The sequence below is a fragment of the Variovorax sp. E3 genome (assembly GCF_016082275.1).
Classification (GTDB): domain Bacteria; phylum Pseudomonadota; class Gammaproteobacteria; order Burkholderiales; family Burkholderiaceae_C; genus Variovorax.
In genome coordinates this window covers 1-45,740 of the sequence record NZ_MOWM01000051.1, presented here as the reverse complement: position 1 = coordinate 45,740, position 45,740 = coordinate 1, and the positions used below count along the sequence as shown (strand labels likewise).

Here is a 45,740-nt window from a genome sequence, read left to right as displayed (position 1 = left end):
TCGCGAAGGCGAGCACCGCCGCCACCGCGACCAGGACCCACAGCAGCCCGTTGCCGCCGCCTTCGTGGGTGGGCGAGGCATGGGCCGGGGCGGCGGGCAGGGCGGACACGGTGTCTTCGGTCATGGCGCAGCAGGGGTCAGGTCGGAGGCGGCGGTCGCGTTCGCCATCGCGCCGCGCCGGTCGCGCGTTTCCGGCATGGCCAACGCAAACAGCATCAGTGCACAGGCCGCAATGCCCGCGAGCAGCACGAAGGCCGTGCCATAGCCCGCCACATGCGCGACCGTGCCCGCCAGCAGGTTGCTGAGCGCCGCTCCCAGCCCCACGCACGCCGCTGCGATGCCCAGCGCGAAGTTGAAGTGGCCGCTGCCGCGCGTGAGGTCGCCGATCATCAGGGTCAGCATCACGCCGAAGACGCCCGCTCCGATGCCGTCGAGCACCTGCAGCGACAGCAGCGCGGCCGGGCTGTCGGCCAGCAGATAGAGCAAACCGCGCACCGGCAGCACCGCGAAGCCTGCCAGGAAGATCGGCTTGCGCGCCAGCCGGGGCGCCCAGCGGCCGACCGCCAGGGCGATGGGGATGGTGACCAGCTGCGTGACGATCACCCCGCCCGAGAGCCACAGCGTGGCCAAGGTGCCGGCCCGGGTGCCGACTTTCTGCGCCACCAGCGTGAGCATGGCGGCGTTGGCCAGGTGGAACAGGAAAGCACACAGGAGCAGGACGACCAGGCGGCGGTCGTACCAGCGCCCCGGGGTGGGCGCGGCTTCGGCCTGTGCATCGGCGCCGCGTGCCAGCCGCGGGTCGACGTCGCGCGAACGGATCAGCATGGCGGCGACCACCGTCGGCAGCGCCATCGCCACCGCGTAGAAGAACATCGCATGCGGCCCGAAGGCGTGGCCGACCCAGCCGGTGCCCAGCGCCCACAGCACGGTGCCGCCCGCGGTGATGGCCGCGTTGCGGCCGACGCGCGCGTCCAGCCCCGCGCGGCCCACCATGCCCAGGCTGGTGGCTGCGATGGCCGGCGCCACCAGCGTGCCCGCCGCGCCGATGAGCGACTGGCCCGCCAGGATCACGCCGTAGCCCGGCCAGTTCGCCATGACCACCAGGCACGCCGCGATCAGCGCGATGGCGCCCGCGATCCAGCGCGGCTTGTGGCGCACGCTGTCGATCAGCGCGCCCGCCGGCGCCTGCACCACCAGCCCCACCAGCGCCGAGACGAACATCACGGTGCCGATGCGCTGCGGGTCCCAGGCGAGCGTGCCGGCCATGAAGACGATGAGGAACGGCCCGACGCCGCCCTGGATGTCGGGCGCGAAGAAGGCCAGCGCGTCGAGCGCGCGCAGGCTTCGGCGCGAGGGCGCCGGGGTGGTGCTGGAGGCGGCGGTGATCATGGCGGGCGGGCCGGAAGGATCAGGAAACCGGCATCGGGGCCGGCGGCGCCATGAGCGCAGCGGGTGGTGTCGGGCCGGCGCCCCGCCCACCACGGGGACCGCGTGGGCCACCGGGGCCTGCCGGGCCACCGGTTGCAGGCATGAGCCCGGGCCCGCCGAACACTTCGCGCACCGTGTCCGCGGTCGCGCCCAGGCCTGTCGCTTCCAGCGCCGTGCCCTGCGCGCCGCGCGTGCCCCAGCCACGCGCATGGAGCGGTGCGCCGGGTTGCAGCTGCGCGCCATACGCGGCGCCGACATGCGGCGGAAAGCGCACGATGGTCTTGTCGGCCAGCACCACGCCGCGCACGTCGCCGCGGTCGGTGTACAGCAAGCGCTCAATGCGCCCGGACGCCGACATGGCGTTGATCGCGCCGGGCTCGCGTGGCGCCGGGGGCGCCATGCCGGGCGCGGGCGGCTGGTCGGTCACGCTGCCGCCGTTGGCGCTGAGCGACTGCATGCGCACCACCGGCACATCGGGCGCACGCCAGCCGCTGACCTGCACCGTGTCGCCGGGCTTGAGCAGCCGCATCACCGCGGCCGAGAGGTGCGGCGGGAACGCCACCTGCGTGCCGTCGGCCAGCAACAGGCCGTCGGCCTCGCCGTCGGGGTTGAGCAGCCATTGCTGCACGCGGCCGGTGGTGACGGTGCCCGCTTCAAACGCTTGGGGCGCGGTAGGCGGTGTGGGCGGGATGGGCGCCGTGGCACCGAGCGGCGGCGCGGGCAGCGGCCCACGGGTTGGGCCGGCCGGCGGCGGCATCTGGGCGAAGGCGGCGCTGCCGGCCAGCAGGCAAGCCGTGGCGATGAAGGTGATGCGCGGTGTCATGGTTGGCTCCTGGTGTGGATGGGGATGCCCATGGACATCTCACACAACGTGCCAACCTGTGAATCCTTCGAAATCAACGACTTGCATGTGCCCGAACGACCTCGGCCGCATGATTCGGGGACACCCGGTGTCCGCTTTGCGGACAGCCGGCCCGGTGCCGCTCACTCCGGCTTACTCGAGCCCGTACTGCGTCAGCTTGCGGTAGAGCAACTGGCGGTGAATGCCCAGCCGGCGCGCGGTCTCGGCACGGTTGCCTTGCGTCTGCGCGAGCGCGTGGGCGATCATCAGACGCTCGAGCCTTTCGACGGCAGCGGGCAGTTCGCCTTCGAGCCAGTCGGCGGGCAGCGTGGCGGGGGTTGCGCGGGCAGGCGCCGCACCCAGCGCGATGGCCAGGTCCGCCTCGCCGATCACGCGGTGGCGCACCACCGCGTGACAACGCGCCATCACGTTGCGCAGTTCGCGCACGTTGCCTGGCCAGGGGTGGCTCAGCAGCCGCTGCGCCGCTTCGGCGGACAGCGCCTTGGGAGCCTCGGAGCCGGCCGCGCGCCGCAGGAAATGTTCAGCCAGCGGGATGATGTCGGCCAGCCGCTCGCGCAGTGGCGGCACGCGGATCGACAGCACGTCGAGCCGATACAGCAGATCTTCGCGAAAGCGCCCCTCGCGCACGGCGACGGCCAAGTCGCGGTGCGTGGCCGCGACCACGCGCACATCGACCTTCACCGTGCGGTGGCTGCCCAGCGGCGTGACTTCGCCTTCCTGCAGCGCGCGCAGGATCTTGGCCTGCACGTCCAGCGCCATGTCGCCGATCTCGTCGAGCAGCAGCACGCCGCCATCGGCCGCGCGAAAGCAACCGGCGCGCTCGCTCGTGGCGCCGGTGAAGGCGCCGCGCACGTGGCCGAAGAGCTCGCTCTCGAGCAGTTCCTTGGGAATGGCCGAGCAGTTGACCGCCACAAAGGGCCGCTCGGCGCGCGCCGAGTGGCGGTGCAGGGCGTGCGCCACCATTTCCTTGCCGGTGCCCGTTTCGCCGAGCACCAGCACAGGCATCGCGTTGGCGGCGGCCAGGCCGATGCGCTTGTGCACCTCGCGCATCGCGTGGCTCGGACCGATCAGCTCATCGCTGTCGTCGTCCGGAGCAACCGAAGAAGCTGAAAGGGAAGGGGAGGCCGCCGTGTGCTGCTGCAATGCCCGCGCGAGCACTTCGCGCACCGCTTCGCGGCTGATCGGCTTGGCCAAGTGGTCGAATGCGCCCAGGCGCATCGCCTCGATGGTGTTGCCGGCGCTGGAGAACGCGGTCAGCACGATCACCGGCGGCAGCCGCGCCAGGCGCGCCTGCATGGCCGCGAGCGTCTGCAGGCCGTCCATGCCGGGCATGCGGTGATCGAGGAACACGGCGTCGAAGCGCTCGCGCGATGCCGTTTGCACCGCTTCGGCGCCGCTGGCGACCGCGACCGTCCCGTGACCCAGACCCTGCAGCGTTTCGGCCAGCGTCTCGCGAAAGGCATCGTCGTCGTCGACGATCAGGAGATGCGCCATGGAAGCTCCAGTTCGAAGCGAGTGCCCGGTGACAGCGGCAGGTGATGCAACTCGCCGCCGTGCGCCAGCGCCACCTCGCGCGCGAGCGCCAAGCCCAGCCCGGTGCCGTCGGCGCGGCCGGTGGCAAACGGCTCGAACAGGCTGGCCTGCAGCGATTCAGGTACGCCCGGGCCGTCGTCGTCCACGCGGATCGCCAGGGTGTGCGCATCGGGCTGCGCCGCTGAGAGCACGACATGACCTTCGCGCGGCGCATGGCGCACGGCGTTGTTGAGCAGGTTGTCGACCGCGCGCGCCAGGTGAACGGGGTCGAACACGGCGCGCTCGGGCGTGTCGTGCCGCAGCGAGATCCGCACACCTGCCGCATCGGCCTTGACCGCCGCGGCGGCCACGCGCTCGTCGAGCCAGTGGCGCAGCACCACCTCCCGCGGCGCCAGGGTCACAGGCTGCACCAGCGCGAGCAGGCTCTGCACCAGGCCGTCGAGCCTGTCGATCTGCCCGACGATGGCCTGCAGCGCCTGGCCCTGGCGCTCGGGCGCGGCGGCCAGCGCGTTCTCGGCCTTCAGGCGCATCGTGGCAATCGGGTTGCGGATCTCGTGCGCGATGCCGCCCGTCATGCGGCCCAGCGCGGCCAGCCGCTGGTCGCGGCTGCGCTGCTGCGCGGCGTCACGCAGGTGGGCGCGGGCTTCCTCGAAGCGCTGGCGGTAATGGTTGAAGCCGTCGACGATGCGGTCGAGCTCTTGCACGCCGGTGCGCGGCAACTCGGGCATGGCACCCCCGTCGGCGTCGGCCCGCGCCAGGCGGCATTCCAGGCGCTGCACATGGCGCAGCCGCGCAGCAGGATGAAGCCGAGCCACAGGCCCGAGGCCAGCACCAGCACCAGCAGCACGCCCAGGCCGGTGCGCAGGCTGCCTTGTGCCGCCAGAGCGCCGCCGTTCGTGCGCGTCATGGTCCAGGCGGCCAGATCGTTGGCGGGGGTGACCAGCGGGCAGGCCGAGACGATCAGCGCCTCGCGGCTGCCGCGCACCACGTCGGTCTGCGGCTGCTGGGTGCGCGCCGCGAGCTGCGCCATTTCCACGATGAGCGGCTGCTCGGCCGCGGGCACATCGCGCTTGACGCCGCTGCCTTCGTAGGTGGGGTAGGCATAGGCCAGTTGTCCGCCGGCGGCCTGCCACACGCCGCCCTCCACGTGCGGCGCCTCGATCAGCGCCAACTGCAGCAGAACCTGGAGCAGGTCGACCTGGGGTTTGGCGGGAGAGACCGATGCGTCGGGTGTGGCCGACTTGGCATACCGCGCCGCGATGGCCCGGCACGACTGCTCGGTGGCGCTTCGCCCCGCCGCCACCTGTGCGCCCGCGCTGCTGCGGTACAGCGTGAGCATCACCACGGCCAGCGCGGCGCACATGCCGAACAGCAGGATCCAGAAGAAAAGAAGCTGGCCGCGAAGGGACTTCATTGGCGCGCTGCGCTGACACGCCTTGCGCAGGGGCGCCCGTGGAGAGGGGGCCGCGCATTCGCGGCGCGGTTCGCCGTTCGGTGTGGATTCATGGTGTCGAGGTCCGTGCGGAAGTGTATCGACGCCGCAGGGATGCCAGCCTGCGAAGCTTCCGGAAGACGCCCGCGGCTCGGTCGAACCGCGGGCTTCCCAGGTTGTCTCTTGCCGCCCGAACTCGCGTCATTGCTCACGGCGGTGTGCCAGCCGGTTCCTGCGCACCGCCGCGTCGCTTCGGAACGTTCAAAGTTTCAACAGCTCTTCTTTTTCAAGAGACGTTCGAAATTCGTCCGGCTTGGTATCCCGATGGGGTCCATCGGTTCTCTGTGAAGCTGCGGATCGTGGCGTGCGGTTGCGAACCAAGGTGCGTGGCGTTCGGGAGGGTGTGCGTCGCGCCGTCTTGCCGAAGAAGCTGGATGTGCATCTCGCAAGGCTGCGCGGTCGCCGTCGGCAAGAGAAGATCGCGAGTGGTCACTCGCTTCCATCGAGCGGACGACCGGCGGTCACGGTGGGCGAGCGCACCGCCACGCCGGTATCGGTGCAGCTTCCGCACGGCATGCGTTCAGCGCGCATCCGACCGGTGCCCGCGCGGGGGCCTCCGACCCCTTCAGCCGATGGCGGGATCGTGAACCTCCAAGTTGCGCAGCGTTCAACGCGTGATATCCCGCCCCCAAGCTTGGCAGGCGCGCGCGGCAGGGCCCGCGTTGCGCGGCATGAACGTCTTGCGCCAAGCCATGGCGCAAGGAACACTTTCGCCCGGTGCGCATGTCGCGTGCCGCGTTGGGCGCAGGTCCGCGGTCGGATCCACATTGTTTGGCTTCGCGGGGGCTCTGAGGCGCGCGCCGTGTCCCAGCGCTGTCGTTCTTGCGGCCATCGATGGCTCCATTCGTTGCCGCTCCTTTCGCCTTCCCTCCTGTCATGATCCGGTGCCGTGCCCTCCTTGCCGTGAGCTGCGGCCTTCTTCTCATCCTTGGAGCCTCCATGAACCATGCACTCGCAGGCCCGATCGGATACCTCGGGCCGGCGGGCAGCTGGACGCACCAGGCCTGCCTGGATCTGTTCGATGCGAAGGACCTCGTGCCGCTTTCGCGTGAGGCACTCTTCGCCGGCTATGCCGAGGGGCAGGTGGAGCGTGCGTGCGTCCCCGTCACGACCTCCGTGGTGGGCGTGACGCCGTACCTCGATGCGGTTCTCGCGCTGCCCCAAGTGACGGTCGTGGCCGAGTATCCTCGGATGCTTGGCTACAGCCTGCTGGCCCAGCCGGGCACACGGCGGGACGACATTGTGGAGGTCCACGCCCACCCCGTGGCGTTCGAGGAGGTCGAGCCATGGCTGGCGCGAGAGATGCCGCAGGTGCGCCGCGTGGCCGCGGCCAGCGGTGGCGCGGCCGCCCGGACCGTCTCGGACAGCGCAACGCGCGACAAGGCCTCCTTCGGCCCCCGGGCGGGGAGCACCGTCTACCCGCTGGTGTCATTGGTCGACGGCATCGAGGAAGGTCCGCACAACGTCACGCGCTGGTGGGTGCTGGGGCGGCAGATGCCGGCGCCGACTGGCCACGACAAGACCTCCATGGTGCTCGATACCTCGGACACCCAGCTCTCGGGCATCCTGGCGGCGTTCGGTCAAGCTGGCGTGCAGATTCTCACGATCTACGAGCGACCGAGCCGCAAGACGCTGGACACGCACCGCTACCTGATCGAGGTGGCCGGGCATGCGCGGCAGGGCGCGCTTGCGGCCTTCCTGGATGCGCATCGGGAACTGCGTGTGCTCGGTGCCTACCCGCGCCGGTAGAGCCGAAGACAGGCGGGCGGGCCCCAAGCGCATCGGATCGAGCGCGTTGGTTGCATGGACGCGCTGGCGCGGCGCCACCTTTTGCGCGACGTCGTTCCCGGCGAGCTGCGTGGAGTCCTTGAACAAGGGTTGTAGCGCACCGCGACCCGTGCCCAATGTCCCTGGCGAAGCTGCGCGCAGCCTGTGCCTGCGCACAGACCCATCCCGCCGGGCCGATTACCCTTGGGGGTCCCTTCGCCGCGCGCGCCGTCGCGCCCGCCTGGTCCGCTCAATGTGCTTCACAGGACGTCGACCAGAAACTCATGGATGGTGGCGGGGAACTGGGCATGAAACCGCTCTCGATCGAAACCGTCTGGGTCGGTGGCCGGCAGAAATCCGGGCCGCCGCATGCTGGCCGGGAAAGGCGTCAAGAAAGAATAGTGGCCTGCTCCGTCGACAACGATCAAATTGCGCAGGATCCCCTTGGGCAGCGCCGACAGCGCCTGTTCGATATTTCGCAGCGGGGTGATCTGATCCTGCGCGCCGGTGATGACCAAGATGGGTGATCTGACGTCGGCAAGCGACGCAGGCGCCAGAAACCAGTCCGTCGCTGGGGCCAGCAACACGGCGGCTCGAACCCGCGCATCGGCCTGCACCGCGATCGGGCTTCCTGTTCGGGACCATGGTTTCCCTCCCGTTGACGCCAGAACCGTATAGCCGCCCATCGAATGCCCGAGCGCGCAGATCCGCTGGCCGTCGGCTGCAGGCCCGAGGCACTCGTCCGAGAGCACGGTGTCGATGGCCAGCGATGCCTGGCGTGGGCGGTTCATGGCCATCGCATCCGTGTTCGAAAGCGAGCCGTCGTTCCGGTTGTCGCCGGGATGTTCAGGGCTCACGACGATAAAACCTTTCCTCGCCAAGTAGCTTGCAATGGAGCGATAGAGCAGATGGGAGCCACCGCCGCCATGCGAGATCACACACACCGGAAAGCGGCCAGGCGCGATCGGGGCGTCGAAGGTGGCGTTGAAGTGGTACGGCCCGATGGAGGCCCCGGTGGACGGCGCTTCGCTCGGATACTGGACGACAGCGGGAAAGGACGAGTCGCTCTGCGCGTCTCGTATCGTGATTTGTCGGATGCCTGATTCCATAGCGGGTGATTTGGCAGATGAAATACCGCTCGAAGAACGGCCGGTTCGACCACCGATCTGCGGCGCTGGCACCGGAACGCGGGACAGAAAGCGGTTGCTGCTCGCATTCTGCCGTGCCTGCCGGGTTCTAGAACGATCGCGGTGTCGGCCGCGGCCATAGCTCATCCCGACAAGGAACTTCGTGGATGGGAAGGTCTTGAAATCCGCGCGCCGTCACGTAAAAATTCGGGCAGGAATCTCCTGCTGCACACCCATCGAACTTTGAGAAAGGAGCTGATCATGTCTTCACGATTTGATTTTCCCGTCTCGGGGAACGAAGGGCGGATTCGCGCGCCGATGCGGCGAAGCGCGGGCAAGCCTCTCATGAGCCCGAAACAGATCGAGGCGTACCTTGTCGCGCGGGATGCAGTGCGCCGTATCCAGCGGGCTTCCTCGAAGCCTTTGCTGTCCGGCCCCGTTGGCGGCACCTGGGCCGCAGACCGTCGGACGCTCGAGTCGTAGGGGCGACCTCGGTGGGCAGCCTGCCTAGAACGGGAAGGCTGCCGGCAATTCGCAGACATCGCCGGACAAAAGCAATGCGCGACGCCTCGCGAAGCTCGCTTGCGCATTGCGCAGCTTCGCCCCGGGGGCTGGTCCTACGCACCCCCGCGCCGGAGGAGAAGCCGACCTGCGGGTGTTATTTCGTGCACCACCGCGGAATGGGGTTGTGATGCGGGGGTGGCGCGCCGCAGCGTCGCCGTGATCACGAGTGCGGCGCGAAGCAACTCCACCTGCTTGACCGCGCGAGGGTCCGTCACAGTAAGAGGCAGGGTCGCCCGCTCGATTTGTCGAAGGTAGGACAGTGGCATTTGGGGTCGGATCTGTTGCCTCGGGGATACTGAAAATGAGGCCCCGTGACACCTGTAGGTGAACATCACTCAAGGGTGAACGACCGCGACTCAAGCGCGGTATCCGCGCTGCCAGCACGCATGCACGCTGCTCGACCCCGACCACAAGCACGTGAAGAAGATGTTCTCGGCGTATGAAGAACGCGCCCCTTCGAAGGCCGTCTGACATCGAGTGCGTGACAGACAACCATCAGGGGGAGCGAAGCATGAAGGCTCCCGGTCGAGCCGCGCATCAAGCTCGGCAAATGCGTCAGGGCCAGTATTCTCAAATGCTCAAGCGCAGCGCTGCCAGGCGTTCTGCCCACTCGCGGGCTTTGTCCTCGTCGAAGAGCGGGCTGTCGGGATCGCCATAGATTTGTTCCGCCAGGGCCTCGATGCAGGGGCCTTGGCTGTCGCGGTTGTCGTCGCAGTCGTCGAGCGCGGCGCCGGTGAGCAGCCAACGCTCGGCAGCGGCGGCATCGTGCGTCGCGCCTTGTCCCCGAAAACGCATCAGGCCCAGCTCGTAGCAGGCCCAGCCCTGCAGGCACTTGCCCTCGTCTTCCGCCAGCTTCTGCAGCGCGTAGATGGCTTCGGCATGGAGGGCGTTCACTTTCGCCTCGGCATGGCCCTGTTCGGCCAGCGCCAGCGCGTGCTGCCGCAGCGTGCTGCCGACTTGCAGCGTGGCATCGGTGTCGCCGGCTTCTTCGGCGCGGCGAAAGTAGTCGATGGCGCGCTCGAGATCGGGCGCTCCGGGTTCACCGAGCTTGTGTGCGATGCCGAGATTGAAGAGCGCCATCGCGTTGTTCTGCCCGGCCGCCACCTCGTAGTGCCTCACGCCGCCTTCCAGGTCGCGTTCGCCGCCCAGCCCTTCGTACAGCACGAAGCCGAGCTGGGCCTGCGTGGCCGCGTCGTCCGCGCCGCCATTCGCAATGGCGTGCAGCAGCCAGGCGCGCGCCATGACGGCGTCGCCACCGAGGCCGGCCGTGTCCGTGCGCAGCATCGTCGCCAGCTCGCGCATGGCCTCGGGCAGGCCGTCGGGCGATGCGGTCGCGGGTGCGTCGCCGGGCTCGCGCACGCCGGCGGCGCGCGCCATCCAGCGCAGGGCTTCGAGCGGATCGGCCTCGACGCCCTCGCCGTCGCGCAGATGGCAGGCCAGCTCGTAGGCGGCCCGCATGTCGCCGGCGGCATGGCGCGCGGCCATGTGCTCGGGGTGCGATTGCTCGAGGCCGTCGGCATGCAGCCAGACGTACACGTCGCGGTCGTTGCGCGCGGCCTTGACCGGCTCGCCGGCGCTCCAGCGCTTGCGCACCTCCGAGCGCACCAGCACCGAATACCAGCCGTCGTTGACCGACACCGGCGTGGCGATCCACGGATAGGCCTGCGGGTGCAGCACGGTTCCGTCGTCGCGCAGCACGCCCACGGCGAGCTGCCCTTTGGCGGCCTTCGCGGCGCGCGGCAGCGGTTCGGCGACCAGCCAACCGATGTCCTGCGTGCCCCACGTCAGCGGCAGGAGCGTGCGGTACTTGCAGGGCACCAATTCGCGGCCAGCGGCAACGTCGTAGATGCCCCGCAGCCACGGCGCGTTCTTTGCCTTGCGGCCGCCCTTGGAGGCCACGCGCACCAGGTCGCGCTCGACCATGGCGTGCGCGCGCTCCTCGCCGGTCAGCGGTTCCAGTGTCTCGAACAGGCCGTAGTCGAAGGGCACGAGCACGCGGCCCAGCGCATCGACCAGGCCGCACTGGCCTTCGGCGCGTTCCACGGCAAAGCGCTTGGGCCGCGGCGCCTCAGGCTCGCTTTCATCGCCTTCGGGTTGCAGCAGCTGGACGGGATATTCCTCGAGCAGTTCGATCTGCTCGTACACCGGCTTGAGCACGACGCGGCCTTGCGCATCGAGCAGCCCGGTCTTTGCGTCGCGCGTGGCTTCGAAGGCCTGCCAGTCGAAGCGCCACGAGAGGAGGTCGAAGCCCGGCGGCACGGCCCATTCGCCGCAAGCGCGCACCAGCCCCCAGCCGCCCTCGTCGGCGCGCGCGGGCGCAAGGCCGAAGGGCGTGAAGTCTTCGGCCTCCTGGAATCGGGGCTCGATGACCCATTGACCCCGCAGGTCGACATAGCCGATGCGATCGCCCACGCGGGCGCGCACCATGCCTTCGACAAAGCTCCAGACTTCGTCGACCGAGGGCTTCAGCAGCCAGCTGCCGTCGGTGCGCAACAGGCCGATGTCGGCACCGACCATGGCCGTGGCGATGTCGCCCTCGAAGTCCCAGTCCTGGTCGAGCTGCGGCTCGAGCAGCACGCGCGGCGCATCGGCGTCGGCCAGCAGCAGGCCGGAGCGCCCGTCCCGCGTGATCCAGAGCAGGCGCGCATCGTCTGCGCCGGCGTGGCGGATGTCGTCCCACGCGGGGTCGACCACGGTGATGCGCCGGCTGCGATCGCCGTTGTTGTTGTGGTTTTCGTTGTCTTCTTCCGCAATGCGCATCACGCCCCAACGGCCGTCGGCCTCGAAACGCCAGAGGTCGCCGGCCAGGTGGTTGCCGTAGTCGGGGCCGTCGTCATCGTCTTCTTCGTGGGGCTCGAAATCGGCAAAGCGCTCGTCGCGCGGCGGCTCGTAGCCATCGAAGTACGGATGCGAAATGCTCCCCATGCCGAAGTGCCAGGCCCAGGTCTCCCAGTCCGAGAAGCGCTGGATGCCGAGCGCGGCATCCACACCGGGATGATTGCCGCCGGCGATGCAGCGCCGCACCTGGGCCCATAGCTCGTTGCACTCCCGGCGTTTGCGTTCGATGAAGCTTTCGGCATCGGACTCGCCGCCCAGCCAGGACAGTTCGTCGAGGTTGGCCGAGATGCGCGGAGAACTGTCCTCCGGCGCCTCGTCGATCAGTTCGGCCAGGTGCAGCGCCAAGGCGTCGAACTGCAGCGCGATTTGCGGCAGCGTGTGCAGCATCGGATGCCGTTCGACGAAGGCCTGCAGTTGCCGGATGCGCGCGAGCGCGGCATGCGCATCGCTGGCGAGGTTGTCGGTGTCGGCGTCGCCGAACACTCGCTGGTGGTCGATGGCCTGGCCGGCCTTCCCATCGGCCAACAGGATCTGCCAGAGAACAGGAAAGTTGTTGTTGGCATCTGCGATTTCGGTGGCCGATGTTTCCTGTTCCTGGTCTTCTTCGTTTTCATCGCCGTGGCCGGCATCGGGAGAGCTGTGTTCGAAATAAAGCCAGGAGCGATTACCCATGTGTGGTCGGTGCGTGTGTCGTCCATGACAAAGGCCATGGTTGGGTGCAGTTTAGAGGCGTGCCGCACTCGCATGACAGCCGGCGGCTGCATCGGGAATTGTGTGGTGGTCCGGCGGATGGCTGGCGGCGATGCGCAGCGGCCATCCGCTTGCGATGAAGGACTCGCTCGATTGCCAGGATTTCGCCGACCAGGAACTTCTGCCTGGCGACCCGATGTGGTCATCGCACGGGCATGGCTTCATTCCCAAGGCAGGTCACGGCCCTGAGTTCACCCGCCGTGCCTTCGCGCGCTGCGCATACGAAGTCTGAGCCGACCGCATCAAAAGCGTTCTGCCGGCGGCAGTGCGGCTGTCTGGCGCGGAGCGCAGGACGTTTGGCCCGCGGTGGGCGAGGGCGGGCTAAGGAGCGCGTTTTGCCACGCGATCCGTGCCGCCCCGATGCAGTATCAACTGCGTCGGGTTGTCTTGGCCTTCGCCATCGAAACTCACGGTCGCATCGAACGCCGTGTAGAAGAAGCTGCGGTTGCTTCCGGCAAACAATTCAAATCGCTCCTGCCCCGTCGCCTGTGTAAACAGGCGGTTTCCTTGCCTGGAAACCTGAAGCGCGAAATCGGGCGTGAGCACGTACGTTCCGACCAGCCGATCCAGCAGTTGCTGATCGACACTTATCCGTTGGTGAACTCTGGGCTTGTATTCCGGCCAGTCGTATTCTGCCGCGATGCTGTGCAGCAGCTCGAGTATCAATGGCCCGGCGCCGCTCCCGTTGGTCATGATGACGGCGCCGTCTCCATTCTCAAAAACGACCATCTGGCTTACGAACCCATCGTTGACGCCACCGTGCAGGATGCGCCGGCTGGGTGAAACGCCGCGAACGATGAGACCAAGACCGTAGTCGCCCAGGCCCGGTTCGAGCATCTGTCGGGCGATGGATCTGGATAGAACAGGCGTATCCCGCCCGCTCCAGGCGGCGACGACAGCCAGTGCGAACCGGGCGACATCGCCGGGGGTCGTCCACAAGCCGGCAGCGGCCAGTTCGGGATAGATGTGCGGCCCTTCGGGAACCGGCTCTCCCGCCGTGCGATAGGGCGTCGCAGCGAGGTCGGCAAGCTTCTTCGGAAGCGGCTGGGCGAAGCTGCTGTGCACCATCCCGAACGGTTTCAAGACGCTGTCCTCCAGCAGCTGGGGAAATGGCTGGCCGGTGGCGTCGACAAGCAGTTGCTGAACGACGGTGTAGCCGCCGCCGGAATAGTTGAATCGCGCGCCGGGTTCACTGTTCACCACGATAGCTGCGGTGTTTGCGGGCGGCGTTCCGTCGAGTACTTCGCGCAGGGACGGGAGCGGATCGGTTGCCGAGTAGCCTGGAAAGCCGGAGACGGAAACGCCGGCCGAATGGCTCAGCAACCGTCGCAGTGTGACTTTTTCAGTGAACGAGTTGGCCGGGATTTTCCAGCTCTTGAGGTAAAGGTTGGCGTCGGCATCCAGGTCGAGCTGCGTGCCTGAACCAACATGAGCGCGGCGAGGGCCGTCACCGGCTTGCTGATGGAGCCGGCCTGGAACAGAGTGTCTGCCGTCACGGGTTCGCCGCCGACGGCCGCCACCCCGAACCCATGCGACACGATCGTCCCGCCATGCATGATGGCGATGCTGACCCCCGGGACGTGGAGCCGCTGCATCCGGTCGGCGAGCGTCATCGGCGGCTGGCCAACAAGGAAGTTTGCAGCGCGCAGGCCGTTTGCAATCCGCTCTATCCGTTGCGCGCCATCGCTGCCTGCATTGGAAGGCCTGTTGTCCTCGGCACACGCGTCGGGAAGCCCTGGGTTGCCTGCCATGATCGCGAGAAGGACGCATCGACCAGCGCGACGTGCAAACGATGCGCTGGCCTGGCGACTGTTGCGGGACATGGCTCTATGCTAGCCCTGTTCGGTTTTCACGAGGCGCCAGCTGAGGTGGTTTGCGCCCCCACGCACGGTGGCGGATCGAGCGAGCGCAACGATGGGCCATCGCCAAGCGGCCACTCATCGGAGTCGGCGTCTCGCGGTTCGATCAAGCGCTGACAGCACGCACGCCAGTCACGGTATCCGAGTCACCTGGACGGTGAGATGGTCCGCAGCACATCGCTGAACACGCCGTACTGCACCTTGAATGCCTGCGGGCTGTAGTCCTGGTAGTAGCCTGCCGTCACCGCGACGACGAGATCGAACTCGGGCACGATGCGGATCGATTGCCCGCCTCGTCCGAGCGCACCGATCCAGCGGACTGTTCTTCGGTGCGCTCTGGCGTGGCCGCTCCACCAAAGGTAGCCGTAGTCCTGGTCGTCCGTTGCCTTGATCAGCGACGCGGTGGAAGCGTCGATCCAGCCCTGCGACACGATCTGGCGTCCATCCCAGCGGCCGCCCGCCAGCACGAGCTGTCCGATCTTCGCCATGTCCCGCGGACGCATGCGAAGGCCTCCGCCGGCGTCGCTGTCCCTGCCCATTCGGCTCCATTCTTCGCCCGAGATGCCCAGGGGCTCCAGCAGGCTCGCTCGCGCGAACTCGTCGAGCGCACTGCCGGTGGCCCGATGCAGGATCGCTGACACAAGCGCCAGCGCGCCGGTACTGTAGAAGAACTGCTGGCCAGCCGCCGCCACAGCTCGGCGGGTGAGCACGTAGCGGCACGGATCGCCCGAAAAATACATGCGCGTTTCGTCGTTCGCGAGATCGCCGGTCGCGGGCGTCGACTCGATCCATTCGAGGCCGAGCGTCATGCTGAGCGCGTGCCGCAGCAACAGGCCATCCGATTGCGGCGTTCGCAGGTCTGCGAGTTCGGGGAAGAAGCCAAGGATCGGCTCGTCGACGCCATGGATCAGCCCCCGGTCGATCGCGATGCCGACGGCGAGCGACGCGACACTCTTCGTCGCTGATTTCATGGCATGGCGCGTGCCGGCGTTGAAGACGACGTTCTCCACACGGCTGCCGAAAAAGCTCGTCGGCACCTGATCGCTGCCCTGGAGGTAGCGCTCGAAGACGAGCTTGCCGCGATGCACGACAAGCACGGCGTGGATGTTCGCGCCCGAAGCCGCAAGCCGATCGGCCATCTTGCCGAGCGCGTTGGTGTCAACCAGCTTGTCGTCGTCGTCCGCGGCTGTGTTCCAGCCGCCGTCTGGAGAGGTTGTCGCGGCGAAGCCTTCGAGCGGATGGGCGCGAACTGACTCGCCGTGCGAGGCAAGCGCAGAGCCGGCAAGAACCAAGGCGAACTCACGGCGTTTCATGGCACGTCCACGGCGGAAGGTGCGCCGATCATAGGCCGCGAAGTAACTGGATTAGCTGATCTCGGCAGGGGAGGAGCCAAGGGTCGGCGAGGAAAGCCTCGACAGGACTGCGGTGCGGCAGACATCCAGAATTTCATCGGCGAGTGGCGAGTCGTCGGGACACGCCCGTGACAGCACTATTGCGCCGATGACCTGAGCAATGACGTCGATCCGCTTGGCACGCGCGTCGCCGCGCTGCTCGCCTTCCTCTGGCGCGCTGCACTGGTTTGCCAGGTTCGCCAGCAAGCTTTCAACGCCGGCCGCAAAAGCCGTCTTGATCGACTCCGTCTGACGCGCAGCGTCTCCGCACAGTGCGGCCATCGTGCAACCGTCGCCCGGAGCGTCGCGGTGCTCACGGGACAAGTAGTGCTTGACGAACTCCGTCGCATCGACGCCTTCGGCCTTCGCCGCCGTCTGCGCAAAACCGCATGTTGCCGCTTCCGCCATCAGGTCGGCCTTGGATCCGAAGTGTTTGTAGAAGCCGCCATGGGTGAATCCCGCGCCCGCCATCAAGTCCGCAATTCCCACCCCGTCATAGCCTCGCTCGCGAAACAGCGTGGAAGCCGTCTCGACGATGTGTGCCCGGTTCGCCTGGGCCTGCGCTTTGGTGACCTTCATGTCCAGGATCTCTCTAGATGTGCCTTCAGTGAAGTCATGAATATACATTGATGTCAGTCATCATCAAACTCTTGACAATAAAGATGATGATTGACATCATTAGGCTGACCAACAACCTTTTCGATCAAGAGAAAACACATGACATCTCATTCCACTGTTCTCATCACGGGCGCCTCGAGCGGCATTGGCGCCATCTATGCCGACCGCTTCGCACGCCGCGGCCACGACCTTGTGCTGGTGGCACGCGACAAGGCGCGGCTGGAAACGCTCGCTGCGCGGCTGCGCGAGGAAACCGGCGCTGCCGTCGATACCCTCCCGGCCGACCTGACCCAGCCCGGCGATCTGGCCGCAGTCGAGATGCGCCTGCGCGAGGACACCAGGATCGAAACCCTGATCAACAACGCCGGGGCTGCGCTGTCCGGTCACTTCATCGACCAATCGACAGACGATGTCGCACGCCTGGTCAGCCTCAACACCACCGCACTCGTCAGGCTGGCGAGCGCCATCGCCCCACGCCTGGCGCAGGCCGGCCAAGGCGCGATCGTCAACATCGGCTCGGTGGTCGGCCTGGCGCCCGAGTTCGGCATGTCGGTCTACGGTGCAACCAAGGCCTTCGTGCTGTTCCTGTCCCAAGGGCTGAGCCTGGAACTCGCGCCCAAGGGTGTCCATGTGCAGGCGGTGTTGCCAGCCGGAACCCGTACCGAGATCTGGGAGCGCGCGGGCATCGACAGCAGTGCGATACCTGATCTGATGGGCGTGGAAGAGCTGGTGGATGCCGCGCTGGTCGGATTCGACCGCCGCGAACTCGTGACCATTCCGCCGCTGCATGACGGCGCGCACTGGGAGGTGCTGAACGCGGCACGCCAGAGCCTGATCGCAGACATCCGGCAGGCGCATGTGGCAGCGCGCTATCGAGCCGCCGTCTGAAACCGCAAGAAGCGCCACAGCGCAAGGGACAGCACATGACATTCAAGGCACTGCTCGCCAGCAAGACCGGCGACACCATTTCAAGCAGTCTGGTCGACTTCGAGCACGAGGATCTGATGCCGGGCGATGTCACCGTCGCGGTCGAATATTCGACGGTGAACTACAAGGACGCGATGGCGCTCGGCGGCCGGTCACCGGTCATTCGCCAGTTTCCGCTGATTCCGGGCATCGACCTTGCCGGTGTCGTCGAGTCGTCGAACTATCCCGGCCTCGTCGCCGGCGACCGCGTGCTGGCGACCGGCTGGGAACTGAGCCAGACGCACCACGGCGGCTTTGCGCAGAAGGCGCGGGTGAATGGTGATTGGCTGGTCAAGATCCCGGAAGTCTTCTCGACCCGCGACAGCATGGCCATCGGCACCGCCGGGTTCACCGCCATGTTGTCCGTGCTCGCGCTGGAGCATGGCGGCCTGACGCCCGGGCATGGCGACATTCTGGTGACCGGCGCCAATGGCGGCGCCGGCTCCGTCGCGATCGCACTGTTGTCGGGGCTGGGCTATCGCGTCATCGCATCGACCGGTCGCCTCGACGAAGCCGCTTACCTGCATGCGCTGGGCGCGGCGGACGTCATCGACCGCCGCACCCTGTCCGAAGCGGGCGCGCCGATCGCTAAGGAGCGGTGGGCCGGGGCCGTCGATTCGGTCGGCAGCCATACCCTGGCGAACGTCCTGGCGCAGACCCGGTATCGCGGCGTGGTCGCGGCCTTCGGCCTCGCACAGGGCGCGGACCTGCCGGCATCCGTGCTGCCTTTCATTCTGCGCAACGTCACCCTCGCCGGTATCGACTCGGTCAATGCGCCGCAGCCTGTGCGGCTGCAGGCGTGGTCGCGTCTGGCCAGTGACCTGGATCTGGAAAAACTGGCACGGACCACCCGGGTGATCGGCCTGGCGGAGGTGCCTGATGTTGCCAGCCAGGTCCTCGCAGGGAAGGTTCAGGGGCGCACCATCGTCGATGTGAACGCCTGAGCGCCCACACACACGATGACGACGACCTTGACCCCTCCCGACCGGCACCCGGTATCGGGCATGCCCTACATCCACACCCCCACCCGGTCGATCGATGTCGACGGGACTGCATTCGCTTACCGTGACCTGGGGCCGCGCAGTGGCGTGCCGCTGCTCCTGCTCAACCACTGGGGCGCAGTCCTCGACAACTTCGATCCGCGCATCGTCGATGGGCTTTCCCGCCGGCATCGCATCATTGCCATCGATTACCGGGGTATCGGCGCCTCCGGCGGAACGGCGCCCGTGACCATCGATGCGATGGCACGAGATGCGATCGCACTGATCCACGCACTGGGTTTGGAGAAGGTCGACCTGCTTGGCTTCTCCCTCGGGGGATTCGTGGCACAGGACATCGTGCTGAAAGCCCCCGGCTGGTGCGCCGGCTCATCCTGACCGGTACGGGGCCTGCAGGCGGCAAGGGCATCGACCAGGTAGGAGCGGTCTCCTGGCCGCTGATGGTCAAGGGCTTGTTGACGCTGCGCGATCCGAAGACCTACCTGTTCTTCACCTCTACGGCCCATGGTCGTCAAGCCGCCAAAGCCTTCCTGGCGCGACTGAGGGAACGCAAGGCGGATCGGGACAACGGGCCGACGCCCAGTGCCTTCCTGCGACAGTTGAAGGCCATCAAGGCCTGGGGCCAGCAGGCGCCGCAGGATCTGGGCGGCATCCGCATCCCCGTGCTGATCGCCAATGGCGACAACGACATCATGGTGCCCACCGTGAACAGCCATGAGATGGCGCGTCGCATTCCCGGCTCACAACTGGTCATCTACAAGGACGCCGGGCATGGCGGGATTTTCCAGTACCACGGCGAGTTCGTGCCCAAGGCGCTGGCCTTCCTCAATGACTGAACAATCAAAGAACTCTGGAAAAAGTCCCCCATGAAAGCTTTCATCATCGATCGCTACGGAAAGAAAGAAGTTGGCCGCATCACCGAGATGCCCGACCCCGAAGTCCGAGACGATGACGTCCTGATCCGGATCCATGCGGCGAGCGTCAATCCCCTGGACTCCAAGATCAAGGGCGGCGAATTCAAACTGATTCTTCCCTACCGCGTCCCGCTGATTCTGGGCAACGACGCGGCCGGAACGGTCACGCGCGTCGGCGCCCGCGTTCGCGATTTCAAGCCCGGTGACGAGGTATATGCACGGCCTGACGACGATCGCATCGGCACCTTCGCCGAGTTCATTGCCGTCAAGCAATCCTCTGTGGCGCTGAAGCCCAGGAATCTGAGCATGCTCGAGGCTGCATCCCTTCCTCTGGCGGCCTTGACGGCCTGGCAGACGCTGGTCGAAACGGCCCAGCTGAAAAAGGGGCAGAAGGTGCTGATCCATGCCGGCTCCGGCGGCGTAGGCACCATCGCCATCCAGCTGGCCAAGCATCTCGGAGCGGTCGTGGCCACGACCACCAGTACGGCCAACATCGCCTGGATGAAGGCCTTGGGCGCGGACGTCGTCATTGACTACAAGCAGCAGGACTTCGCCGCGGTGCTCAGTGGCTACGACGTGGTGCTCAACAGCCTCGGAAACGACGAGCTGAACAAGTCCCTCCAGGTTCTCAAGCCGGGCGGGCATCTCGTCTCCATCTCCGGGCCGCCCACCCCGGTGTTCGCCGCCGAACGAGGACTGGCCTGGCCGCTCCAACAGGTCATGCGCATGCTCAGTTTCGGCATCAGGAGGAGGGCAAGGAAGAACGGGGTCGAATACACGTTCGTCTTCATGCGGGCCGATGGGGCGCAGTTGCGCGAGATCACCGCCCTCGTCGAATCTGGCGCGATCCGCCCGGTCGTCGACAAGGTATTTCCGTTTCAGGACACCCACAAAGCGCTGGCCTACGTAGACGGTGGACGCGCCAAAGGCAAGGTCGTGGTGCAAATGCTGTAGCCGGCGCGCTCACCTCGCAGCGGCGGTTCGCATCGCGGGTGGCGGCTCAAGTGCCTGGCAAGCCGCGATTCGAGTTGCCGAAACGAAGAGGGCGAAGCGCTCGCCGGATGGCGACGACCGCTTCCCATGCTGAAGTGCCCGGGCACCAGGCTTGCGGCCATCAGACCTATGCGAGCCCGTCCTTTGCTGTTTCTCGTACCGTCAGCAATGCAAGCAGGCTGAAGATCGCCGCCGCGATCAGCAGGATGGCGGGGGATTTCAAGTTGCCGGTGGAGGCGATCAAGCTCGTGGCCACGTACGGTGTCACACCCCCTCCGAGGATCGCGCCGATGTTGAAGCTGAACGCCATTCCCGTGTATCGAATGCGCGTCGGAAATTGCTCCGCGTAGGTCGGATAGCCGACCGATTGCACGATAGGCAGAGGCAACGCAATGACGAACATGGCCAGTGCCGCCAGGCCGATGCTCTGCTGATCCATGAGGACCATCATGGGCCACACCAGAAGCATGTAGCCCAGAAAGCCGATGCTCAAGACCCGGCGGCGCCCCCATCGGTCCGAAAGGCCACCCCAGAACGGCATCAGAATGGCCATGGCCACGCCGACCGCGGCCATGATCCAGTAGACGGTCGTCTTGTCGTACTTCAGGTAAGTGGTGAGATAGATGTTCATGAACACCAGGCCCACCCAGTAGCCGACGTTCTGGCCGAACGCCAGCGCCGTCACTTTGAGCACCTTCGCCGTGTGCTGGGTCAGCACCTCGCGCAGCGGGGCCTTGGTCGGTTCGTTGTGGGCCTGGAATTCCTGGAATGCCGCGGATTCCTCGACCCGGCGCCGAACCGCGGTCGACACGATAACCATGGGGATCGCAAGCAGAAACGGAATTCTCCAACCCCACTGCTGCATCTGGTCGGCGCTCAACAGGGCAGAGGTCAGTCCGCAGGCAGATGCGGCCAGCGCGCCGCCCACTGCAACGCCCACCGGCGTGAAGGCGCCGTAGAAGCCCCGTTTGCCGGAAGGCGCCGACTCGGCCACGTACGCGGCGGCGCCTGTGACTTCGCCACCGGCGAAGAAGCCCTGCACCAGGCGAATCGCCAGCAGCAGGACAGGCGCTGCGATGCCCACGGTCGAAGCCACGGGCAAAAGGCCGATGGCCGCGGTCGCAACGCCCATGCCGATCACCGTGACGAGCAAGATCCCGCGTCGGCCGATGCGGTCACCCAACCGTCCCAGCACAATGCCGCCGATGGGCCGCATCAGGAATGCGCTTCCAAACACCGCAAGAATGGCCAGAAGCGATGCCGTTGCATCAGTGCTCGGAAAAAACAGAGGACCGATGGTTGCGGCCATGTACCCGTAGACACCGAATTCGTAGTATTCAATGGCCGTTCCTACCGACGCGGCAAGTGCTGCCTTGCGCGCAGTCGCCCGGGCAAGAGGGGCGGCCGCATCGCCGGAGGAGGAATGCGTCGCCCGCGTGCTCGACCCATCGGCCGAGTCCATCGTGTGAGAGGTGTTCATTTTTGCTGCGTCAGGTGGGGGGAAGGAATCCAGATGGCCCGAGAGAAGGCCGCAGTTCGCCTCGGGCGACGGCGTGCGTTGCCCGTTTCGAATCGATTCAAGACAGCCGAAGGTGTTGTCCGGCGCAGGCGCCGGATGACCCTCCCGGCGCTACAGGGTCAACTGAGAACGAAGCGCGCGACCACGGTGTCTTCTTCGAGCATTGCCCCCTCTTCGAAGAAGAGTTCGGCGACAAATCCCGCCGCGGGCGCCTGCAGCGGAATCTCCATCTTCATGGACTCCATGATGGCGATGTCGTCCCCGGCGCACAGCAGTGCGTTGGGTGCGGCAACGATCTTCAGGAGCGTGCCTGCGGTGTCCGTACGAATCTCGATTTCTTTGCTCATGCATGGGCTCCAGAGGGGGTGGGGGAAACCGGTCGAAGGGCGACGGCGCTTGAACCCGGAGGGCGAATGGAAACGCCCTCGGCTTGGAGCGCCTGCCGGATTGCGCGCGCGAAGTTCGCCGCATCGGGTTGGTCGCCGTGGATGCACAGCGTGTCCGGCCGCACAGGCACATCCACGCCGTTGATCGACCTCACCACGCCGAAGCGAACCATGCGAAGCACCTGTGCCACGGATTGCTCGATGTCGGTGATCATGGCGCGCGGGTGTGCGCGTGGCGTCAGGGTGCCGTCGTCCTGATAGCTCCGATCCGCAAACACTTCTTCCGCCACGACGAGTCCCGCATCCCGGGCGCTTCGAACAAGATCCGAGCCCGCCAGGCCGTAGAAAACCAGCGCCGGGTCGACGGCGCACACCGCATCGGCAATCGCGCGCGCCATGGCTGAATCGCGTGCCGCCATGTTGTAGAGCGCGCCGTGCGTCTTGACGTGAGCCAGGCGAGTTCCCGCGGCCCTGCAAAAGGCTTGCAGCGCGCCGATCTGGTAGAGCATCAAGTGGTACAACTCGTCCCGCCCCAGTTGCATCGGGCGACGCCCGAACCCCTGAAGATCCGCGAACCCGGGATGTGCGCCGATCGACACGCCACGGGCTCTTGCGAGCTCGACGGTCGTGGCGATGGTCTGCGGGTCTCCCGCGTGCATGCCGCAGGCACGTTGGCGGAGGTCACGTGGTCCAGCACGGCAGCGTCATCGCCGAGCCGGTAGACCCCGTAGTTCTCGCCCACGTCGCTGTTGAGGTCAATGGACGCCACGGCCTGCCTCCATCATGCGGAAGATCTCGCCCTGCACAACCGCGAGCTTTTGTGCCGCATCCAGCGTGATCCACTCGAAGCGCAGTTCATCGCCGGCCATGACTTGCGCCAGGCGCGGCAGATCGACAGTCGCGACGTTCGCGATGCGGGGGTACCCGCCCGTGGTCTGGCGATCCGCCATCAGCACGATGGGAAATCCGTCCGGGGGGACTTGAACGGTCCCGAAGCTCACGGCTTCCGATTGCAGTTCCAGCGCCTGCAACAGGCGCAGGGGTTCGCCTTCCAGCCGGTAGCCCATGCGATCGGAACGCGGACTGACGCGAAAAGCCTGCTCGGCCATCGCCCGGTGCGCGCAGGGTTCGAACGCCTGCCACTCCCTGCCCGGAACGATCCGAAGCGGCGTGCCCGACGGACGCTGCACTTCCTTCGGAAACATGAAACCGTTCGCGTCGACGGACGGAGTTCCTGTTGCCGCAGGGCCGAGCGCAATGCGATCGCCCTTTTGAAGCGGACGGCCCTGGGCGCCGCCGAAGCCACCGCGAACGTATGTGCTTGTGCTGCCCATGACCGGCTGCAGTGCGTAGCCACCAGCGACTGCGATGTATGCGCGCAGCCCGCTTGCGCGCTTGCCGAAGGACAGCAGGTCGCCTGCAGCCACCGAGACTTGCGTGCCAAGCGGCAGGGTATTGCCACCCAGCGTGGCGCTCAGGTCTGCGCCGCACACCGCGATGACGGCAGGCGCCTCGAACTTCAGTGTCGGTCCCAACAGGGTGACTTCGAGCGTGGCTTGGGAGGGGGCATTCCCGACGAGCATGCAGGCCAGCCGATGCGAGCGTTCGTCCATGACGCCGGAGACCGGAATGCCATTGTGCTGGTGGCCGATGCGCCCCAGATCCTGAAAGGTCGACAGCGCGCCGGGCTTGAGGACTTCGATCGTCATCACTTGGCCTCCATGGCTTCAAACTCTTCCACCGAGATGGGAACGAAACGAATGCGGTCTCCCGCCGCCAGCCAACACACGGGGTCGCGGCTCAGGTCGAAAAGCATCAGCGGGGTTCGACCGATCAGGTTCCATCCGCCCGGCAGGCTCAATGGATAGATCACGCTCTGGCGATTCGCCAGCCCCACGGAGCCGATCGGCACGGCCGTTCGGGGTTGCGCACGCCTCGGCGGCGCCAGTCGTTCGTCGAAGGTGCCGATATAGGGGTGGCCGGGCGCAAAGCCGATCATCTGAACCTCGCGTCCGCGCTGGTATGCAGATCGATCAATTCCCGGGGTGTCAGCCCGCACGCCTGCGCCACCGACGTGAGATCGGGGCCGTGCTCGCCGCCATAGCAGACGGGAATCTCGACGATGCGCGTGGCAACCGAACCGCGGCATTCGAACCCATCGAGCACCGCCCGGACCTGGCGTGCCGCGGCCTGGTAGGGCGTTTCGTCCTGCGTCGACAGGCACCGGATCGACTCTGGCCGGTAGTGAATCCCGACGGTGGTCATCGCGGACACGATGTCCGTCACGCCCGGGATGCCTGCTTCGCGCAACGCGGCCGCGGCGGCCGCCGACCACCGGCTGCTGGCGCCGGGACCAACCGGGCCAAGCTCCACCACAAGACAGCTGTCGCCCGCAGGTGCCATTCGCCAAGGCCCCTCTTTTTCGGAGAGCGTTTGCTGGCCGCTCATGACGCGGCTTTCGGCAAGACGCTATCACCCGCAAGCTCGCTCATGCCGGCGAGCAGCGTCTGCTTTTCCCGATCGACAAAATTCGTGTCTACCGTGCCGGCCTGGAAGGCGGCATGCCGGATGACTTGCTGCAGGAAGCTTGTGTTGTGGCGAATGCCCGCTATGTCGATGCCCCGCAGGGCCGCGTCCATCCGCTGCAGTGCTTGGGCACGCGTGGGCGCCGCGGTGATGATCTTGGCGATCATCGGGTCGTAGAACGGACTGATCGAGTCCCCCTGGCGCACACCGGTGTCCACGCGCAGGCCATCGATGCCAGCGGGCAAGGCAAATCGTTCGAGCAGGCCAGGCGATGGAAGAAAGTTCTTCAACGGATTTTCGGCATACACCCGGCACTCGATCGCCGCGCCGTGACGGTGAATCGCCGCTTGTGGTGTGCGTTCCAGGGTTCCGGCGGCCAGGAGAATCTGATCGCGCACCAGGTCCCGGCCGGTCACGGCTTCGGTGACACCATGCTCAACCTGGATGCGGGTATTCATCTCGAGGAAATAGAAGGCTTGGCTCTGCGCGTCCAGGATGAACTCGACGGTCCCGGCTCCGCGGTAGCGCTGGCCCGCGGTCAGCGATACGGCGCAAGCGAGCATCCGCTCGAGTACGTCGGGTGCCAGGTTGGGCGCGGGGCTCTCTTCCACGATCTTCTGGAACCGTCGCTGCACCGAGCACTCGCGCTCGAAAAGGTGGACAGCGGTGCCGTCGCCGTATCCAAAGACCTGCACTTCGATGTGCCGGGCGCGCGGCACGAAGCGCTCCAGATAGATCGACGCGTCGCTGAAGGCCTTCAACGCTTGCGACTGGGTCGACGAAACGGCCGCCGCCAGGCCGTCGGGCGAGTCCACCCGTTTCATCCCGATGCCACCACCGCCACCGGCCGCCTTGACCAGCAAGGGGTAACCCACGCGCGCCCCCTCCAACGCCAACAGCTGCGCGCTTTCGCCAGGAAGAAATGCACGACTGCCTGGGAGAACCGGAACTGCGCACTGGTGAGCGATGCTTCGCGCCCGGTGTTTGTCGCCCATGTCCTCGATGGATTCGGGCGTGGGGCCGATCCATGCAATGCCATGGCGCTGCGCAGCCCTTGCGAAGGCGGTGTTTTCGGAAAGAAAGCCATAGCCCGGATGCACGCCCTGAGCCCCGTGCTGCAGGCCAGCCTGGAGAACCGCATCGACATTCAGATAGCTCTCGCTCGCAGCCGCCGGACCGACGCGAACCGCGAAGTCGGCCATTTCGCAGTGCAGCGCGTCGGCATCCGCGTCCGAATGGATTGCGATGGTCTGGATATCCAGCTCGCGCGCCGCCCGGATGATGCGGCAAGCGATTTCGCCGCGATTGGCGACCAAGATTCTCTTCATACTCTGGCTCCTGTTTCGGTGGGTCGAAACGGTGATCGGCTCACATGTGATCCGCAAGAGACCCCACGGTGCGGCGCCCCGGTGCACAGCAAGAACATCGCGGGAAGCCCGCGCTCATGCGTTGAAACCGCCTGGTGACACCTCGCATGTATTCGTCGTTTTTTCAGCGTTTCTTCTTACTGAAGCGACGAAGTTTATGAATGAAGAACATCAAAGAAAAACAATATAAATTCGTGCTTGGTACGGAAAATTTCGATGAATGGCCACTGGCGACAGGTGGAATTTCATCGATGAGTGATTGACCCGACGATCGATATTTGCGATGCTCTGCGGGTGATCAGCGAACTGAAAACCTTCATCGCGGTGTGCAAGCACGGCACCTTTGCCGCGGCCGGAGACCACATCGGACTGACCCAGTCCGCGGTGAGCAGCCAGATCAAGCGGCTCGAAGAGGCGTTGGGTTTCGCCTTGTTCGATCGCACCGGGCGCTCCGCCACCTTGAACGTCGCGGGTCAGACGACCTTGCCGCGTGTGGAGGAGATCTGTGCGTTGTTCGCAAAGCTGGGAGAGCTCCCCCAGGACAGTGCGACCAGTGGATTGCTGCGAATAGGTTCCATCGCCTCGGCGCAACCCACGTTGCTCGCGCGAGCGCTCGAGAGCCTGCGCAAAGCGTTTCCCCTTGTGCGCGTCCATGTGTCGCCCGGTGTATCGATGCGGCTGATGGATGACCTTGACGCCGGCAAGATCGATGCGGCGGTGATCATCCGCCCCCCTTTCGGCATGCCTTCCGATCTGACGTGGCAAGCGCTGATCCATGAGCCCTATGTGCTCGTCGTACCCAAGGCGATGCCCGCGACGAGGGACTGGCGCGCCATGATCCAGGAGCAACCGTTCCTGCGCTATGACAGGGCGTCATTCGGCGGGCGGATGGTCGAGGGATTTCTTCGCCGCGAGGGACTCTCGGTCAACGACGCGATCGAGGTCGATGAAATCCCGGGATTGATCCACCTTGCCTCCAAGGGTTTGGGTGTTGCGCTGGTTCCCTTGGTCGAGGCGCATCTCCCGCTGCCCGTGGGGGTGCGTGTCGTATCGCTGGGTGAGTTCACCTTCTACAGGGAGATCGGCCTGCTTCAACGCAAGCCCAGGGTCAGCCCGCCGATCGTGGGCCATTTTGCCCAGCACCTGCGCGATGCTGCCGAGGCGCGGCCTGGCAATCCGCTCGTGTCGAAACTTCGTCGTGCCGCTGCCGGGGGGCGGTCGCGCACGTCCTAGAGAGAGCTCTCGATTGCGCTAGCCGGCGAAGGCTGCTGGATGGCCCCCGCAAGCTTTTCGGAAGCGTTCAGAAAACCGCGCTTTTGCTCGATGCAATCGAGCCAGGCGCCCACGAAAGCATGGCCCGCACGGGAAAAGGCGTCGGCACTGCGGCGCATATCTTCCCGCAGAGTTCGCACATCGATTTTCAGGTGGCTGAGCTGGTAGGTGTTGCCTACCAACCATTCTTCAAATCGTTTGGGATCGGGCTCCAGGTGGAACTGCAACGCAAGCACGTGCTTGTCATAGCAAAACGCCTGATTCGCGCAGAACCGAGAGCTCGCCAGATGAGTCGCACCATGCGGAATCCCGAAAGTGTCCTGATGCCAGAACAGCACAGGGGCTGCAGCGGCCCGGTCCCGGATGATGGAGTTGGCGCCGTTCGTGGTCAGCACGAGGGGCCCGAAGCCGATTTCGGGCTGCGCCATCGATTTGACCTCGGCCCCCAGCACGCGCGCGAGCAGCTGGGCGCCCAGGCAGATGCCAAGGAGAGGCAGGCCGGCTTTCAGGCGGCGCTCGATCAGCTGGAGTTCGCTTTGCAGCGGCGGGAACGCGCCTTCGTCGTACGCCCCGTTGGGTCCCCCCAGCACGATCACGACATCAGCAGCATCGGCACGCCGATCCAGCGCACCGCCCAGCATCGCGTCGACATACACGACCTCATAGCCGCGTTGTTCGAGCGCGGCCGGAAAAGGCCGGCGTCCTGCCATCCCACGTGGCGCACGATGAATGCCGTCCGAGGCGCAGCAACGCCTTGCCTTGGCGAGATGGTTCGCATCAGCGCGCCTCGTAAGCCTCCAGCGGCTTGTCCGACGGGGCGGCCCACGCGGCCTTGGTCATCGCGTTCGCCGGCAATCCCACCTTCGAACCATTGGGAGGGATCGGCTGCATGAACCACTTGTCGTAGATGCGCGAAACCTCACCGCTTTTGGCCAGAGCCAGAATGCTGTCGTCGACGACCTTCTTGAATGCCGGATCACCCTTGCGGAACATGATCGCGATGGGCTCCACACTGAGAACCTGATCCAGCAGCTTGTACTTCTCGGGCTCCTTGCTCTTGGAGATCAGCGTGGCCAGGATCTGGCCGTCGGCGACGAATCCCTCTGCGCGACCCCCCTCAAGAAGCAGGAAGCCTTCGCTGTTGTCCTTGGACAGCACTTCGGAGACGCCGGCCACGCCGTCGCGCCCGAGCTTTCGCAGCGCCTGCACGGACGTGCTGCCGGTGGTGGCCGCGACTGTCTTGCCAGCCAGTTGCGCGGACGACGAGATGCCCGAGGTCGTCTTGACGGCGATGCGGATGCCTTCGACATACAGCGTGGGCGCGAATGCAACGTCCTTCTGCCGCGCGGCATTGTTGGTGGTGGTTCCGCACTCGATGTCCACCGTGCCGTTCTGGACGAGCGGAATGCGGTTCTGCGGCGTCACGAGCTGGTACTTCACATCCAGCTTCTCGAGCTGCGCCGCTTTCTTGATGTCGGCGATGACTCGCTCACAGATCTCGACATGAAAGCCTGTGTACTTTCCGGGCCCGAGCGTGAACGACATGGCGCCCGAGGCATCGCGCACGCCCATCGTGATGGAGCCGGACTCCTTGACTTTGCCCAACGTATCGGACTGGGCCGAAGCGGACGCGCAGGCGATCAGCATGGCAGCCAATGCCACGGACTTCATATTGCTCGTGATCATGATGATCCTTCAGCGTGCGAACAGCGAGCTCAGGTCCGCGAAGGACTTCATCTCGATGGCGTTGCCCGAGGGGTCGAGAAAGAACATCGTCGCCTGCTCGCCGGGCTCGCCCTTGAAGCGGATGTAGGGCTCGATCACGAACTCGGTCTTGCGCGCCACGAGCTTGTCGGCCATGGCCTGCCATTGGTCCATGGGCACGATCGCGCCGAAGTGCCGCACGGGCACGTTGTGGCCGTCGACGGCGCTGCTCTGGCGGTGGCCGCATTCGTCCGGCGCCAGGTGGGCCACGATCTGATGGCCGTAGAAATCGAAGTCGACCCATTCCGGCGCACTGCGGCCTTCCGGACAGCCGAGAAGTTCGCCGTAGAACGCTCGCGCTTCGGCGATGTCGCGCACGGGAAACGCCAGGTGGAATGGAATGCGGGTCGTTGCGGTGGACATGGAAATTTCCCCATCGGGAGAGTTGCAATGGGTGCAACTTTAGGGATGGGATCGAATTACCGAAAGTGATTTATTTCGCTGCTGAGCAACAAGAAAATCGATTGATTGGCAGGCTGGCGCGCGGTGGTCAGCAGGCTTGTGGCGAATCGCGCCGTGCCGTTCTTCGAAACCTCGCGAGCAGGATTTTTCTCGTTGCTGACCACGATTAAATATTGCGCAAGCAATGGAACCTTTTCCCTAGATTCGGTGCGTGACCAAAAACTAAGGAATCACGATGCGCACTTCGAACTTTGGATTGAGTAGCAGGCGTTCGCTTATCGCCTCGGCTCTTCTCGCAGGTCTGGCTGGTTGTGGCGGCGGCGGTGGCGGCGGGGGAGTCTCGCTTCCCCCGGCCGCGCAAACGCAGCCGCCAAGCAACCCTCCGGCCGCAGACGAGGAGCCTCGGCTGAAAGCCGGAGCTGTCTCCGCGCCTGACCAGTTTGGCGCACAGACTGCCAAATTGATACTGGACAGCGGCGGCAACGCCGTGGATGCCGGCGTCGCCGTGGCGTTTGCGCTGGCGGTGACCTTGCCAGGTGCAGGCAACATCGGCGGCGGCGGCTTCATGACGGTCTATATGGACGGCAAGCCCTACTTCCTCGACTACAGAGAAAAGGCCCCGGGCGCTGCGACACCCACGATGTACCTCGACGACAAGGGTGAGGTCATCCCGGGGCTGAGCTGGGATGGTTCGCTGTCTGCAGGCGTGCCAGGTACGGTCGCGGGAATGCAAGCAGTGCATCAGAAGTTCGGCAAGCTGAAGTGGAGCCAAGTGATGGCGCCAGCGATCAACTACGCGAGGAACGGTTTCGTCGCTTACACCACGGCCGAGGCGACCTCCACCGAGAGACGCATCAACTTCAACAACTATTTCGGCGGCAAGATGATCAAGGGCAGCTTGTTCAAGCAAGCGGAACTCGCCGATACCTTGCAGCGCATCAGCGACAACGGTGCAGACGAGTTCTACAAGGGGCGGACGGCGGACCTGCTCGTGGACCAGATGTCCCGAACCCGCGGCTTGATCTCGAAGGCGGATCTCGCGAACTACCAGGTTGTATGGCGGGATCCCGTCACCATCAACTGGCACGGACTCACGATCTATACATCTCCACCTCCAAGTTCCGGCGGCTTCGGCATTGGGCAGCTTTTGAAGATGAAGAGCTTTCTGGCTCCGCAGTTTGCCAACGCACCGCTGAACTCTGCGCAATATATTCATCTCACGGCGGAGATGGAAAAGCGCCTCTTTGCAGATCGGGCGCAGTACCTGGGCGACCCCGGCTTCTATAAGGTCCCCATCGCCGAACTGCTGGACGACAACTATCTTCGCGGTCGCGCCGCGGAGGTCAATCCGAACGTTCCGACGCCTTTGGCCGACGTGAAACCAGGTTTGGGATTCGACTATCCGGCAGCGGGTTCGGCCACCGAGAAGCCGGAGACGACGCACTTCTCCATCGTGGACAAATGGGGCAACGCCGTGTCCAACACCTACACGCTCAATGGCGAGTATGGAAGCGGCATCGTCGTCGAAGGCGCCGGCTTCCTCTTGAACAACGAGATGGATGATTTCTCCGCCAAGCCCGGGGTGCCGAATCAGTATGGCGTGGTGGGAGCCGATGCAAACTCGATACAGCCCGGCAAGCGACCGCTTTCATCCATGAGTCCAACGATTGCGACGAAAGACGGGAGTGTGGCTTGGTGCTGGGAACGCCGGGGGGTTCGCGAATCTTCACGAGCGTCTATCAGGTTCTCGTGGACGTGTTCGACTATGGATTGCCCTTGGCTGTGGCACAAGCCAAACCACGCTTTCACCATCAGCTGCTGCCGGACAACGTCATCTTCTACGAGGCCAGCAAGTTCCCGGATTCGGTGAAAACCGACCTCGTCAGTCGAGGCTGGATCTTGCAGGACGGCGTGGGCGGCGGGCTGAATATCGAAGCGATTCAGATCGTGGACAAGATGCCGGTGGCGGTGACCGACCCCCGCAGTTCGGACGGGCGTGCGCTGGTCATCCCTCCAGTCCTGCATTGACTCGAATGGCGAAGAAGCGCGTGGGCTGATCCCACGCGGCAATCGGATGCCTCGACCGTTCCAGCATTCGTGGAAGTTCTTGCTGGAATCGATCGAGGCTTCGGAGACATTCGGCCGAAGCCAAATGCCTATTGCTTCAGGCTGTAGGCGATCGCCAAGGCTGCACGCGATACGTACGGCTCTTCTCAGAAGCATATGACGAACTGCCGGGTGCTCCAGGCCTCTGCGAGCGGCACGATTCGCAGTGCCAGCGAGCCCGCCAAAGGTTCCACAACCTCGCGCGGCAGCACGCTGACACCGAGACCTGCCGCCACCACGCCCGCCACGCCATTGAAGCTTTGAAGCTCGACCCGGGGGACCATCGGCATGCCGGTGGCTCCCGCGTGTTGTCTCAACCTGGTTTCCATCATGCTTCCCGGCATCGCACTGACATAGTCGTACGCGAGCACCTCGACAAACCGAACGGATTTGCGCCGTGCCAACGGGTGGTCACGTGGAACGATAGCGCATGCATGATCGCAACGGTAGGGCTGCGTTGTTGATCCAGTCAGATCCGCCGCGTCCCAGCAGATGGCAAGATCGGCGCTGCCTTCGCGCACCTGTTTCACCATTTCCTCCGACGAGGCCTCCTTCAGGCTCACCCTGATGGAGCGGTGTTTTCTCAGTACCGTGACCATATCGGCCAGGAGGGAACTGCAAAGCGCTGCCAAGCTCGCAACGATGCGCACGCTTCCCTCTCCGCCGCTTGCGGGCGACCCGGGCAAGGGCGTAGCCGTATCCGACTTGCCCGAGAAAGTGGGGATCGACATCGCCTATGGCGGGTGTTGCACCGGTGGCAAGCTCGAGGACATCGAGGCCTACTACGAGACCCTGAAGTCGGGCGCCGACCATGGGCTGCAACTGGCGCCGGGCGTGAGTTCTTCCTTCAATTCGGCAGCCAGGACGTGCGTGAGCGCAGTGACAGCTCAGGAATGCCGAAGTCTTTCGGCAGATGAGCGTTCAGCTCGTCGAGCTGTAGCAGATGCGGCTGGGTGCTGACCACTCATCCACGCGACGGAATGAAATTGTTGGTAAATAAAATGCGTCCTCAGGACGCATTTTATTTACAACATAAGACACTCCCAAACATGGGGGATTTGAATTTTCGCATCACTGTATATAATCCACGTCCTGAGGACGTGGATTATATACAGTGAAAGAACAGAAAGCGTCACCCGAGGCCTTGAGTGCCCTCATCAGACCCATCCAAGAGCGACTAGGCTCGTGGGAGCGGCCGGTCGTGACGGGGTACGAACTGGGCGTGTTGACCGCGACTCACTCAGCGGACCGGTCAATTTCACTGTCTTTATACACAGATGTTGTTCGCTTGCTGTTGTCGTTCAGCTTGATTTCACCTGCCAAAGAATTCAAGGCCGGTACGGTCTTTCATCTCTTCGGCCGAAACAGGCCGCTGCCGATGGAAGTGGCCTGCTCGGTCGACCCATTCGCGTACGTCAGTCATCTGAGTGCCATGGAATACCACGGTATCTCCGACCGGTTTTCCAAGATCCTTTACTTGTCCACGCCACCTGATCGGGAGTGGAAAGAGCAAGCGGCTGCGCGTATGGGCAAGGACCTCCAGCAGCGCATGGACGGCTACCTCGCGACGAAGGCGCCGGCATTGAGGTTCCAGAAGTACGAACGCATCGATGGAACGCGAGTGGAGATGATGCGTCGCTCGCATCGTGGTGCCTTCAAGACCATCAGGTCCCCGTCCATTCGTGTCGCCATGCTGGGACGAACCTTCTTGGACATGCTCCGCGAACCGGAGCTGTGTGGCGGGATGCAGCACGTCGTCGATACCTACCGGCAGTATGCGGCCAAGTATCTCAAGCTCATCCTTGACGAAGTCGGCCACCACGGAACATTGATCGAGCAAGCCCGGGCGGGCTACTTGCTGGAAGAGGTGTGTGGTCTGTCCGACCAGCGGGTCAACGCGTGGGCATCCAAGGTCCAGCGAGGAGGCTCCCGCAAGTTGGATCCGCAAGTGGAATACGCACCGTTTTTCTCGGAACGGTGGGCACTGTCGATCAATGTCCCATCATTGGATGGGTCGCAAGTCGACGAGGGTGAGTGATGAATGAAGTGGGAATCGATGCATGGGTCGCACAAGCTCCTGCCGGGCAGCAGAGCTTCAGGGAAGCGGTGCATACCATCCTCGACGGCATTGGCCATTCCCAGAGTTTGAGTGCCAAGATGGTGATGAAGGGCGGGTTGCTGCTGGCCATACGCTACGACAGCACTCGCTTCACCCGGGACCTGGACTTTTCCACCAAGGACAAGTACACGACAGAAAGTGCCGATGTGGTCTTGGCAGAGCTGCGGGAGGGACTTGTCACGGCAGAAGATCGACTTCCCTATGCCACGGCGTGCCGTCTGCAGTCCTACAAGGTCCAGCCCAAAGGCGAGAACAGGACCCACCAAAGTCTGGCTCTGAAGATCGGGTTCGCGAACCGCGGCAATGCCGCGGCGATGGCTCGCTTGGAGGCTGGGACTTCCGCGCAGGTCGTGGAAATCGACTACAGCTTCAATGAGGCTGTTTTCGATGTGGAGGTGTTGGCGTTGGATGGCGGTGCAACCATCCATTCCTACACTCTGAACAATGTGCTGGCGGAGAAGATGCGCTCGCTGCTTCAGCAGCCCATTCGAAAGAGAAACCGCCGGCAAGATGTCTACGACATCTGGCTGCTGCTGGAATCAGGGCCTGCTCTCATCGCCGATGAACTGGCCAAGATTCATGAGATCTTGGTGGCTTCTTGCGGTTCCAAAGGCATCGTCCCTGACGTCAGTTCCATGGACTCGGACGAAGTCGTCTCCATGGCGCGCGCTGGCTACCAGGACTTGGCCGCGGACGTGGACGGCGACCTCCCGCCATTCGACGAGGCAATGGGCCGAGTCGCCGGGCTGTATGACTCTTTGCCGTGGTGACCGGCGGCGTTAGCTGTGTGGTGTCAACAACTGCTTTCGAGGCATCTTGCCCAAGGAGGAGAAATGTTGTCATTCGTCCGGCGTCTTTTCGATCGGAGGCCCAGCGCCGGCCAAGTCGCTGACCTGCTCGTGCGGCAACTCCAGAGAGTTCTTCCGGGTGATCGGCTTCGATCTGCTGTTGTGGGCGTGCTCGGCGTGGAGGAGGGCGGCGCGCCACATGGCTCGCGCGGCTTCGGCGACGCTCAGGAGTAAATCGCAACTGGATCTGCCCGGCGGGCAGGTCTATCGGACTCCTGGAATCCCCGGTCTTTCGCTACCGGCACAATGCGCCCATGCCAAACATCGCATCCACCCTCAAAGCTGAAATTTCCCGCGTCGCTCGCAAGGAGGTTCGCTCCGAAATCGAGACGCTCAAGAAGGCTTCAGCCTCATACCGGGCGTCGATCGCAGAGCTTCGACGGCAATTGGCCACCGTCGAGAAGGAACTGCGCAGCGTAACCAAAGGCACGAGACGCGCAGAGCAAATGGAGCAGCCGGAAAAAGAGGGTACGAAGCGCCGCTTCAGTGCGGCAAGATTGGCCGCGCATCGCGCAAAGGTGGGCATTTCCGCGGCGAACTATGGGCAGTTGGTCGGGGTCTCGGGTCAGACGATCTATCACTGGGAGCAAGGCAAGGCCCGTCCACGCGCTGTGCAACTCGAGCGCCTGGCTGCAGTGCGCGGTTGGGACGCCCGGGAGATCGCAGCCCGCATGGCGGCCTGAAAGTCGGCCGGCCGCTCGGCTCCGAGATGCCCCGCGATAGCGGGGCATTTTCATTGGGGCGCGGATAAAAACTTGGGCTGGTTTTCCTCCGCAAGTCCGAGACCCTCTCGGTATCCGATGGGGCAGTGAGAGCCCCGGGGAGATCTTGATCCGCCGTTCGTTGTACCAACGGATGTAGGAGCCCACGGCCTGTATGAACTGCTCGCGGTTGTGGACTGCCAATTGCGAGGATGGAACAGTTCGCCCGGATTCTCGCGTTTGGTGGCCCCGCCGTTCGCCAGCACAATCCCGGCACCCCTCGGCCAAAGCAGGGCCGGCCCATCCGATCCACAGGAGAAACTTTGACGCGCCGCATCGATGCTTACAGCCTGCGACTCTTCGTCTCGGTCGCGCGCGCCGGCTCCATCGTGCGGGGCGCGGCGCTGGAAAGCATCGCACCCTCGGCATTGAGCCGGCGCCTCGCCGACCTCGAGCACGCCTTCGGCACGACGCTGCTGGTGCGCTCGCCGCGCGGCATCGAACTCACCGACGCAGGGCGCCTGGTGCTGGCACGAGGCGAGCAGATCGATGACGACTTGCAGGCCCTGGTGCGCGAAGTACAGGCCGAAGGCGACGCGGTGCGCGGAACGGTGCGGCTGCACGCCAACATGTCGGCCGTCATCGGCTTCCTGCCGGAGCGGCTGCGCGCCTTCATGGCGGCGTACCCACAGGTCGCGATCTCGCTGCAGGAGCAGGACACGCGCGATGTCGTGCGCGCTTGCCTTGACGACCGCGCCGACGTCGGCGTAGGTGTCGACCAGCCGTTGCCGTCGGGGCTCGAGTCGTGGCCCTTCGCGATCGACCCGTTGCAGGTCGTGATGCCGGCCGCCCACTTCCTGGCGCGGTTCGAATCGCTGACGTTTGCCCAGGTGCTGGAACATCCGCTGATCGGCGTTCACCACGGCGGCGCACTCGACAGTTCGCTGCACGAGCGCGCCGCTGCGCTGCACCGGCCGTTCGCGCCTACCGTGTGGGTCAGCAGCTTCGATGCGGTGTGCCGAATGGTGGAGGCCGGACTTGGCGTTGCCGTAATCCCGCAAAGCGCGGCGGCTGCCTACGCCGGCAGTCCGCGCTTTTCGCGTCGCCCATTGGCCGAGGCGTGGGCGGTGCGTTCGCTTCACATGTTCGCGCTGCGAAAATCGCCGCGGCTGCGCGCCGTGTCGGCCCTGATCGAGGCGCTGCGGGGGTAAATCCGGATCTCGCTTCTTGCGAGAGCCCCTCTGCCGCATCGGCACTTTCCGGCACGCCAAGCGGCTGCGAAGATTCGGCATGCCAGCCACTTCGCCAGCCAGCGCATCGACACTCTCGTTCGCGCCCGCAGTACTCTTCCTCAGTTGCTCAGCCGACATCGTGGCGCGCAGCCTGCTCGGCGAAAGCATCGCGCTCGATGCCGCGCTTGCGCTGCGCGACGATGTCTCGACCGACGAGATCACGCCGCTACCGATCCTCACGCACTACGACGACAAGCTCGGGCGCTATCCGTACACCGGCTTTCGGGCCGGCGACCGCACGCCGATCGGCGCCGACGCGATCCGCTTGCGCGGGGTCGAGGTCGTCGTTGCGGGCAAGCGCTACGGCAAGGGTTCTTCGCGCGAGCACAGCCCGGCGGCCGAGAAGCTCGCGGGCGTTCGGCTGGTGATCGCGCAGAGCTTCGAGCGCATCTATCGGCAGAACGCCGACAACATCGGCTTGTTCACATCCACCGACTTCGGCCTGGTCGCGCGCATCCAGGCCGGCGAGGCGATTGCGGTCGACGAGCTTGTGGCCGGCCGCGACGCCCTGGCTGCCGCGATCCTGAAAAGCGGCGGTTTGCTGCGCTTCGGGCAGCGGTTCATGCGCGACATCGCGGTCGCACCGCACGCGCAAAACGACGGCCCGCAAACGCTGTTCGAGAAGATCGTGGCGCGCCATGCGCTCGTCACCGAACTGACTGACGCCCACCCGGCCCCCGGTGCCGGCGCGTTCGTGCGGGCCGACCGGCGCGTCATCCACGAGTACTACACCGGCATGGCGGCGCACATGCTGCATGCCACGTTCGGCGCGCCGCTCGTGCTGCACGACCCGGCATCGATCCTGGTGTTCGAGGATCACACCTCCTATGTCGACGAGAGCCCGGCGCACATGCGCGGCGGACTGGTGCCGAACGTGCACCGCATGGTCCAGGCGCAGCGCGACTTCGCCGCCGCCTATGGCCTGCGCTCGCACCGCACGTTGACCGAAGCCGAGGCTGCGGCGGGCGACGGCGGCAACGTGGCGGGCATCTCGCATGCCATGGTGGCCGAGCACTACGCATTGCCGGGCCAACTGGTCGTGGGCACCGATTCGCACACCCCGCACAGCGGTGCGCTTGGCTGCGTCGCGTTCGGCGTCGGCACCACCGACATGGCCAACGCCTTCGTCACGGGCGCGGTGCGGCTCACCGTTCCGCAGTCGCTGCGCATCGTGCTCGACGGCGCCATGCCGCCTGGCGTGACGGCCAAGGACATCGTGCTGCACCTGCTGGCCGAGCCGTTCATTCGTGCGGGTGGGGGCGTGGGCAAGGTGTTCGAGTTCTGCGGCGCGGCGATCGGCGGCCTCTCGACCGACGAGCGCGCCACGCTCACCAACATGACGGCCGAGCTCGGCGGCTTCACGGGCATCGTCGCGCCCGACGCGGAGACGCTTCGCTTCCTGCGCGAACGGCGCGGCATCGACTTCACGCTCGAGCCGTGGATGGCCAGCGACGAAGGCGCCGCCTACGCGGCCACGCTGCATGTCGATTGCGCCGCGGTGCCGCCCATGGTGGCGCGCCCCGGCGACCCCGGCAACGGCATGCCGCTGGCCGAAGTCGGCGAACCGGTGCGCGTGGACATCGCCTACGGCGGCTCCTGCACCGCGGGCAAGCGGGAAGATTTCGATCACTACCATGCCGTGCTGCGCTGGGCCGCCGATCGTGGCCTGCGCGTTGCACCGGGCGTGCAGCTGTTCCTGCAGTTCGGCACGACGGCCGTGCGCGACCACTGCATCGCACAGGGCTACATGGACGCGTTCGAAAAGGTCGGGGCCCGCGTGCTGCAGCCGTCCTGCGGTGCCTGCGGAAACTGCGGGCCGGGCGGCTCGATCCGCGCCGACCAGGTCACGGTAAGCGCCATCAACCGCAACTTTCCCGGCCGCGGCGGTCCGGGCCGGGTTTGGCTCGCAAGCCCGCCGACCGTCGCCGCCAGCGCCATCGCCGGCGAGCTCGTGTCCTTCGAGGCCCTGCGGCAGCGGCACGCCTGAATTCCACCCACAAGAAGGAGACAAACCCATGACCCCCCGCACCACCACCCGCCGCGCCGCGCTCGCCGCATTGCTTTCGCTCGGCTGTCTTGGCGCGCATGCGCAGTCCGATAAGCCGCTGCGCATGATCGTCCCGCTTGCCGCGGGCTCCACCGTCGACGCGGTGGCGCGCGCATTGCACCGGGCTTCGGCAAGGCCACCGGCCATCCTGTCGTGGTCGAGAACTTCGTAGGTGCCGGCGGCATTCCCGGCACCAGCCAAGTCGTGAAGGCACCCAAGGACGGGCTCACGCTCGGCATGATTTCGTCGAATCACGTCATCAACCCCGGCATCTACAAGACCATTCCCTACGACAGCCTGAAGGACATCACGCCGATCGCGGTGCTCGCCACCGTGCCGCTGGTCCTGGTGGTCAACCCGAAGCTGCCGGTGAAGGACGTGAAGGAACTGCTGGCCTATGCCAAGGCCAACCCCGGCAAGCTCAACTACGGTTCCGCCGGGAACGGCAGCACGCTGCATCTTGCGGGCGAACTGCTCATCAGCGAGACGGGCATCGACATGAAACACGTGCCCTATCGCGGCACCGGCCCGCTGATCACCGACCTCATCGGCGGGCAGGTGCAGTTGGGCTTCGTGTCGATCTCGCAGGTCGGCCCGCAAGTCAAGGGCGGCGCGCTGCGCGCGCTGGCGGTGTCGACGCCCGCACGCTCGGCCGCGTTGCCCGACGTGCCGACCGTGGCCGAAGCCGGCGTGCCGAAATACAGCTTCGATGCCTGGATTGCGCTCATCGGCCCCGGTGGGCTGTCGAAGGCGGTGGTGGATGCCGACTACGTCGCCGTCAAGGCGGCGCTGGCTTCGGCCGAAGCCCAGGCGGCATTCGCGGCGCAGGGGCTGACCCTGCTCGACACGGGCCCCGACCGGGCGCCCGCGTTCTTCCAGTCCGAGATGGCAAAACACCAGAAGCTGGTGAAGCAATCCGGCGCAACGCTGGACTGACATGCCAAGCGAGCTGTCATGCAATCCGGGCGCGCCGTGCAGCACGGCAGACCTGTGCGACGGGCTGGGCGCCGCGGTACAGGTGTGCTCGGCACCGCTGCAGTCGTTCGGAAAGCGCCGCGCGGCGTACGGGCCCGTCGCATGCGTGCGTGTCTTCGAGGACGCCGCGCTGCTGCGCAACGTGCTGCGCGAGCCTGGCGAGGGCCGCTTGCTTGTCGTTGACGGGGGCGGCTCGTGCCGGGTCGCATTGCTCGGCGAGAAGATGGCGAACCTGGGAATGGCCAACGGATGGGCTGGCGTCGTCATCAACGGGGCGGTGCGCGATGTCGAGATGCTGGGCGGCATCGATTTCGCCGTCTTCGCGCTAGCGAGTGCGCCACCGCGCGGGCGCGATGCCGGCGCCGGCGAGTCCGGTGTTCCCTTGAGTTTCGGAGGAGTTCGGTTCGAGCCGGGCGACCTTCTTTGCGCAGACCTCGATGGCGTGGTCGTGGTCGAAAGAGCTTCACTCAGGGCTTTGGCCATCGAGAATTCCGGGCAGCGCGGCGCCATGGCACGCCGCATCCTGATCGAGCCGGGCCGGCCCATGCAGAACGGCTGTATCGAGGGCCTCAACGGAAGTTCTGGAACGAGTGCAACGAGCAATGGCTGAGACGCCGCAGCCGGCCAGGAAGGCACCACGGCTTGCAGCTCGGTCCAGCTCAAATACCACCGAGGTCAGCCCATCTTGACACCCCTGACTTCCCCTTTCGTGAATGGCAAGGCAAGAGGGGCAGGTCAACGGGGGCCGTGGTCTTGTTGCGAAGTGTGAGAAATCCTGCCGCTGCGCCGTCAAGTACCAGCGGGTCGCGGGCTGGTTCGGGCGCCGAGCCGGCGCTCTCGCCAAAGCACCAGGCCATCGCGCCCATCTCCGCCGCGGCGGCGGTGGGCGACATCCCCAAGCTCAATCAAGCGTTGAACCAGGGGCCTGGACGCAGGGCTTGCGCTCAGCGAGACGAAGGAAACCCTGGTGCAGATGTATGCCTACACCGGATTTCCGCGAAGCCTCAATGCGCTCGGCGAACCGATGAAGGTCGTGGACGCGCGCAAGCAGCGCGGCGTGCAGGATGTCCTCGGCCGTGAAGCAGGGCCCGTTGCGCGAGGGCAAGAGCTGCTCGAGCTCGGAGCCGCGAACCAGACGAAGCTGTTCGGCGCCATGTTCGCGCGACAACCTCGACTGGCAGAGCCGGGAACTCGCCACGATGGCGCACTTCAGGATGCGATCCCCACGCCGGCATCCACGCACGGCGCACCTTTCCTGGTGGCGCTGGCGGCTGACCCCACCCTGGTCCGAACGGCTTTTCACCCGGACCGTTCTCGCTACGCGCGGTGGCGAATGGCCTCGATCACCACCCTCATCGCGCGCGAGGAGTTGCGGTGGCTCGGATAGTACGCATGCAGGCCAGGGAACGGCGGGCAGCAATCTTCCATGACGTGCCGCAGCTTCCCTGCGTCCACGTACGGCTGCGCCATCTCGACGGGCAGGAACGCCAGGCCATACCCGCTCAGCGCGGCGTTGAGCATCTGGTACGCACCGTTGAAGATGACCTGCCCCTCGACCTTCACCTGCACGTCCTTGCCCCTGTCGCGCAACTCCCATGCGTAGAGCCCTCCGCCACTCAGGCGCAGCACGATGCAACGGTGCCGCGACAGGTCCTGCACGGTCGCCGGCATCGGCTGGGCGTCCAGGTAAGCCGGGGCGCCAACGATCGTCATGCGGATGTCGGGCGTCAGGCGCACCGCCACCATGTCCTGCTGCACCTGGTTGCCGTAACGCACGCCGATGTCGAACCGGTCGGCCGCCACATCGACCATCCGGTAGTCGGAGTTCAGTTCCACGTTCACGTCCGGGTACCGGTCCAGCACTTTCGCCAGACGCGGCCACAGCACGTTGTCGATCACGTGGTCGATGGCCGTGATCCGGATCGTGCCGATCGGCTTGTCGCCCAGGTCGCTGACCGCGGCGATCTCCGCTTCGATCTCCTCCAGGCGCGGGCCGACCGTCTGCATCAGCCGTTCGCCCGCTTCAGTAGGCGAGACGCTGCGTGTCGTGCGCGTCAACAGCCGGACCCCCAGTCGTGCTTCCAGGTCGCGCACGGTGTGGCTCAACGCCGACTGCGAAATACCGAGCTTGGCCGCGGCGCGCGTGAAGCTGCGCTCGCGTGCGACAGCGAGAAAAGCAACGATGTCGGTGATGTTGTCGCGTGCCATGGAAGGTCCCTTGCCGATCGGTAGCCGATTCTAGATTTGCGCTCCGGGAGCGCCGGCATTCAGTCCTGGGACCCATAAGTCCATGCGGCGATGGACGTCTAGTCGCGACGAGTCAACGCCGCCAAACTTGGTCCATCCCATTTGAACTCGCATCGTCGGAGATCCCTTGAAGACACACCATCCCATCGCATCCCTGCCGCACGGCACCGCCACAACCGAGCCGGACCGTCGCGACTTCCTTCAGAAGTCCGTGGCCGGGATGACGCTTCTTGCCGCGGCCGGCCCGGTGGCGTTCGCAGCCGATACGGCCTTCACCACCGACCTCTCGAAGGGCGCTGACAACTTCTACCGCAGCGACAAGGTCATCTCGAAGGCCGTCGCGTTCGAGAACCAGTACGGCATGCGCGTAGCCGGCAACCTCTTCACGCCCAAGTCATTCGACCGCAAGGCCAAGGCCCCCGCCATCGTGGTGGGACACCCCATGGGCGCGGTCAAGGAGCAGAGTGCCAACCTGTATGCCACCAAGATGGCGGAACAGGGCTTCGTGACGATGTCGCTGGACCTCGCGTTCTGGGGTGGCAGCGAGGGTCAGCCGCGCAATGCGGTGTCGCCCGACATGTACGCCGAGAGCTTCAGCGCCGCGGTCGATTTCCTCGGCAGCCAGGCGTTCGTCGACAAGAACCGGATCGGCGCCATCGGCGTATGCGGCAGCGGCAGCTTCGTCATCAGTGCGGCGAAGATCGATCCGCGCATGAAGGCCATCGCCACGGTGAGCATGTACGACATGGGCGCCGCGAACCGCGACGCGCTCAACCACTCCCAGACCGTCGAGCAGCGCAAGCAGATCATCGCTGCCGCCGCCGAACAGCGTCAGGTCGAGTTCAACGGCGGTGCCGTCCAATACACCGGCGGAACGGTGCTCAAGCTGGCGGCCGACACGCATCCCATCCAGCGCGAGTTCTTTGATTTCTATCGCACGCCGCGCGGTGAATTCACGCCAAAGGGCGCCTCGGCGCTGACCACCACGCAGCCGACCTTGACCAGCAACGTCAAGTTCATGAACTTCTACCCGTTCAACGACATCGAGACGATCTCGCCGAGGCCGTTGCTTTTCATCACCGGTGACCAGGCGCATTCCAGGGAGTTCAGCGAAGACGCCTACAAGCGCGCTGCCGTGCCGAAGGAGCTGTACGTCGTTGCGGGCGCCGGCCATGTGGACCTGTACGACCGCGTGGCGCTGATCCCGTTCGACAAGCTCACGTCCTTCTTCAACCAACACCTCGTGGCTGCGAGCGCCTGATGACGGCGCGGACCATCGGCGGCCCGAGCGCAAGCGCCGCCTTCGACGAACGAAACGGATCGCAGCCCGCCCATTGGGGCGGCGTCTTCGCCATGACGCTTTGCGTCTTCGCGCTGATCGCCTCGGAGTTCATGCCCGTCAGTCTGCTGACGCCGTTGGCCTTCGACCTCCACGTCACTGAAGGCATGGCCGGACAGGGCATCGCGATCTCCGGTGCTTGTGCAGTGCTCACGAGTCTGTCGATCTCGACCGTCGCCCGCAAGATCAATCGCAAAACGCTGTTGCTTTCTCTGACAGCCCTGATGTGCCTGTCCGGCGCCATCGTCGGGGTCGCCCCGAACTACCTGACGTACATGGCGGGCCGGGCGCTCATCGGCATCGTCGTCGGCGGGTTCTGGTCCATGTTGGCCGCAACTGCCATGCAGCTGGTAGCGCCTTCGAAAGTACCGCGCGCACTCGCACTCTTCAACGGCGGCAATGCGCTTGCCACCGTCGTGGCGGCCCCGATCGGGAGCTGCCTGGGTTCAACGGTGGGTTGGCGCGGCGCCTTTTTCTGCCTTGTGCCGATCGCGCTGATTGCATTTGCGTGGCAATGGATCAGCCTTCCCTCCATGCCGGCGCAGCAGCGCGCTGCGGGTTCCGGCAGCGTCTTCAGACTTCTCGGGAATCGACGGGTCAGGCTTGGCATGCTGGGGGTCGGCCTTTTCTTCATGGGTCAGTTCGCGCTGTTCACCTACCTTCGGCCGTTCCTGGAGACCGTGACGCGCGCCGGCGCTTCCTCCTTGTCGCTCATCCTGCTGGCGATCGGAATCTCGGGTTTCGTCGGCGCCACCGTGATCGGGTGGTTCCTCAGGAAAGGGGTGTATCTCATGTTGGCGATCATCCCCGTCCTGATGGCGGTGATCGCCGTGGCGCTGATGATGGGCGGGGAGTCGGCGGCCGTCACCACGGTGTTGTTGAGCGCCTGGGGTTTGCTGGCGACGGGCGCTCCCGTCGGCTGGTGGATGTGGATCGCGCAAACGCTGCCCGCCGATGCGGAAGCCGGGGGAGGGCTCATGGTCGCCGTCGTGCAGCTGTGCATCGCGCTGGGCTCGACCCTGGGCGGCGTTCTGTTCGACCGCAGCGGCTACCAGAGCACCTTCGCGTTCAGCGCCGCCTTGTTGCTGCTCGGCGCGTTCATGGTGTTCCTGACGGCGCGTGCAGACGGGGGCGAATCGACATGAACGTAGCGCAGGACCCGCCGGCCATGCGTTTGGCCGCTTTTCGAACTTCGTGTCTGCGTCTCGCGGGCTTGTTCATCGGCATGGCAGCACTCGACGCAGTCATGCGGATGAGCAGCCGGTATCCGCGGCACGCGTCGTCGCAGCCGCGGAGGCCGGTGCGGCCACCGACAAGGCCCGGGAGAGAGGTATGTGGATGACCGCTGGCGGGCGACGCTTTGCCGTCACCCTGGCCGACACCGAGGCTGCACGGGCGTTCGTCGCGCGACTGCCACTGACGCTCGACATGACCGATTTGAACGGCAATGAAAAGAAATTCGACCTGCCAAAGAATCTGCCAGCCCACCCGATTCGTCCGGGAACGATACGTAGCGGCGACCTCATGCTGTGGGGCGACAACACCGTGGTCGTGTTCTACATGACCTTCGACTCGCCCTATTCGTACACGCGTCTGGGGCAGGTGAGCGATCCCGCAGGCCTCGCGCAGGCGCTCGGCCGCGGCGGCCTGCGGGTTCAGTTCTCGGCGCGGCCATGACCCCACAACCCAACGGAGCAAAGTCCATGTCCCACGAAACCAGAGATGACCTTCCTGCCGAACTCGGCGCCGACGAAGCCGCCCTTCTGCGGGAAACGCCGGCGCTCGACGAAGTGGGGCAGGCGCGACGCACGTTCGAGATCGACCACCGCTTCGGGCGCATCATGAATGCCAACCTGCAGCACTACCATGTGCCCGTGAACGCCGACATTCATTCCATCGAAACCATCTTCGTCGAGGAAGACGACACCATCGTCAATCCCCTGGGTGTGAAGGGCATGGGCGAGCTCGGCATGGTGGGGATCCCGGCGGCGATCGCCAACGCGATCTTCCATGCGACCGGCAAGCGCGTGCGCGACCTGCCAATTTCGCCTGAGAAACTCATGTGACGGCCCGTCGAGCGCGTGCGTAGTCGACTGCGCAAGATCATCCAGGGCCGCGGGCACCCGCGCGATCCGGCGGCCCGCGGTTAAGATTTCAGCCCCATCCAGACAGCAAAGAGATCCCGTGCCGCCTATCGTCTCGGTCAATCAGCTTTCCAAGACCTACGCGTCCGGATTTCAAGCGCTCAATCGCATCGACCTGGACATCCACCGGGGGGAGATATTCGCATTGCTCGGGCCCAATGGGGCGGGCAAGACGACGCTGATCAGCATCATCTGCGGCATCGTCAACCCCAGCGAAGGCACGGTGCTGGCCGATGGACACGACATCGTCACCGACTTCCGGGCCGCACGCACGAAGATCGGCCTGGTGCCCCAGGAATTGGCCACCGACGCCTTTGAAACCGTATGGGGCACGGTGAGCTTCAGCCGCGGCCTGTTCGGCCTGCCGCCGAGCCCGGCCCATATCGAGAAGGTGCTGCGCGACCTGTCCCTGTGGGACAAGAAAGACAGCAAGATTATGGCGCTTTCGGGCGGCATGAAGCGCCGCGTGATGATCGCCAAGGCGCTGTCGCATGAACCCCGGATTCTTTTTCTCGACGAGCCCACCGCCGGCGTTGACGTGGAGTTGCGCCGCGGCATGTGGGACATGGTGCGCAAGCTGCGGGAG

The 45,740-nt window shown here is 65.5% G+C and carries 39 protein-coding genes and 7 pseudogenes; 23 read left to right on the top strand and 23 right to left on the bottom strand.

Annotated elements, in window-relative coordinates; translation table 11 throughout:
* Positions 1 to 120: 120 nt before the first annotated feature.
* The 5 genes from BMG07_RS18960 to BMG07_RS42405 form a co-directional block, all read right to left on the bottom strand.
* Positions 121 to 1,389 (bottom strand): MFS transporter, encoded by a 1,269-nt coding sequence (locus tag BMG07_RS18960; protein ID WP_198085862.1) that lies wholly within the window; start codon positions 1,387 to 1,389, stop codon positions 121 to 123.
* Between the two features lie 19 nt (positions 1,390 to 1,408).
* Entirely contained in the window at positions 1,409 to 2,251 is an 843-nt protein-coding gene (locus tag BMG07_RS18955; protein ID WP_198085861.1) for a hypothetical protein, read from the bottom strand.
* Between the two features lie 171 nt (positions 2,252 to 2,422).
* Positions 2,423 to 3,784 carry a sigma-54 dependent transcriptional regulator gene (locus tag BMG07_RS18950; RefSeq protein ID WP_198085860.1) on the bottom strand — a complete coding sequence of 454 codons (1,362 nt, stop codon included), beginning with the start codon at positions 3,782 to 3,784 and terminating at the stop codon, positions 2,423 to 2,425.
* Positions 3,769 to 4,353, bottom strand: coding sequence for a sensor histidine kinase KdpD (locus tag BMG07_RS42410; protein ID WP_269759160.1), 585 nt, complete (start codon positions 4,351 to 4,353; stop codon positions 3,769 to 3,771). The genes BMG07_RS18950 and BMG07_RS42410 overlap by 16 nt, the downstream gene beginning before the upstream one ends.
* A 41-nt stretch (positions 4,354 to 4,394) precedes the next feature.
* Positions 4,395 to 5,237, bottom strand: coding sequence for a hypothetical protein (locus tag BMG07_RS42405; RefSeq protein WP_269759157.1), 843 nt, complete (start codon positions 5,235 to 5,237; stop codon positions 4,395 to 4,397).
* Between the two features lie 1,017 nt (positions 5,238 to 6,254).
* Between BMG07_RS42405 and BMG07_RS18940 the strand changes: the two genes are divergently transcribed.
* Entirely contained in the window at positions 6,255 to 7,064 is an 810-nt protein-coding gene (locus BMG07_RS18940; protein WP_269759156.1) for a prephenate dehydratase domain-containing protein, read from the top strand.
* Between the two features lie 278 nt (positions 7,065 to 7,342).
* Here BMG07_RS18940 and BMG07_RS18935 read toward each other — a convergent pair whose 3' ends face one another.
* Positions 7,343 to 8,191 carry an alpha/beta fold hydrolase gene (locus BMG07_RS18935; protein WP_198085858.1) on the bottom strand — a complete coding sequence of 283 codons (849 nt, stop codon included), beginning with the start codon at positions 8,189 to 8,191 and terminating at the stop codon, positions 7,343 to 7,345.
* A gap of 141 nt (positions 8,192 to 8,332) precedes the next feature.
* Here BMG07_RS18935 and BMG07_RS18930 point away from each other — a divergent pair, with 141 nt between their 5' ends.
* Positions 8,333 to 8,692, top strand: a complete 360-nt coding sequence (locus BMG07_RS18930) for a hypothetical protein (RefSeq protein WP_198085857.1) — start codon at positions 8,333 to 8,335, stop codon at positions 8,690 to 8,692.
* 651 nt (positions 8,693 to 9,343) lie between these two features.
* Here BMG07_RS18930 and BMG07_RS18925 read toward each other — a convergent pair.
* Positions 9,344 to 12,283 carry a WG repeat-containing protein gene (locus BMG07_RS18925; RefSeq protein ID WP_198085856.1) on the bottom strand — a complete coding sequence of 980 codons (2,940 nt, stop codon included), beginning with the start codon at positions 12,281 to 12,283 and terminating at the stop codon, positions 9,344 to 9,346.
* A gap of 130 nt (positions 12,284 to 12,413) precedes the next feature.
* On the opposite strand from BMG07_RS18925, the gene BMG07_RS18920 reads away from it, so the two are divergent.
* Positions 12,414 to 12,593: a hypothetical protein gene (locus tag BMG07_RS18920; protein ID WP_198085855.1), complete on the top strand. Its 180-nt coding sequence runs from the start codon at positions 12,414 to 12,416 to the stop codon at positions 12,591 to 12,593.
* A gap of 89 nt (positions 12,594 to 12,682) precedes the next feature.
* Here the strand turns inward: BMG07_RS18920 and BMG07_RS18915 are convergent, their stop codons facing one another.
* The 4 genes from BMG07_RS18915 to BMG07_RS18905 all read right to left on the bottom strand — a co-directional run bounded on the left by BMG07_RS18915 (position 12,683) and on the right by BMG07_RS18905 (position 16,190).
* Complete coding sequence (locus BMG07_RS18915; RefSeq protein WP_307867012.1) at positions 12,683 to 13,726, bottom strand: serine hydrolase; 1,044 nt, start codon at positions 13,724 to 13,726, stop codon at positions 12,683 to 12,685.
* Positions 13,678 to 14,184, bottom strand: coding sequence for a serine hydrolase (locus tag BMG07_RS42400; protein WP_269759155.1), 507 nt, complete (start codon positions 14,182 to 14,184; stop codon positions 13,678 to 13,680). Before BMG07_RS42400 ends, BMG07_RS18915 begins: the two co-directional genes overlap by 49 nt.
* A gap of 182 nt (positions 14,185 to 14,366) precedes the next feature.
* Positions 14,367 to 15,533: a serine hydrolase gene (locus BMG07_RS18910; protein ID WP_198085853.1), complete on the bottom strand. Its 1,167-nt coding sequence runs from the start codon at positions 15,531 to 15,533 to the stop codon at positions 14,367 to 14,369.
* A gap of 51 nt (positions 15,534 to 15,584) precedes the next feature.
* Positions 15,585 to 16,190 carry a TetR/AcrR family transcriptional regulator gene (locus BMG07_RS18905; RefSeq protein WP_198085852.1) on the bottom strand — a complete coding sequence of 202 codons (606 nt, stop codon included), beginning with the start codon at positions 16,188 to 16,190 and terminating at the stop codon, positions 15,585 to 15,587.
* A 138-nt stretch (positions 16,191 to 16,328) separates the two neighbouring features.
* Between BMG07_RS18905 and BMG07_RS18900 the strand changes: the two genes are divergently transcribed.
* The 4 genes and pseudogenes from BMG07_RS18900 (at position 16,329) to BMG07_RS18885 (ending at position 20,061) form a co-directional block, all read left to right on the top strand.
* Positions 16,329 to 17,117, top strand: coding sequence for an SDR family oxidoreductase (locus BMG07_RS18900; RefSeq protein ID WP_198085851.1), 789 nt, complete (start codon positions 16,329 to 16,331; stop codon positions 17,115 to 17,117).
* A 35-nt stretch (positions 17,118 to 17,152) separates the two neighbouring features.
* Positions 17,153 to 18,139 (top strand): MDR family oxidoreductase, encoded by a 987-nt coding sequence (locus tag BMG07_RS18895; RefSeq protein WP_198085850.1) that lies wholly within the window; start codon positions 17,153 to 17,155, stop codon positions 18,137 to 18,139.
* A gap of 60 nt (positions 18,140 to 18,199) precedes the next feature.
* Positions 18,200 to 19,029: pseudogene (locus tag BMG07_RS18890) on the top strand (alpha/beta fold hydrolase).
* Positions 19,030 to 19,059: 30 nt separating this feature from the next.
* Positions 19,060 to 20,061: an NADP-dependent oxidoreductase gene (locus BMG07_RS18885; protein WP_198085849.1), complete on the top strand. Its 1,002-nt coding sequence runs from the start codon at positions 19,060 to 19,062 to the stop codon at positions 20,059 to 20,061.
* 166 nt (positions 20,062 to 20,227) lie between these two features.
* Here BMG07_RS18885 and BMG07_RS18880 read toward each other — a convergent pair whose 3' ends face one another.
* The 6 genes and pseudogenes from BMG07_RS18880 to BMG07_RS18855 all read right to left on the bottom strand — a co-directional run bounded on the left by BMG07_RS18880 (position 20,228) and on the right by BMG07_RS18855 (position 25,859).
* On the bottom strand, positions 20,228 to 21,580 hold the full coding sequence (locus tag BMG07_RS18880; protein ID WP_269759154.1) for an MFS transporter: 1,353 nt from the start codon (positions 21,578 to 21,580) through the stop codon (positions 20,228 to 20,230).
* Positions 21,581 to 21,738: 158 nt separating this feature from the next.
* A complete protein-coding gene (locus BMG07_RS18875) occupies positions 21,739 to 21,966 on the bottom strand; it encodes an acetyl-CoA carboxylase biotin carboxyl carrier protein subunit (protein ID WP_198085848.1) in 228 nt (75 codons plus the stop codon).
* Positions 21,963 to 22,774, bottom strand: a pseudogene (locus BMG07_RS18870) (LamB/YcsF family protein). The gene BMG07_RS18875 and the pseudogene BMG07_RS18870 overlap by 4 nt, the downstream one beginning before the upstream one ends.
* A complete protein-coding gene (locus BMG07_RS18865; protein WP_198085847.1) occupies positions 22,761 to 23,714 on the bottom strand; it encodes a biotin-dependent carboxyltransferase family protein in 954 nt (317 codons plus the stop codon). Before BMG07_RS18865 ends, BMG07_RS18870 begins: the two are co-directional and overlap by 14 nt.
* Positions 23,714 to 24,453: pseudogene (gene pxpB, locus BMG07_RS44955) on the bottom strand (5-oxoprolinase subunit PxpB). The gene BMG07_RS18865 and the pseudogene pxpB overlap by 1 nt, the downstream one beginning before the upstream one ends.
* Positions 24,450 to 25,859 carry an acetyl/propionyl/methylcrotonyl-CoA carboxylase subunit alpha gene (locus BMG07_RS18855; RefSeq protein ID WP_198085846.1) on the bottom strand — a complete coding sequence of 470 codons (1,410 nt, stop codon included), beginning with the start codon at positions 25,857 to 25,859 and terminating at the stop codon, positions 24,450 to 24,452. The pseudogene pxpB and the gene BMG07_RS18855 overlap by 4 nt, the downstream one beginning before the upstream one ends.
* Before the next feature lie 333 nt (positions 25,860 to 26,192).
* Between BMG07_RS18855 and BMG07_RS18850 the strand changes: the two genes are divergently transcribed.
* On the top strand, positions 26,193 to 27,131 hold the full coding sequence (locus tag BMG07_RS18850) for a LysR substrate-binding domain-containing protein (protein ID WP_198085865.1): 939 nt from the start codon (positions 26,193 to 26,195) through the stop codon (positions 27,129 to 27,131).
* Here the strand turns inward: BMG07_RS18850 and BMG07_RS18845 are convergent.
* The 3 genes from BMG07_RS18845 to BMG07_RS18835 form a co-directional block, all read right to left on the bottom strand.
* Positions 27,128 to 27,880, bottom strand: a complete 753-nt coding sequence (locus BMG07_RS18845; protein ID WP_269759153.1) for a gamma-glutamyl-gamma-aminobutyrate hydrolase family protein — start codon at positions 27,878 to 27,880, stop codon at positions 27,128 to 27,130. The two genes, BMG07_RS18850 and BMG07_RS18845, sit on opposite strands and share 4 nt — an antisense overlap.
* Positions 27,881 to 27,947: 67 nt before the next feature.
* Entirely contained in the window at positions 27,948 to 28,856 is a 909-nt protein-coding gene (locus BMG07_RS18840; RefSeq protein WP_374221299.1) for an amino acid ABC transporter substrate-binding protein, read from the bottom strand.
* Between the two features lie 9 nt (positions 28,857 to 28,865).
* Complete coding sequence (locus tag BMG07_RS18835) at positions 28,866 to 29,297, bottom strand: VOC family protein (protein WP_198085844.1); 432 nt, start codon at positions 29,295 to 29,297, stop codon at positions 28,866 to 28,868.
* Positions 29,298 to 29,571: 274 nt separating this feature from the next.
* On the opposite strand from BMG07_RS18835, the pseudogene ggt reads away from it, so the two are divergent.
* Positions 29,572 to 31,364 (top strand): annotated as a pseudogene (ggt, locus tag BMG07_RS18830) (gamma-glutamyltransferase).
* A 185-nt stretch (positions 31,365 to 31,549) separates the two neighbouring features.
* On the opposite strand, the gene BMG07_RS18825 reads toward ggt, so the two are convergent.
* Positions 31,550 to 32,092, bottom strand: coding sequence for a LysR substrate-binding domain-containing protein (locus BMG07_RS18825; RefSeq protein ID WP_198085843.1), 543 nt, complete (start codon positions 32,090 to 32,092; stop codon positions 31,550 to 31,552).
* On the opposite strand from BMG07_RS18825, the gene BMG07_RS18820 reads away from it, so the two are divergent.
* From BMG07_RS18820 to BMG07_RS18805, 4 genes are all read left to right on the top strand, one after another.
* Positions 32,085 to 32,402: a hypothetical protein gene (locus BMG07_RS18820; protein ID WP_198085842.1), complete on the top strand. Its 318-nt coding sequence runs from the start codon at positions 32,085 to 32,087 to the stop codon at positions 32,400 to 32,402. The genes BMG07_RS18825 and BMG07_RS18820 overlap by 8 nt on opposite strands.
* 328 nt (positions 32,403 to 32,730) lie before the next feature.
* Positions 32,731 to 33,480, top strand: a complete 750-nt coding sequence (locus BMG07_RS18815; protein ID WP_269759151.1) for a hypothetical protein — start codon at positions 32,731 to 32,733, stop codon at positions 33,478 to 33,480.
* Positions 33,480 to 34,331: a nucleotidyl transferase AbiEii/AbiGii toxin family protein gene (locus tag BMG07_RS18810; RefSeq protein WP_198085840.1), complete on the top strand. Its 852-nt coding sequence runs from the start codon at positions 33,480 to 33,482 to the stop codon at positions 34,329 to 34,331. The genes BMG07_RS18815 and BMG07_RS18810 overlap by 1 nt, the downstream gene beginning before the upstream one ends.
* 332 nt (positions 34,332 to 34,663) lie before the next feature.
* The gene (locus BMG07_RS18805; protein WP_198085839.1) at positions 34,664 to 35,092 is read left to right on the top strand and encodes a DNA-binding transcriptional regulator; all 429 of its coding nucleotides are present in this window, start codon (positions 34,664 to 34,666) and stop codon (positions 35,090 to 35,092) included.
* A 50-nt stretch (positions 35,093 to 35,142) separates the two neighbouring features.
* On the opposite strand, the pseudogene BMG07_RS18800 reads toward BMG07_RS18805, so the two are convergent.
* A pseudogene (locus BMG07_RS18800) lies at positions 35,143 to 35,334 on the bottom strand (IS3 family transposase); the annotation flags it as partial.
* Between the two features lie 99 nt (positions 35,335 to 35,433).
* On the opposite strand from BMG07_RS18800, the gene BMG07_RS18795 reads away from it, so the two are divergent.
* The 5 genes and pseudogenes from BMG07_RS18795 to BMG07_RS44950 all read left to right on the top strand — a co-directional run bounded on the left by BMG07_RS18795 (position 35,434) and on the right by BMG07_RS44950 (position 40,811).
* The gene (locus tag BMG07_RS18795; protein WP_269759150.1) at positions 35,434 to 36,321 is read left to right on the top strand and encodes a LysR substrate-binding domain-containing protein; all 888 of its coding nucleotides are present in this window, start codon (positions 35,434 to 35,436) and stop codon (positions 36,319 to 36,321) included.
* Between the two features lie 79 nt (positions 36,322 to 36,400).
* On the top strand, positions 36,401 to 38,389 hold the full coding sequence (locus BMG07_RS18790; RefSeq protein WP_198085837.1) for an aconitase family protein: 1,989 nt from the start codon (positions 36,401 to 36,403) through the stop codon (positions 38,387 to 38,389).
* Between the two features lie 28 nt (positions 38,390 to 38,417).
* A pseudogene (locus BMG07_RS18785) lies at positions 38,418 to 39,385 on the top strand (tripartite tricarboxylate transporter substrate binding protein).
* Between the two features lies 1 nt (position 39,386).
* Complete coding sequence (rraA, locus tag BMG07_RS18780) at positions 39,387 to 40,034, top strand: ribonuclease E activity regulator RraA (RefSeq protein WP_198085836.1); 648 nt, start codon at positions 39,387 to 39,389, stop codon at positions 40,032 to 40,034.
* Between the two features lie 357 nt (positions 40,035 to 40,391).
* On the top strand, positions 40,392 to 40,811 hold the full coding sequence (locus BMG07_RS44950) for a hypothetical protein (RefSeq protein ID WP_198085835.1): 420 nt from the start codon (positions 40,392 to 40,394) through the stop codon (positions 40,809 to 40,811).
* On the opposite strand, the gene BMG07_RS18770 is transcribed toward BMG07_RS44950, so the two are convergent.
* Complete coding sequence (locus BMG07_RS18770; RefSeq protein ID WP_198085834.1) at positions 40,742 to 41,632, bottom strand: LysR family transcriptional regulator; 891 nt, start codon at positions 41,630 to 41,632, stop codon at positions 40,742 to 40,744. The genes BMG07_RS44950 and BMG07_RS18770 overlap by 70 nt on opposite strands.
* A gap of 259 nt (positions 41,633 to 41,891) precedes the next feature.
* Between BMG07_RS18770 and BMG07_RS18765 the strand changes: the two genes are divergently transcribed.
* The 5 genes and pseudogenes from BMG07_RS18765 to BMG07_RS18745 all read left to right on the top strand — a co-directional run.
* Positions 41,892 to 42,932 (top strand): alpha/beta hydrolase, encoded by a 1,041-nt coding sequence (locus BMG07_RS18765; RefSeq protein WP_198085833.1) that lies wholly within the window; start codon positions 41,892 to 41,894, stop codon positions 42,930 to 42,932.
* A complete protein-coding gene (locus BMG07_RS18760) occupies positions 42,932 to 44,155 on the top strand; it encodes an MFS transporter (RefSeq protein ID WP_374221298.1) in 1,224 nt (407 codons plus the stop codon). The genes BMG07_RS18765 and BMG07_RS18760 overlap by 1 nt, the downstream gene beginning before the upstream one ends.
* 187 nt (positions 44,156 to 44,342) lie before the next feature.
* Positions 44,343 to 44,687 carry a cyclophilin-like fold protein gene (locus BMG07_RS18755; protein WP_198085832.1) on the top strand — a complete coding sequence of 115 codons (345 nt, stop codon included), beginning with the start codon at positions 44,343 to 44,345 and terminating at the stop codon, positions 44,685 to 44,687.
* Between the two features lie 101 nt (positions 44,688 to 44,788).
* Positions 44,789 to 45,076 (top strand): annotated as a pseudogene (locus BMG07_RS18750) (xanthine dehydrogenase family protein molybdopterin-binding subunit); the annotation flags it as partial.
* Positions 45,077 to 45,194: 118 nt separating this feature from the next.
* A partial coding sequence (locus BMG07_RS18745; protein ID WP_198085830.1) for an ABC transporter ATP-binding protein occupies positions 45,195 to 45,740 on the top strand: 546 nt, incomplete at its 3' end.

What these genes read in the sequence shown, in the direction of transcription:
- BMG07_RS42410 (WP_269759160.1), bottom strand. Translation starts at nt 4,353, where the DNA reads ATGCGCCTGAAGGCCGAGAACGCGCTGGCCGCCGCGCCCGAGCGCCAG.
- BMG07_RS18770 (WP_198085834.1), bottom strand. Translation starts at nt 41,632, where the DNA reads ATGGCACGCGACAACATCACCGACATCGTTGCTTTTCTCGCTGTCGCA.
- BMG07_RS18865 (WP_198085847.1), bottom strand. Translation starts at nt 23,714, where the DNA reads ATGACGATCGAAGTCCTCAAGCCCGGCGCGCTGTCGACCTTTCAGGAT.
- BMG07_RS18820 (WP_198085842.1), top strand. Translation starts at nt 32,085, where the DNA reads ATGCGCACGCTTCCCTCTCCGCCGCTTGCGGGCGACCCGGGCAAGGGC.
- BMG07_RS18790 (WP_198085837.1), top strand. Translation starts at nt 36,401, where the DNA reads ATGCCAGCCACTTCGCCAGCCAGCGCATCGACACTCTCGTTCGCGCCC.
- BMG07_RS18895 (WP_198085850.1), top strand. Translation starts at nt 17,153, where the DNA reads ATGACATTCAAGGCACTGCTCGCCAGCAAGACCGGCGACACCATTTCA.
- BMG07_RS42405 (WP_269759157.1), bottom strand. Translation starts at nt 5,237, where the DNA reads ATGAAGTCCCTTCGCGGCCAGCTTCTTTTCTTCTGGATCCTGCTGTTC.
- BMG07_RS18835 (WP_198085844.1), bottom strand. Translation starts at nt 29,297, where the DNA reads ATGTCCACCGCAACGACCCGCATTCCATTCCACCTGGCGTTTCCCGTG.
- BMG07_RS18900 (WP_198085851.1), top strand. Translation starts at nt 16,329, where the DNA reads ATGACATCTCATTCCACTGTTCTCATCACGGGCGCCTCGAGCGGCATT.
- BMG07_RS18955 (WP_198085861.1), bottom strand. Translation starts at nt 2,251, where the DNA reads ATGACACCGCGCATCACCTTCATCGCCACGGCTTGCCTGCTGGCCGGC.
- BMG07_RS18920 (WP_198085855.1), top strand. Translation starts at nt 12,414, where the DNA reads ATGCGCAGCGGCCATCCGCTTGCGATGAAGGACTCGCTCGATTGCCAG.
- BMG07_RS18910 (WP_198085853.1), bottom strand. Translation starts at nt 15,533, where the DNA reads ATGAAACGCCGTGAGTTCGCCTTGGTTCTTGCCGGCTCTGCGCTTGCC.
- BMG07_RS18885 (WP_198085849.1), top strand. Translation starts at nt 19,060, where the DNA reads ATGAAAGCTTTCATCATCGATCGCTACGGAAAGAAAGAAGTTGGCCGC.
- BMG07_RS18875 (WP_198085848.1), bottom strand. Translation starts at nt 21,966, where the DNA reads ATGAGCAAAGAAATCGAGATTCGTACGGACACCGCAGGCACGCTCCTG.
- BMG07_RS18840 (WP_374221299.1), bottom strand. Translation starts at nt 28,856, where the DNA reads ATGATCACGAGCAATATGAAGTCCGTGGCATTGGCTGCCATGCTGATC.
- BMG07_RS18810 (WP_198085840.1), top strand. Translation starts at nt 33,480, where the DNA reads ATGAATGAAGTGGGAATCGATGCATGGGTCGCACAAGCTCCTGCCGGG.
- BMG07_RS18950 (WP_198085860.1), bottom strand. Translation starts at nt 3,784, where the DNA reads ATGGCGCATCTCCTGATCGTCGACGACGACGATGCCTTTCGCGAGACG.
- BMG07_RS18960 (WP_198085862.1), bottom strand. Translation starts at nt 1,389, where the DNA reads ATGATCACCGCCGCCTCCAGCACCACCCCGGCGCCCTCGCGCCGAAGC.
- BMG07_RS18935 (WP_198085858.1), bottom strand. Translation starts at nt 8,191, where the DNA reads ATGGAATCAGGCATCCGACAAATCACGATACGAGACGCGCAGAGCGAC.
- BMG07_RS42400 (WP_269759155.1), bottom strand. Translation starts at nt 14,184, where the DNA reads ATGTCCCGCAACAGTCGCCAGGCCAGCGCATCGTTTGCACGTCGCGCT.
- BMG07_RS18880 (WP_269759154.1), bottom strand. Translation starts at nt 21,580, where the DNA reads ATGAACACCTCTCACACGATGGACTCGGCCGATGGGTCGAGCACGCGG.
- BMG07_RS18845 (WP_269759153.1), bottom strand. Translation starts at nt 27,880, where the DNA reads ATGGCAGGACGCCGGCCTTTTCCGGCCGCGCTCGAACAACGCGGCTAT.
- BMG07_RS18855 (WP_198085846.1), bottom strand. Translation starts at nt 25,859, where the DNA reads ATGAAGAGAATCTTGGTCGCCAATCGCGGCGAAATCGCTTGCCGCATC.
- rraA (WP_198085836.1), top strand. Translation starts at nt 39,387, where the DNA reads ATGCCAAGCGAGCTGTCATGCAATCCGGGCGCGCCGTGCAGCACGGCA.
- BMG07_RS18765 (WP_198085833.1), top strand. Translation starts at nt 41,892, where the DNA reads ATGACGCTTCTTGCCGCGGCCGGCCCGGTGGCGTTCGCAGCCGATACG.
- BMG07_RS18925 (WP_198085856.1), bottom strand. Translation starts at nt 12,283, where the DNA reads ATGGGTAATCGCTCCTGGCTTTATTTCGAACACAGCTCTCCCGATGCC.
- BMG07_RS18940 (WP_269759156.1), top strand. Translation starts at nt 6,255, where the DNA reads ATGAACCATGCACTCGCAGGCCCGATCGGATACCTCGGGCCGGCGGGC.
- BMG07_RS18760 (WP_374221298.1), top strand. Translation starts at nt 42,932, where the DNA reads ATGACGGCGCGGACCATCGGCGGCCCGAGCGCAAGCGCCGCCTTCGAC.
- BMG07_RS18805 (WP_198085839.1), top strand. Translation starts at nt 34,664, where the DNA reads ATGCCAAACATCGCATCCACCCTCAAAGCTGAAATTTCCCGCGTCGCT.
- BMG07_RS18755 (WP_198085832.1), top strand. Translation starts at nt 44,343, where the DNA reads ATGTGGATGACCGCTGGCGGGCGACGCTTTGCCGTCACCCTGGCCGAC.
- BMG07_RS18905 (WP_198085852.1), bottom strand. Translation starts at nt 16,190, where the DNA reads ATGAAGGTCACCAAAGCGCAGGCCCAGGCGAACCGGGCACACATCGTC.